At 63.4% G+C, this 57,671-nt stretch carries 53 protein-coding genes (2 of these 53 cut by a window edge); 11 read left to right on the top strand and 42 right to left on the bottom strand.

The features are described from left to right. Window positions 1–1,804, bottom strand: the beginning of a protein-coding gene (locus tag IX761_RS02870) for an NAD-glutamate dehydrogenase (RefSeq protein WP_194788073.1). The gene continues 3,062 nt to the left of window position 1, outside the view; 1,804 of the gene's 4,866 nt are visible here — the first part of the coding sequence; its start codon is at window positions 1,802–1,804; its stop codon lies off the left edge, out of view. A gap of 290 nt (window positions 1,805–2,094) precedes the next feature. Between IX761_RS02870 and IX761_RS02865 the strand changes: the two genes are divergently transcribed. From IX761_RS02865 to IX761_RS02850, 4 genes are all read left to right on the top strand, one after another. Beyond that, the gene (locus tag IX761_RS02865; RefSeq protein ID WP_194788071.1) at window positions 2,095–2,448 is read left to right on the top strand and encodes a hypothetical protein; all 354 of its coding nucleotides are present in this window, start codon (window positions 2,095–2,097) and stop codon (window positions 2,446–2,448) included. Window positions 2,449–2,767: 319 nt separating this feature from the next. After that, window positions 2,768–3,478, top strand: coding sequence for a FadR/GntR family transcriptional regulator (locus IX761_RS02860; RefSeq protein WP_194788069.1), 711 nt, complete (start codon window positions 2,768–2,770; stop codon window positions 3,476–3,478). 103 nt (window positions 3,479–3,581) lie between these two features. Beyond that, complete coding sequence (lhgO, locus tag IX761_RS02855) at window positions 3,582–4,775, top strand: L-2-hydroxyglutarate oxidase (RefSeq protein WP_194788067.1); 1,194 nt, start codon at window positions 3,582–3,584, stop codon at window positions 4,773–4,775. A 45-nt stretch (window positions 4,776–4,820) separates the two neighbouring features. Then, window positions 4,821–6,149, top strand: coding sequence for an MFS transporter (locus IX761_RS02850; RefSeq protein WP_194788064.1), 1,329 nt, complete (start codon window positions 4,821–4,823; stop codon window positions 6,147–6,149). On the opposite strand, the gene flhB is transcribed toward IX761_RS02850, so the two are convergent. From flhB to IX761_RS02715, 27 genes are all read right to left on the bottom strand, one after another. Then, a complete protein-coding gene (flhB, locus tag IX761_RS02845) occupies window positions 6,150–7,292 on the bottom strand; it encodes a flagellar biosynthesis protein FlhB (RefSeq protein ID WP_194788061.1) in 1,143 nt (380 codons plus the stop codon). A gap of 2 nt (window positions 7,293–7,294) precedes the next feature. Further along, entirely contained in the window at window positions 7,295–8,071 is a 777-nt protein-coding gene (gene fliR, locus IX761_RS02840; protein WP_194788059.1) for a flagellar biosynthetic protein FliR, read from the bottom strand. A 7-nt stretch (window positions 8,072–8,078) separates the two neighbouring features. Continuing rightward, the gene (gene fliQ, locus IX761_RS02835; RefSeq protein WP_194788056.1) at window positions 8,079–8,348 is read right to left on the bottom strand and encodes a flagellar biosynthesis protein FliQ; all 270 of its coding nucleotides are present in this window, start codon (window positions 8,346–8,348) and stop codon (window positions 8,079–8,081) included. Window positions 8,349–8,369: 21 nt separating this feature from the next. After that, window positions 8,370–9,125 carry a flagellar type III secretion system pore protein FliP gene (gene fliP, locus IX761_RS02830; protein ID WP_194788054.1) on the bottom strand — a complete coding sequence of 252 codons (756 nt, stop codon included), beginning with the start codon at window positions 9,123–9,125 and terminating at the stop codon, window positions 8,370–8,372. Further along, on the bottom strand, window positions 9,125–9,571 hold the full coding sequence (gene fliO, locus IX761_RS02825) for a flagellar biosynthetic protein FliO (protein WP_194788052.1): 447 nt from the start codon (window positions 9,569–9,571) through the stop codon (window positions 9,125–9,127). Before fliO ends, fliP begins: the two co-directional genes overlap by 1 nt. Next, window positions 9,572–10,030, bottom strand: coding sequence for a flagellar motor switch protein FliN (gene fliN / locus IX761_RS02820; RefSeq protein WP_194788050.1), 459 nt, complete (start codon window positions 10,028–10,030; stop codon window positions 9,572–9,574). Window positions 10,031–10,077: 47 nt separating this feature from the next. After that, window positions 10,078–11,046 carry a flagellar motor switch protein FliM gene (gene fliM, locus IX761_RS02815; RefSeq protein ID WP_194788047.1) on the bottom strand — a complete coding sequence of 323 codons (969 nt, stop codon included), beginning with the start codon at window positions 11,044–11,046 and terminating at the stop codon, window positions 10,078–10,080. A gap of 10 nt (window positions 11,047–11,056) precedes the next feature. After that, the gene (fliL, locus tag IX761_RS02810) at window positions 11,057–11,554 is read right to left on the bottom strand and encodes a flagellar basal body-associated protein FliL (RefSeq protein ID WP_194788045.1); all 498 of its coding nucleotides are present in this window, start codon (window positions 11,552–11,554) and stop codon (window positions 11,057–11,059) included. 179 nt (window positions 11,555–11,733) lie between these two features. Further along, a complete protein-coding gene (locus tag IX761_RS02805) occupies window positions 11,734–13,086 on the bottom strand; it encodes a flagellar hook-length control protein FliK (protein ID WP_194788043.1) in 1,353 nt (450 codons plus the stop codon). Window positions 13,087–13,157: 71 nt separating this feature from the next. Continuing rightward, a complete protein-coding gene (locus tag IX761_RS02800) occupies window positions 13,158–13,505 on the bottom strand; it encodes an Hpt domain-containing protein (protein ID WP_194788041.1) in 348 nt (115 codons plus the stop codon). Window positions 13,506–13,564: 59 nt separating this feature from the next. Then, window positions 13,565–15,256 carry a fused response regulator/phosphatase gene (locus IX761_RS02795; protein WP_194788038.1) on the bottom strand — a complete coding sequence of 564 codons (1,692 nt, stop codon included), beginning with the start codon at window positions 15,254–15,256 and terminating at the stop codon, window positions 13,565–13,567. An 8-nt stretch (window positions 15,257–15,264) separates the two neighbouring features. Further along, entirely contained in the window at window positions 15,265–15,570 is a 306-nt protein-coding gene (locus tag IX761_RS02790; RefSeq protein ID WP_104445088.1) for an STAS domain-containing protein, read from the bottom strand. Between the two features lie 78 nt (window positions 15,571–15,648). Beyond that, window positions 15,649–16,101 (bottom strand): flagellar export protein FliJ, encoded by a 453-nt coding sequence (gene fliJ / locus IX761_RS02785; protein ID WP_194788035.1) that lies wholly within the window; start codon window positions 16,099–16,101, stop codon window positions 15,649–15,651. A gap of 6 nt (window positions 16,102–16,107) precedes the next feature. Then, the gene (gene fliI / locus IX761_RS02780) at window positions 16,108–17,463 is read right to left on the bottom strand and encodes a flagellar protein export ATPase FliI (protein WP_194788031.1); all 1,356 of its coding nucleotides are present in this window, start codon (window positions 17,461–17,463) and stop codon (window positions 16,108–16,110) included. After that, the gene (gene fliH / locus IX761_RS02775) at window positions 17,453–18,226 is read right to left on the bottom strand and encodes a flagellar assembly protein FliH (protein WP_194788028.1); all 774 of its coding nucleotides are present in this window, start codon (window positions 18,224–18,226) and stop codon (window positions 17,453–17,455) included. Before fliH ends, fliI begins: the two co-directional genes overlap by 11 nt. A gap of 144 nt (window positions 18,227–18,370) precedes the next feature. Then, window positions 18,371–19,390: a flagellar motor switch protein FliG gene (gene fliG, locus IX761_RS02770; RefSeq protein ID WP_028692791.1), complete on the bottom strand. Its 1,020-nt coding sequence runs from the start codon at window positions 19,388–19,390 to the stop codon at window positions 18,371–18,373. Further along, a complete protein-coding gene (gene fliF / locus IX761_RS02765) occupies window positions 19,383–21,161 on the bottom strand; it encodes a flagellar basal-body MS-ring/collar protein FliF (RefSeq protein ID WP_194788025.1) in 1,779 nt (592 codons plus the stop codon). Before fliF ends, fliG begins: the two co-directional genes overlap by 8 nt. 15 nt (window positions 21,162–21,176) lie before the next feature. Next, entirely contained in the window at window positions 21,177–21,509 is a 333-nt protein-coding gene (gene fliE, locus IX761_RS02760) for a flagellar hook-basal body complex protein FliE (protein WP_194788022.1), read from the bottom strand. A gap of 106 nt (window positions 21,510–21,615) precedes the next feature. Continuing rightward, window positions 21,616–22,992, bottom strand: coding sequence for a sigma-54-dependent transcriptional regulator (locus tag IX761_RS02755; protein WP_194788019.1), 1,377 nt, complete (start codon window positions 22,990–22,992; stop codon window positions 21,616–21,618). Continuing rightward, window positions 22,992–24,209, bottom strand: a complete 1,218-nt coding sequence (locus IX761_RS02750) for a sensor histidine kinase (RefSeq protein WP_194788017.1) — start codon at window positions 24,207–24,209, stop codon at window positions 22,992–22,994. Before IX761_RS02750 ends, IX761_RS02755 begins: the two co-directional genes overlap by 1 nt. Window positions 24,210–24,413: 204 nt before the next feature. Next, window positions 24,414–25,889: a transcriptional regulator FleQ gene (gene fleQ, locus IX761_RS02745; protein ID WP_194788016.1), complete on the bottom strand. Its 1,476-nt coding sequence runs from the start codon at window positions 25,887–25,889 to the stop codon at window positions 24,414–24,416. 167 nt (window positions 25,890–26,056) lie between these two features. Next, the gene (gene fliT, locus IX761_RS02740; protein ID WP_194788014.1) at window positions 26,057–26,353 is read right to left on the bottom strand and encodes a flagellar protein FliT; all 297 of its coding nucleotides are present in this window, start codon (window positions 26,351–26,353) and stop codon (window positions 26,057–26,059) included. 14 nt (window positions 26,354–26,367) lie between these two features. Then, window positions 26,368–26,763 (bottom strand): flagellar export chaperone FliS, encoded by a 396-nt coding sequence (gene fliS, locus IX761_RS02735; protein ID WP_194788013.1) that lies wholly within the window; start codon window positions 26,761–26,763, stop codon window positions 26,368–26,370. A 130-nt stretch (window positions 26,764–26,893) separates the two neighbouring features. Continuing rightward, entirely contained in the window at window positions 26,894–28,312 is a 1,419-nt protein-coding gene (gene fliD / locus IX761_RS02730) for a flagellar filament capping protein FliD (RefSeq protein WP_194788011.1), read from the bottom strand. A gap of 78 nt (window positions 28,313–28,390) precedes the next feature. Continuing rightward, window positions 28,391–28,750, bottom strand: coding sequence for a flagellar protein FlaG (locus tag IX761_RS02725; protein ID WP_194788010.1), 360 nt, complete (start codon window positions 28,748–28,750; stop codon window positions 28,391–28,393). Window positions 28,751–28,822: 72 nt separating this feature from the next. Next, complete coding sequence (locus IX761_RS02720; protein WP_194788009.1) at window positions 28,823–29,671, bottom strand: flagellin domain-containing protein; 849 nt, start codon at window positions 29,669–29,671, stop codon at window positions 28,823–28,825. Window positions 29,672–29,921: 250 nt separating this feature from the next. Next, window positions 29,922–30,857, bottom strand: coding sequence for a ketoacyl-ACP synthase III (locus IX761_RS02715; protein WP_194788008.1), 936 nt, complete (start codon window positions 30,855–30,857; stop codon window positions 29,922–29,924). Between the two features lie 311 nt (window positions 30,858–31,168). Between IX761_RS02715 and IX761_RS02710 the strand changes: the two genes are divergently transcribed. From IX761_RS02710 to IX761_RS02680, 7 genes are read left to right on the top strand one after another with little or no spacing between them, the layout of a single operon-like run. Further along, window positions 31,169–32,287 (top strand): DegT/DnrJ/EryC1/StrS family aminotransferase, encoded by a 1,119-nt coding sequence (locus tag IX761_RS02710; protein WP_194788166.1) that lies wholly within the window; start codon window positions 31,169–31,171, stop codon window positions 32,285–32,287. Then, window positions 32,284–33,018, top strand: a complete 735-nt coding sequence (locus IX761_RS02705; protein WP_194788007.1) for a WbqC family protein — start codon at window positions 32,284–32,286, stop codon at window positions 33,016–33,018. Before IX761_RS02710 ends, IX761_RS02705 begins: the two co-directional genes overlap by 4 nt. Further along, complete coding sequence (locus IX761_RS02700; protein ID WP_194788006.1) at window positions 33,011–33,988, top strand: hypothetical protein; 978 nt, start codon at window positions 33,011–33,013, stop codon at window positions 33,986–33,988. Before IX761_RS02705 ends, IX761_RS02700 begins: the two co-directional genes overlap by 8 nt. Next, window positions 33,985–34,542, top strand: a complete 558-nt coding sequence (locus tag IX761_RS02695) for a GNAT family N-acetyltransferase (protein ID WP_194788005.1) — start codon at window positions 33,985–33,987, stop codon at window positions 34,540–34,542. The genes IX761_RS02700 and IX761_RS02695 overlap by 4 nt, the downstream gene beginning before the upstream one ends. After that, window positions 34,539–35,318, top strand: a complete 780-nt coding sequence (locus IX761_RS02690) for a phytanoyl-CoA dioxygenase family protein (RefSeq protein ID WP_194788004.1) — start codon at window positions 34,539–34,541, stop codon at window positions 35,316–35,318. Before IX761_RS02695 ends, IX761_RS02690 begins: the two co-directional genes overlap by 4 nt. Before the next feature lie 5 nt (window positions 35,319–35,323). After that, window positions 35,324–36,076 (top strand): class I SAM-dependent methyltransferase, encoded by a 753-nt coding sequence (locus tag IX761_RS02685; RefSeq protein ID WP_194788003.1) that lies wholly within the window; start codon window positions 35,324–35,326, stop codon window positions 36,074–36,076. Then, window positions 36,073–39,579: a glycosyltransferase family 2 protein gene (locus IX761_RS02680; RefSeq protein ID WP_194788002.1), complete on the top strand. Its 3,507-nt coding sequence runs from the start codon at window positions 36,073–36,075 to the stop codon at window positions 39,577–39,579. The genes IX761_RS02685 and IX761_RS02680 overlap by 4 nt, the downstream gene beginning before the upstream one ends. A gap of 122 nt (window positions 39,580–39,701) precedes the next feature. Here IX761_RS02680 and IX761_RS02675 read toward each other — a convergent pair whose 3' ends face one another. The 14 genes from IX761_RS02675 to flgB form a co-directional block, all read right to left on the bottom strand. Next, entirely contained in the window at window positions 39,702–42,452 is a 2,751-nt protein-coding gene (locus IX761_RS02675) for a glycosyltransferase (protein ID WP_194788001.1), read from the bottom strand. Between the two features lie 50 nt (window positions 42,453–42,502). Beyond that, window positions 42,503–46,069 carry a glycosyltransferase gene (locus IX761_RS02670; protein WP_194788000.1) on the bottom strand — a complete coding sequence of 1,189 codons (3,567 nt, stop codon included), beginning with the start codon at window positions 46,067–46,069 and terminating at the stop codon, window positions 42,503–42,505. Between the two features lie 71 nt (window positions 46,070–46,140). Continuing rightward, entirely contained in the window at window positions 46,141–47,709 is a 1,569-nt protein-coding gene (locus tag IX761_RS02665; protein WP_194787999.1) for a flagellar hook-associated protein 3, read from the bottom strand. Between the two features lie 13 nt (window positions 47,710–47,722). Next, window positions 47,723–49,768: a flagellar hook-associated protein FlgK gene (gene flgK / locus IX761_RS02660; RefSeq protein WP_194787998.1), complete on the bottom strand. Its 2,046-nt coding sequence runs from the start codon at window positions 49,766–49,768 to the stop codon at window positions 47,723–47,725. A gap of 12 nt (window positions 49,769–49,780) precedes the next feature. After that, window positions 49,781–50,962 carry a flagellar assembly peptidoglycan hydrolase FlgJ gene (gene flgJ / locus IX761_RS02655; protein WP_194787997.1) on the bottom strand — a complete coding sequence of 394 codons (1,182 nt, stop codon included), beginning with the start codon at window positions 50,960–50,962 and terminating at the stop codon, window positions 49,781–49,783. Between the two features lie 11 nt (window positions 50,963–50,973). Next, window positions 50,974–52,083 (bottom strand): flagellar basal body P-ring protein FlgI, encoded by a 1,110-nt coding sequence (locus tag IX761_RS02650; RefSeq protein WP_416366755.1) that lies wholly within the window; start codon window positions 52,081–52,083, stop codon window positions 50,974–50,976. A gap of 12 nt (window positions 52,084–52,095) precedes the next feature. Continuing rightward, a complete protein-coding gene (gene flgH / locus IX761_RS02645) occupies window positions 52,096–52,791 on the bottom strand; it encodes a flagellar basal body L-ring protein FlgH (RefSeq protein WP_194787995.1) in 696 nt (231 codons plus the stop codon). A gap of 77 nt (window positions 52,792–52,868) precedes the next feature. Further along, on the bottom strand, window positions 52,869–53,654 hold the full coding sequence (gene flgG, locus IX761_RS02640; protein ID WP_194787994.1) for a flagellar basal-body rod protein FlgG: 786 nt from the start codon (window positions 53,652–53,654) through the stop codon (window positions 52,869–52,871). A 48-nt stretch (window positions 53,655–53,702) separates the two neighbouring features. Further along, window positions 53,703–54,443: a flagellar basal-body rod protein FlgF gene (gene flgF / locus IX761_RS02635; RefSeq protein WP_194787993.1), complete on the bottom strand. Its 741-nt coding sequence runs from the start codon at window positions 54,441–54,443 to the stop codon at window positions 53,703–53,705. 180 nt (window positions 54,444–54,623) lie between these two features. Then, window positions 54,624–54,809, bottom strand: coding sequence for a hypothetical protein (locus tag IX761_RS02630; protein WP_194787992.1), 186 nt, complete (start codon window positions 54,807–54,809; stop codon window positions 54,624–54,626). 72 nt (window positions 54,810–54,881) lie between these two features. After that, window positions 54,882–56,240, bottom strand: coding sequence for a flagellar hook protein FlgE (flgE, locus tag IX761_RS02625; protein ID WP_194787991.1), 1,359 nt, complete (start codon window positions 56,238–56,240; stop codon window positions 54,882–54,884). 30 nt (window positions 56,241–56,270) lie between these two features. Then, window positions 56,271–56,972 carry a flagellar hook assembly protein FlgD gene (gene flgD, locus IX761_RS02620; RefSeq protein WP_194787990.1) on the bottom strand — a complete coding sequence of 234 codons (702 nt, stop codon included), beginning with the start codon at window positions 56,970–56,972 and terminating at the stop codon, window positions 56,271–56,273. A gap of 15 nt (window positions 56,973–56,987) precedes the next feature. After that, complete coding sequence (gene flgC / locus IX761_RS02615; RefSeq protein WP_194787989.1) at window positions 56,988–57,431, bottom strand: flagellar basal body rod protein FlgC; 444 nt, start codon at window positions 57,429–57,431, stop codon at window positions 56,988–56,990. 2 nt (window positions 57,432–57,433) lie between these two features. Continuing rightward, on the bottom strand, window positions 57,434–57,671 hold the 3' portion of the coding sequence (gene flgB, locus IX761_RS02610) for a flagellar basal body rod protein FlgB (protein WP_194787988.1). It continues 170 nt past the right edge of the window; only the last 238 of its 408 coding nucleotides appear in the window; its start codon lies beyond the right edge, outside the window; it ends in the stop codon at window positions 57,434–57,436.

Raw genomic sequence — 57,671 nt, 5'->3', positions numbered from 1 at the left:
GGTACGGGAACTCGCCGAGCACGCGCAGGCCGAGGTTCTCGAGAATAGGCAGCACGTCCGACAGCGCCAGCGGCGTATCGGCGTGGTATAGCTTGCAGTGCAGGGTACGCTCACCGAGCTGCGTGAGCGGCTGGTAGAAGCTCATGGCCAGCGGCTTGTGCTCGGACAGGTTGAGCACGTGCTGCATGTCGACCACCGCCGAGTGGGCGGCGAAGCGCTCGCGGTAGCCGGCCGGGAAGCCCTTGGGGAAGTCGGCCAGGATGTTGGTGCCCTGGGCTTCGCCGAAGTTCTCCACCACCAGCGCCGAGAAGTCGTCCTGCCACGAGCGGCAGGCCTGGATCACTTCGTTTTCCAGCTGTTGCGGGTCGATGTCGATGCGGTTCTTCGGGTCAACGCGCAGGATCAGTTGCACCCGCGCCAGCACCGATTCCGAGAAGAACGTCCAGAACTCGCAATCGGTGGCCTTCAGGCGCTCCATCAGCACCTGCTGGATCTTCTGCCGCACTTCGGTGGAGTAGATCTCACGCGGCACGTAGGCCAGGCAGTAGCAGAAGCGACCATACGGGTCCTTGCGCAGGAACACGCGGATCTTGTTGCGCTCCTGGATCTGCACGATCGACATGACGGTGCTCAACAGCTCGTCGACCGGGGTCTGGAACAGGTCGTCGCGCGGCAGCACTTCCAGTACCTGGGCCAACTCCTTGCCCAGGTGGGCCTTGGGGTCGAAATGCGAGCGACGCTCCACTTCGGCGACCTTGCCGCGGATATACGGGATGGTATGCACGCTCTCGCCATACACCGACGAGGTGTACAAGCCCATGAAGCGGCACTCCTTGACCACGTTGCCGTCCTGGTCGATCTGGCGGATCGAGACGTAGTCCGGGTAGGCCGGGCGGTGCACACGGCTCGGTTGCGAGGCTTTGGCGAACGACAGCAGGCGCGGTTCGCGCAGATAGGCGACAGCGTAATCCTCGATGCGCAGGTCATCGGCCCCCAGCCCTGCGCGCAACAGGCGGGCCAGGCCGAGGAACGACTGCTCGTCGTACACCAGATGGCCACCGGCAGCGTCGGACTCGACGGTGAACTCTTCGTAGCCGAGGAAGGTGAAATGGTTGTCCAGCAGCCACGACAGGAAGCTCTTCACCTCGGCCTTGTCGTTTTGCGCCGGACCGAACGCGTTCTGTTCGACCAACTCCAGCAGTTCGTGGATCTTGGCCTTCATCGGTTCGAAGTCGCAGACCACGCCACGCACTTCGGCCAGCACCTGCTCAAGCTCTTTGGTGAGCGTATTGAGTTCGGCGGTACTGGAGCAACGGTCGATTTCCAGGTACATCAGCGATTCGTGGCTGACGCCCTCGCCCTGGGTGCCCTTGGGCAGCAGCTCGACCAGCTCGCCCTTGGCGCCACGGCGCACGCTGAGCACCGTGGTCTGCAGGGTGTGGATGCTGTAGCCGCGGCGGTTGAGTTCAGTGCGCACCGAGTCGACCAGGAAGGGCAGGTCGTGGTGCAGCACTTCGACCACGGTGTGTGTGGATTGCCAGCCGTGGCGTTCGTAATCGGGGTTGTAGACGCGTACCTGCGGGTGTTCGGGGTCAAAGCGCTCGATGATGCGCCAGGCGGAAAGTGTGCAGCCGGCCAGGTCGGAAAGCCGGCGCTGAGTGAGTTCGTCCAGAGAGATGATGCCGAAGAACTGTTCGGCGAACAGCGCCACTTGTGGCAGGGACTGTTCGCTGATGTGCTGCGCCAGGGCCGCTTGCAGTTGATGCTGGAAGTCGGCTTTGCTGGCTGCGGTGAAGAACGCCATCTGTGGTACTCCGCTTGGGCTTTGTTATAGGTGAAGCGTCGCGTACATGCGCCTTGCACGGATCAACCATAGCCAACCCGTGGCAAAACGGCGGCGTTGGGTACCTGCAAAAGCGACTGCGCGGTGGCTGTGCCTTTACGGGAACCCATCGACAGGGCAGCTTAACGACTGAACGGTCACTCCGGCTTGCAGCGCTGCGACAATTTCGGTCAATGCGCGGTAACTTTACGTTTAACGAAGGCCGCAAGGCTGTCAGAATTCCTTTTCATTTCATTGCCCAGAGCCACCCCATGCAACTGAAGACCGCCCTGCTGTTCGCCACCCCCTGTGACGACGAGGAAGACAACATGGCGACCCTGTGCTGTCACAGCGACAAAGGCCAGATGTTCCTGCTCACCCGCTATCCGGACGAGGACACTGTCGACCTGACGCTGGATGACGAACCCTCGACCCTGGACGGGCTGAAAGTGACCCTGAGTGCCGCGCGACTGCTGATCGAGGTGGCTGCGGGGGATCGTGATGCGCTCAAGGGGGATGAGCAGCTGGAGATCGTGCTGACAAGCGAAGGAACCGATCTGTCGGAAGTCGAACAAACCCTGCGCATAATCCTCGACGGGACAGGGACATACGTCAGCGAGCTGTGAACAGATCGATCGCGGGGCAAGCCCGCTCCCACAACCTCAAGCGTGGGAGCTGCGCAGGTTTTCTGTAGGAGCGGCCTTGTGCCGCGAAAGGGGTGCGCAGCGCCCCCAGGATCTCGAGTACTCCCAAGATCGCTGGGGCCGCTCTGCGACCCATTCGCGGCACAAGGCCGCTCCTACACGGACCGTGCAAGGCTTTGGGTGGGAGCGGGCTTGCCCCGCGATGAGGTCACTACCAACACATGACCCACTTGATGACATTGACAGTCCTAGCTGCGGCAGGCATTGTCTGACAACCTGATCAAACGACATCCCTCACCCCATGTTAGAGCTCCAGCGCCCCGACACCCTGGTCGAACGCGTCGTCAGCGCCATCCGCGCCGAGATCGATGCCGGCCGCCTGGCCGCCGAATCGCGCCTGCCCACCGAACAGCAACTGGCCGAACAGCTGAACGTCAGCCGCTCGGTGGTGCGCGAGGCGGTGGCGCAGCTCAAGGCCGATGGCGTGCTGATCGCCCGCCGCGGGCTTGGCTCGTACATCTCGCAGACGCCACACGGCACGGTGTTTCGCTTCCCTGGCAGCCAGGGGCGCAAACCCGACCTGGTGCAGATGTTCGAGATGCGCCTGTGGATCGAGACCCAGGCCGCCGCCATCGCCGCGCGCCGCCGTGACGCACAGGATCTGAACCACATGGCCTTCGCCCTGGGCACCATGGAAGACCCGCGCAGCGACCTGGCCAGCGCCTCGGCCGCCGATGTCGCGTTTCATCGTGCCATCGCCGAAGCCAGCAAGAACGATTACTTCGTCGCCTTCCACGACTTCCTTGGTGGCCAGCTGGCCGCCGCACGCCGCAACGCCTGGGAAAACTCCGCCGCCCACTCGGTAGGCGGCTCGGCCGATGCCCTGCGTGAGCATCGGGCGCTGTACCAGGCCATCCATGACGGCGACCGCGTCGCTGCCGCCGCCTGTGCCGAAGCGCACCTGCGCGCTTCGGCAAAACGCCTGAAACTCGACCTGCCCACCCTCGACTGACCTCGGAGAACCTCATCGCAACCTGGCGAGGTTTTCACGCGCACTAGTTAGTCTGACAACCTGATAAGCAGATCCACCGACAAGAACACCAAGGTAACCCTGCATGACCTACGACTACTGCATCATCGGCGGCGGCATCGTCGGCCTGGCCACCGCCATGGCCCTGCTCGAACAGCGCCCCGGCGCCTCGTTGCTGATCCTGGAAAAGGAAAGCTCGCTCGGCCGCCACCAGACCGGCCACAACAGCGGCGTGATCCACGCCGGTATCTACTACGCCCCGGGCAGCCTCAAGGCCGAGCTATGCAAGCGTGGCGCACAGGCGACCAAGGACTTCTGCACCGAGCACGGCATCGCCTTCGAAGTGTGCGGCAAGCTGCTGGTGGCCTCGAACGACCTGGAAGTGCAGCGCATGCAGGCACTGTACGAACGCTCACAGCAGAACGGCCTCAAGGTCGAGCGCCTCGATGCCGCCGAACTGCATGAACGCGAACCGAACATCGTCGGCCAGGGTGCGCTGTTCCTCGATGCCACTGGCATCGTCGACTACAAGCAGGTGTGCAACGCCATGGCCAAGGTGATTCGCCAGGCGGGCGGCGAGCTGCACCTGTCCACCCCGGTACGTGCCATCCAGGAACACGCCGAACACGTCAGTATCAGCAGCGACGGCAACACCTGGCAGGCGCGCCAGCTGGTGGCCTGCGCCGGCTTGCAGTCCGACCGCCTGGCACGCCTGGCCGGGGTGAAGATCGACCACCAGATCATCCCGTTCCGTGGCGAGTACTACCGCTTGCCGGCGAGCAAGAACCAGATCGTCAATCACCTGATCTACCCCATCCCCGACCCGGAGCTGCCATTCCTGGGGGTGCACCTGACCCGGATGATCGACGGCAGCGTCACCGTCGGCCCCAACGCGGTGCTCGGATTGGGCCGGGAGAACTATCGAAAATTCGCGGTGAACTGGCGTGATGTCGCCGAGTACGCAAGCTTCCCGGGCTTCTGGAAAACCATCTGGAACAACCTCGGCTCCGGCACCACCGAAATGAAGAACTCACTGTTCAAGCGCGGCTACCTGGAACAGTGCCGCAAGTACTGCCCGTCGCTCGCGGTCGAGGACCTGCTGCCCTATGAGGCCGGCATCCGCGCCCAGGCGGTGATGCGCGACGGCACCCTGGTGCACGACTTCCTGTTCGCCGAGACCCCCCGCATGGTGCATGTGTGCAACGCACCCTCGCCCGCCGCCACCTCGGCCATCCCCATCGGCCAGATGATCGCCGAGAAGATCCTCAAGGCCCGCTGATTCACCCGCTGCACCCACAACTACAAAGACAACAAGGAAAACACGATGTCGGTACACGAGGCGGCCCCGGCCGCGAGCGAGACCCCCGAACAGCAACGCAAGCGCCTGCGCAAGGTGGCGGCGGCGACCATCTTCGGCTCGATGCTGGAGTGGTACGACTTCTACCTGTACGCCACCATGGCGGCGATCGTCTTCTCGAAGATCTTCTTCGACCCCAGCAACCCGGCGGTCGCCTCGCTGCTGGCGTTCTCCACCTTCGCCATCGGCTTCGTCGCCCGCCCCTTCGGCGGCGTGCTGTTCGGCTACCTGGGCGACCGCTTCGGGCGCAAACACGTGCTGGTGATCACCTTCTGCATGATGGGCCTGTGCACCGCGCTCATCGGCCTGATCCCGGGCTACGCCACCATCGGTATCTGGGCACCGATCCTGCTGGTGGTGATCCGCATCATCCAGGGCCTGGGTGCTGGCGCCGAACTGTCCGGCGCGGCGGTCACCTCGTATGAACATGCCAGCGAGGGCAAGCGCGGCAGCCAGGGGGCGTGGCCGGCGCTGGGGCTGAACCTGGGCTTGCTGCTGTCGTCGCTGACCGTGTACCTGCTGACCATGAACGGCAATGAGTTCCTCCTCGCCGGGGGCTGGCGCATCCCCTTCATCGCCAGCATCGCCCTGGTCGCGGTGGGCCTGTGGGTGCGCAAGAGCATCCCCGAGACCCCGGATTTCAAGGAGCTCGACAAGGCGGATGACAAGCCGCAGGTATCGCCGCTGAAGCTGCTGTTCAAACACGACCTCAAGGGCTTGGCCGTGGTGTTCTTCGTGGCGGTCGGCTACAACGCCCTGAGCTACATCTTCAAGACCTTCTCCCTGGCCTACCTCACTCAGTTCAAGGGCGTCGAGGCGCACGTCACCTCGTTGTCGGTGACTCTGGCCAGCCTGGTGGCGATCTTCGCCGTGCCGTTCTTCGGCTGGCTGTGCGACAAGTGGAGCAGCAAGACCGTGCTGATGCTCGGCGGGCTGCTCTCGGCACTGTTCGCCTACCCGTTCCTGCACTTGCTGGCCACGGGCGAGCCGCTGATGATCTACCTGGCCATCGCGGTGGGCACGGGCATCCTGGCGCCGATGATGTTCGCGCCGCAGGGATCGTTCCTCAGCCGCCAGTTCCCCACCCAGACCCGCTCTTCAGGCTTCGGTACCGGCCGCGAGGTCGGCACCGCGGTAGCCGGTGGCCTGGCGCCGCTGGGCGGGCTGGCACTGGTGGCGGGTTCGGCCACCCATTCCACTGACGGGGTGGCCCTGATCCTGGCGGTGGCCGGGGTGCTGGTGGTGGTGTTCGCGTGCTTCGACCAGGGCTGGCGCCACTCCCGCTCGAAGAACTGATCAGTTGTCGCGCCGCAGGTCGTCGGGGATCGGCAGGTCTTTCTTCAGCGGCTCTGGCGGCTTGCCCTTGCCGGCGCGGTACTGGCGGATCTGGAACACGTAGGCCAGCACCTGCGCCACCGCCAGGTACAGCCCGGCGGGGATCTCCTGCTCGAGTTCGGTGGAGTAGTAGATCGCCCGCGCCAGGGCCGGCGACTCGAGGATCTGCACCTTGTGCTCGACGCCGATCTCGCGCATTTTCAGGGCGACGAAGTCGGTGCCCTTGGCCAGCAACAATGGCGCCGCCCCGCCCTTCTCCGGGTCGTACTTGAGGGCCACGGCGTAGTGAGTCGGGTTGGTGATGATCACGTCGGCCTCGGGCACCGCGGCCATCATGCGCCGCTGCGACATCTCGCGCTGCAACTGGCGAATACGCTGCTTGACCTCGGGCTTGCCCTCGCTGTCCTTGTATTCGTCCTTCACTTCCTGCTTGGTCATCTTCAGTTTGTTGTGGGTCTGCCACAGCTGGAACGGCACGTCGGCGGCGGCGATCAGCAACAGCCCCGCCGCCATCCACACCGCACTCCAGCCCACCACCTGCACGCTGTGGATGATCGCCTGCTCCAGTGGTTCGTTGGCGATGGCCAGCAGGGCCTGACGGTCGTTGGCCAGCACCACCAGCGCTACCAACAGGATGACAAAGAACTTGGCCATGGCCTTGAGCAGTTCGGTCATGGCGTTGAGCGTGAACATGCGCTTGATCCCCGACAATGGGTTCATGCGGCTGAACTTGGGCTGCAGCAGGCTGCCGGAGAATAGAAAACCGCCCAATGCAATGGGAGCCACAAAGGAAATCACGAACAGCAAGATCAGCACCGGCTGCACCGCCCAGAGGGCCATCTTGCCCGAGAGCAGCAGGGCCGTGCCCATGCTTTGCTCGTTGATCAGGGTATCGCGGCTCAGGCTGAAATTCAGGCGCATCAACTCCATCAGCGTCTCGGCAAGGTGCCCGCCGAACGCGATCAACCCCCCGGCCCCGCCCAGGGTGACCGCCACCGTGTTCAATTCCTTGGAGCGTGCTACCTCACCTTTCTCGCGCGCATCGCGGATCTTTTTGTCGGTGGGTTCCTCTGTCTTGTCCTGACCGCTTTCGCTCTCGGCCATGCTCAGCGCGCCCGTGCCAGTTCACGCATCCACTGCAGCGCTTCGCTGGCCAGTGCGTGATAGTGGGAGAGAATATCGGCCAAGCCGATCCAGAAGATGCCGAGCCCGAGGACCAGGGTCAGCGGGAAGCCGATGGAGAAAATATTCAACTGTGGCGCGGCCCGGGTCATCACACCAAAGGCGATGTTGACCACCAGCAGTGCAGCGATCGCCGGCAGGATCAGCAACAAACCCGCGCCCAGCACCCAACCCAGGCGTCCGGCCATCTCCCAGAAGTGGTTGACCACCAGGGCATGCCCGACCGGGAGGGTAGTGAAACTCTCGGTCAGGATCTCCAGCGCCACCAGGTGACCGTTCATCAGCAGGAACAGCACACTCACCAGCATGGTCATGAACTGGCTGACCACCGCGACGTTGACGCCGTTGGCCGGGTCGACCATCGATGCGAAGGCCATGCCCATCTGCACGGCGACGACCTGCCCGGCCACCACAAAGGCCTGGAACAGCATCTGCAACGAGAAGCCAAACAACGCGCCGACGATCACCTGCTCGGCGCACAGCAGCACGCCGTGCAGGCTCAGCGGGTCGATCTCTGGCAACGGCGGCAGGCCCGGCACGATCACCACGGTGATCGCCAGGGCGACATACAGGCGGATCCGTGCCGGCAGCATCTTGGTGCCGATGATCGGCATGGTCATCAACAGCGCGGCGACCCTGAACATCGGCAGGATGAAGGTGGCGACCCAGGTGCCGATCTGCGTGTCGGTCAGTTCCAGCATGGCGCGCTCAACCGATCAGCTGCGGGATGCTGGTGTACAAGCCGATGAAGTACTCCATGAACTGTTGCACCAGCCACGGGCCGACGACGATCAGCGTCACCAGCATCACCAGCAGGCGCGGCAGGAAGCTCAGGGTCTGTTCGTTGATCTGGGTGGCGGCCTGGAACATGGCCACCACCAGGCCGATCAGCAGGCTGGGGACCACCAGGATGGCCACCATCATGGTGGTCATCCACAGCGCTCCGCGAAACAGGTCGACTGCGACTTCTGGGGTCATGGGAAGCTCTCCTTCACGGCGTCAGACGCCACCGAAACTGCCGGCCAGGGTGCCCATGATCAGCGCCCAGCCATCGACCAGGACGAACAGCATGATCTTGAACGGCAGCGAGATGATCAGCGGCGACAGCATCATCATACCCATGGCCATCAGCACGCTGGCGACCACCATGTCGATAATCAGGAACGGGATGAAGATCATGAAGCCGATCTGGAACGCGGTCTTGAGCTCCGAGGTGACGAACGCCGGCACCAGGATGGTCAGCGGCGCCTGGTCGGGGCTGGCGATGTCGGTGCGCTTGGACAGGCGCATGAACAGGTCGAGATCGCTCTGCCGGGTCTGTGCCAGCATGAAGTCCTTCAGCGGGCCCTGGGCCTTGTCGATGGCCTGCTGGGCGGTCATCTGCTCGGCCAGGTACGGCTGGATCGCATCCTTGTTCACCCGGTCGAACACCGGCGCCATGATGAACATGGTCAGGAACAGCGCCATGCCGGTCAGCAGCTGGTTCGATGGGGTCTGCTGCAGGCCCAGGGCCTGGCGCAGGATGGAGAAGACGATGATGATGCGGGTGAAGCTGGTCATCAGGATGACGAACGCCGGGATGAAGCTCAGCGCCGTCATGATCAGCAGGATCTGCAGGCTGACCGAATACTCCTGCTGGCCGTCCGCCCCGCTGGACAGGGTGATGGCCGGGATCGACAGCGGGTCGGCGGCCAGGGCCAATGGCGCTGCCAGCAGCAGCGCCAGGGTCAACAACAAGCGCGGTGCGCCCTTCATCACTTCTTGTCCTTGTGGTCCTTGCCCATCAGCTCGAGCAGACGCTGGGCGAACTCCGGCGTGGCCTGGCGCGCCGCAGCGGGCACCTCGACAGGCTCGGCCAGCACATGCAGGGTTTCGATGCTGCCAGGGGTGTGGCCGATGAGAATCTGCTCCTTGCCGACCTGCACCAGCAATAGCCGGTCACGTGGGCCGATGGCACGGCTGCCGACGATCTCGATCACCGGGGCGCCGCGCTGGGCGGTGCCCTGCATGCGCCGCAGCAGCCAGGCGAGAAAGAAGATCAGGCCCACCACCAGCAGCAGGCCGAAGACCATCTGCGCCAGCTGCGCGCCCAGGCCGGCCGGCGTGGCGGCAGGTGCCGCAGGCGCCTCCCCGGCGGCGATCACCGCCTCGCTCGCGAGCAGCGTGCCAAGGGCCGCGAGGGCCCGCACCATGTCCTTCACTCAGCGCAGCTTCTTGATACGTTCGCTGGGGCTGATCACGTCGGTCAGGCGAATGCCGAACTTCTCGTTGACCACCACCACCTCGCCGTGGGCGATCAGGGTGCCGTTGACCAGCACGTCCAGCGGCTCGCCGGCCAGGCGGTCGAGCTCGATCACCGAGCCCTGGTTGAGCTGCAGCAGGTTGCGGATGTTGATCTCGGTGCTGCCCACTTCCATCGAGATGCTCACCGGGATGTCCAGGATCACGTCCAGGTTCGGGCCTTCGAGGCTGACGTTCTCGTTGGGCTTGGGCGAGCTTGCGAACTCTTCCATCGGCAGGCGGTTGGTGCCGCCGCTGTCGCCACCGAGCAAGGCATCGATGTCGGCCTGGCCGGCATCGCCGGTTTCCTCGAGGGCCGCGGCCCATTCATCGGCCAGGGCCTGTTCCTCTGGGGAGCTGATCTCGTTTTCGTTAGCCATGTTTTCCTCGACAAGCATTCAATACGTTTTAAGCGACCGGCACGCCGTCAGCGGCGTTCGATCGGGTCGATGATCTGCAGCGACAGGGTGCCCTTGTGCGAACCCAGCCGCGCCTTGAACGCCGGCACGCCATTGGCGCGCAGCACCAGGTGCTCGGGCAGCTCCACCGGGATCACATCGCCAGGCTGCATGTGCAGGATGTCGCGCAGCTTGAGCTGGCGCCGGGCGACGGTGGCCGATACCGGCACGGCGACGTCCAGCACGTCCTCGCGCAGGGCCTTGACCCAGCGCTCGTCCTGGTCGTCCAGGTCGGACTGGAAACCGGCGTCGAGCATCTCGCGCACCGGCTCGATCATCGAGTACGGCATGGTCACGTGCAGGTCGCCGCCACCGCCGTCCAGCTCGATGTGGAAGGTCGACACTACCACCGCCTCGCTGGGGCCGACGATGTTGGCCATGGCCGGGTTGACCTCGGAGTTGATGTACTCGAAGTTGACCGGCATGATCGCCTGCCAGGCTTCCTTGAGGTCGACGAAGCACTGGTCCAGCACCATGCGCACCACGCGCAGCTCGGTGGGGGTGAATTCACGGCCCTCGATCTTGGCGTGGCGGCCGTCGCCGCCGAAGAAGTTGTCCACCAGCTTGAACACCAGCTTGGCGTCGAGGATGAACAGCGCGGTGCCACGCAGCGGCTTGATCTTGACCAGGTTGAGGCTGGTGGGCACGTACAGCGAATGCACGTACTCGCCGAACTTCATCACCTGCACGCCCCCAACCGCCACGTCGGCGGAGCGGCGCAGCAGGTTGAACATGCTGATGCGGGTGTAGCGAGCGAAACGCTCGTTGATCATTTCCAGGGTCGGCATGCGGCCCCGGACGATACGGTCCTGACTGGTCAGGTCGTAGCTCTTGATGCTGCCGGGCTCGCCGGCGCTCTCGGTTTGTACCAGACCATCGTCCACCCCATGCAACAGGGCGTCGATCTCATCCTGGGACAGCAGGTCCTGCACGGCCATCTATGTGCTCCTACTGCAATACGAAATTGGTGAACAGCAACTGGTCGACCACGGGCCGGCCGACTTCCTTCTGCGCCACTTCCTGGACCACCGCAGTGGCTTTCTGGCGCAGCATCTCCTGCCCGACCGGGCTGCTGGCGAGGGTGTCGAAGCCCTGGCCGGAGAACATCATCACCAGGTTGTTGCGGATGACCGGCATGTGCACTTTCAGTGCTTCCAGGTCGGCCTGGTTGCGGCCTTGCATGGTGATGCTCACCTGCATGTAGCGCTGGCGGCCGTTCTGGTTGAAGTTGACCACGAAGGCCGGTGCCAGGGGCTCGTAGATGGCCGCCTGCTTGACGTTGGCCAGGGCTGGGTCCGGCGCCGGAGCAGACTCGCTCTTGTGCATGAAGAACCAGGTGGCGCCCACCGACAGGCCGACTGCCAGCAGCAAGGCCAGCACCAGCAGCAGGATCAGCTTGAGTTTGCCTTTAGTGGCGGGGTCTTTCACTGCGTCGCTCTTCGCCATGCCAATAATCCGTCGTCCATCGCGGTTTCAAAGAAGGATGACGTGGCTTGAGCAAGTGTTATGCCAGATTAAGCCGCTGAGCGCTGTTTTTAGCGGACACCGGTCGCATCGCGGGGCAAGCCCGCTCCCACGCAAACACTACATTCCCGTGGGAGCGGGCTTGCCCCGCGATGGCGGCATCAAGCGTAGTAATCGACTGCGCTGTCGCCGATGACCACCTGGTGCTCCACCGGACGCGTGGCATCGGCCAACTCGCCACCCTCTGCCCCGCCCTCCGCGGCGCGACGCGCGGCGACACCGGACAGGTTCGAGCCGCCCTGCTGGGCCTGCTGTTGCTGCTGGCCACGGGACTGATCGGCGACGCTGACGTCGGGCTGGGCCAGACCCTGCTGGGCGAACAGTTCGCGCAGGCGATAGGCCTGGCTGTCGAGGGCGTCGCGCACGCCGGCATGGCCGCTGACGAAGTGGATCTGGGTCGACTGGTCCGCCGCCACATTGACGCGGATGTCCAGGCGACCAAGCTCGGCGGGCTCGAGCTGGATGTCGGCCGACTTGAGGTTCTGGCTGGACAGGTACATGACCCGGTTGACCAGGCCCTCGGCCCAGGCGCCCTGGTTCATCGCCAACGGCTGCTGCAGCGGGCTGGGCGTCACGGGCACAGCGTTGGCGGTTTTTGCCGTGACCGCCTGGGTGAGGCTGGCCAGACGGTCGGCGAAATCGTCCACCCGGGTATCGCTGCTGGCACCCTTGAGGTCTTTCAAACCATCATCCAGCAACCCGGCGAAGGCCTTGTCGCCATGCTCGGCGTGGCCCGGCTCGGCCTCCACCTCCTGCACCACGTTCGCCAAGGTATTGACGGCAGCCGCGTTGGGGTCGGTGGCTGGCGAGTTGCTGTCGGTGCGAGCGTTGGCGATATGCGCAGACGTCCTGCCCTGGGCCTGGGCGTTCTGCTCAAGGGCCAAGCGCAGCGTCGGCATGTCAGCAAGGGGGTCGGCATCCGGATCGAACGCCGCAGCTTGTGCCTGCTCTTGCACCGGCGCCGGCGGAGCAGCAGGCGCCGGCTGCACGGGCGGCGACACTGCCGCCTGCAACACCGGGGCGACCGCCTCGGCCTGGGCCTGGATCAGCTGGGCCCCTGGCTGGGCGTCAGTGACCTGGCCGGCAACCAGGCTGGCGTCCAGCAACGCCGAGTCGGCGCTGTCGGTCTTTTCACCGCTGTCATCACCCGCCTGGGCGGTACCATTGGCTGGCAAGGTCTTGCCGTCATCGGCAACGCCATTGGCGGTCGATGCCGCCGGCTTGCCGCTGGCGGCAGGCTCCGGCTTGGCGCCGGCCTTGGCTTGAGCAGGAGACGGGCTGGCCTTGTCGTCGCGCGGCGCCACCTTGTCACGCCCTTGCCGGGACATGACCTGGTCGAAGCCGGCGCCCTTATCGCCCGCTGTCTGCAGCGCTTTGTCCGCCACACCGGCGGCCGGGCGCGAGGCCTTGCTCGCCAGGCCGGCTTGCAACAATGGATTGGGTGCGACAGGCATTGAAAGGTCTCCGCGCCAGAACTCGAAAAATACGTCTGGGCAAAGACACGCAAAACTCGCGCCAGGTCACTTCAACCCGTGGAAATCCGCTGTCGCTCGCTGCGATAGAAGCGCCTGACCTCCAGGTACTCTTGCTCGATGCGGTTGATCAGGTCTTCGATGCCGTAGAGCGGCACCTGCCTGACCCGCGTCTCGAGCTGCTGGCACAGGTCGGCCAGCCCGACGGCCCCCATGTTGCTGCTGCTGCCCTTGAAGCTGTGCGCCGCCAGCCCAAGCTCCTTGGCATCCCTGGCCTTGCGCAGCTGCTGCAGGCGCCGCTCGGAGTCCTCGAGAAAAGTTTCCAGCAACTGCAGGTAACCATCCTCCATGACCTCGCGCAGATCGCGCAGGACCTTGTGATCGATATGCATGTCCACCACTTGTTCTCTCCTTGATCAAGCCAGCCTGATTGCACCCATGCCTGCGGCCCTGCCCGGACTCACCATTCGAACTCCACCCGCGCCAGACGACCACCTTCGAGCCATTGCGCCCGCTGCCCCAGGCGCCGCACCAAGTCCAGGCCGCGACCGCTGAACCCCTGATGGGGCGGCAAACGCTCCAGCATGCCGGCCACATCGAACCCCGCCCCGCTGTCACGTACTTCGATCGTCAGACGCCCACCATCGCCCAAGGGTTCAACCACCAGTCCGATGGCGACATAGCCCTCTATCGGGTGTGCCAGGCGCTCACCGCGCAGGCGATAGTATTCGGCAAAGCCCTGGGCATCGCGCTTGAGCTGCGAGTCCAGGCCCAGCACGCCATGCTCCAGGGCATTGGAGTACAGCTCGCTGAGCACACTGTACAACTGGCCGCTACTGGGCCTCAGCCCATGGATCTCCTGCAACAGCTGCACCAGGTAGGGCACCGGATTGAAACGCCTCAGGCTCTCGGCGCGCAACTGGAAATTCAGCGACCACTCAAGCGGGCTCGAGCGACCGCTATCGGAATAGACCACAGGCTGGGGCGCCACACACTCGGGCGAGAGCATACGGATATCGCACAGGCTGATGTCGTCCCGCGACTGCCCACCGAACTGCGCCAGCGCCTGCATGACCTCATCGAACAAGTGCTCCGGTTGCCGATTGGCCGCCAGCACGTCGAGCAAGCGCTGCACACCGAACAGTCGCTCTGCATCGTCACCCGTGTCGACCACGCCATCAGAGAGCAACAACAATCGCTCCCCGACAGACAACGGCAATACCTGGGTGGTGTCGTCAAACTGCTCCGGGGCCAAAATGCCCAGCGGCAGGTGCTGTGAAGGCAGCACCGTCAGCACCTGGCCGTCCGCGGCCAGCCGATAGGCATCGGGCATGCCACCACTCCATAGCTCGACCGTGCCGCGCTGGAAACTCAGGTTGAGCAGCAGTGCGCAACAGAACATGTCCACAGGCAGGATGCGTTTGAGCTTGGCGTTCATCTCTCGCAGCGTCTCGACCAGCCCGTAACCCTTGGCGGTCATGCCATAGAACACTTCCGCCAAGGGCATGGCGCCCACCGCAGCGGGCAAGCCGTGCCCGGTGAAATCCCCCAGCAATACGTGCATGTCGCCGGACGGGGTGAACGCGGCCAGCAGCAGGTCGCCATTGAAGAGGGCGTACGGCGATTGCAGATAACGGATATTTGGCGCATTCAGGCAACCGGAATGAGCGACCTTGTCGAACACCGCCTTGGCCACACGCTGCTCGGCGAGCAGATGATGGTGGTGCCGGGCAATCTCGTCACGCTGGCGCAACACCGTGGCCTGCAACCTGCGCAGGCGGTCCATCGCGCGGATCTTGGCCCCCAGGATCACCGCACTGTAGGGCTTGGCCATGAAATCATCGCCGCCGGCTTCGAGGCACCGCACCAGGGCCTGCTCTTCGTTGAGCGAGGTCAGGAAGATGATTGGCACCAACGCCTCACCCGCCAGCATCTTGATCTGCCGCGCCGCCTCGAAACCATCCATCACCGGCATCATGGCGTCGAGCAACACCAATTGCGGGCGCTGCTCGGCGAACAGCGCCACCGCCTGTTCGCCGTTCTCCGCGGTGAACACCTGATGCCCATGGCGACGGACGATCTGCGCCAGCAGCATGCGGTCGGCGGCACCGTCCTCGGCGACCAGCACGGTCAACGCCTGTTCGGCAGGCATGTCGATGCTCAACTGATATCGAACAGTTTTTCGAAGTTGGAGATGGCCAGGATCTTGCGCACGTCAGGGCTGGCATGGACTACGCGGATGTCCGACTCTTCGCCGCCGACGTGATCACGTAACAACAGCAGCATGCCAAGCGCAGAACTGTCCAGATAGGTGGCCTCTTTCAGGTCGACCACCACGGAGTCGGGGCGCGGACGCTGACGTTCGTAGGCATCGCGAAACTCCTGATGCTTGCCGAAATCGAAACGCCCCTTGACCTTGATCGTCAGCTTCTTCCCGTCCTGTGAGAAATCAGTTTCGACTGCCATGCGAGCGATTCCTTCGATGATGGCGAATGCGACTTCTGAAGGTTTAGCAGCCAGCTTCCCAGGTCGCAAGCTGCGAACCTAGAACTGCCCCTGGCGCGGCAAGCGCTGGGACAGCTCGTCGAGCAGGCGCTGTTCGCGCTTGTCTTCCGCGCGGCGAGCCTCGTCCAGGTAACGTTGCACCAGCTTGCGCAGGCCTTCGACCCGGGCATAGGCCTGCTGCCAGGTGTTGCGGGCATTGTTGAGGTTGTTCTGGTGCCAGACCAGGCTCTGGCGCTGCTGGGTCATCGCAGCCTCGAGCTGCGCCAGGAAGCGCTGGTAGTTGAGCAGCCAGCTGCCATCGACGCCCTGGCCGCCGCGGTTGATCCACTGCGCCTGGTAGCCTTCACGAAACTGTTCGAGCTCGGCCAGCTTGGCCTGGGCCTGGACCACCTGCTGCTGGAAATGCCCCAGACGCTGGGCCGCCTTGCGTTCGGCCTCCTCGGCCATTTCCACCACCGGCGCCAGGCGCGCCGCTCGGCTGGGCTGGGCCATGGCCTATCAGCCTGCCGGCGGCACGAAGATCGCGCCCAGTTGTTCGCGGCTCTGCGCCATACCGACGTTCTCATCCAGGCCCTGGCGCAGGAAATCCACCAGCTTTGGTTGCAGGGCGATGGCAAGATCGGTCTCCGGATCACCACCGGGGACGTAGGCACCGACACTGATCAGGTCGCGGCTCTGCGACAGGCGCGACCACAGCTGCTTGAACTTTTGCGCCTGGCGCAAGTGATCGGGGTCGACCACCTGGGGCATGACCCGGCTGATCGAGGCCTCGATGTCGATGGCCGGATAGTGCCCCTCTTCGGCCAGGCGCCGGGACAGTACGAAGTGACCATCGAGCACGCCACGGGCCGAGTCGGCGATCGGGTCTTGCTGGTCGTCGCCTTCGGACAGCACGGTATAGAACGCGGTGATCGAACCACCGCCCGGCTCGCCATTCCCGGCGCGCTCCACCAGCTTGGGCAACTTGGCGAACACTGAGGGTGGATAGCCGCGGGTGGCCGGCGGCTCGCCAATGGCCAGGGCGATCTCACGCTGGGCCTGGGCGAAACGGGTCAGCGAATCCATCAGCAGCAGGACGTTCTTGCCCTTGTCGCGGAAATACTCGGCGATGCGCGTGCAGTACATCGCCGCCCGCAGGCGCATCAGCGGCGCGTCGTCCGCAGGCGATGCCACCACCACCGAACGCTTGAGCCCTTCCTCACCGAGGATGTGCTCGATGAACTCCTTCACCTCGCGCCCCCGCTCACCGATCAGGCCGACCACGATGATCTCGGCTTCGGTGAAGCGGGTCATCATGCCCAGCAGCACCGACTTACCCACACCGGTACCGGCGAACAGGCCCAGGCGTTGGCCACGGCCGACGGTGAGCAGGCCGTTGATGCTGCGGATACCCACGTCCAGCGGTTGGCTGATGGGGTCGCGGTTGAGCGGGTTGATGATCGGGCCATCCATCGGCACCCAGTCCTCGGCCTTCATCCCGCCCTTGCCATCGAGCGCGCGGCCGGCGCCGTCAAGCACCCGCCCGAGCATGCTCATGCCCATGGGCAGGCGGCCGCTGTCGTCCAGCGGCACCACCCGCGCCCCGGGCGCGATGCCAACGATGCTGCCGACCGGCATGAGGAACACCTTGCCTGCGGCGAAGCCCATCACTTCGGCCTCGACCTGCACCGGGTGGTAGCTGTCGTCGTTGATCACCAGGCAGCGGCTGCCGACTGCGGCACGCAGGCCTTCAGCTTCGAGCGTGAGGCCGACCATGCGCAGCAGTCGGCCTTCGACCACCGGCTGGTCTGGCAGCTTCACCGCCTCGGCATACCCTTCCAGGCGCTTGCCGAAGCTGGTGCGTTCAAGGCGCATCGTGTTCACCCGCCGGCTCATCCAGCTCGAGGGTGATATCCGCCGCGGCCGGGTGCAAGGAATGGTCGTGAGACTGCTCGAACAGCTGCGCCACGGCTTTCTCGATGCGCGTCTCCATGGTCGCGTCGATGCGGCTGTGGGCGGTTTCGATGCGGCAACCGCCTGGCAGCAAGGCCTCGTCCTCAAGCAGCTTCCAGTTTTCCTCGTGGCGCTCGCGCAACGCTTTGGCCAGTTCGAAATCCTGGGGATTGAGATGGATGCGAATGTTGTCGGCGCCCATTGGCAACAGCTTCAGGGCTTCGCGCAGCACATGGGTAATCTGGCTGGAATCGCTGCGCAATTCGCGGCCGATGACCTGGCGGGCCATGTGTGCGACCAGGTGCACCATGCCCTTTTCGATCAGGGTGTCCTGCTCGGCGATCGGCTCGAACAAGTGCCGCATCACCTGCTCCAGGCTGGCCAGCTTGGCCGCCAGGGCCACTTCGGCTTCCTGGCGCACCTTGAGCTGGGTGCTGTGGAAGCCTTCGCGCTCACCGGTAGCGAAGCCTTCGTTGTAGGCCTCCTGGCGGATGGCTTCGAGCTCTTCGAGGGTCAGCGGCTGGACTTCTTCCAGCGGTACCTCTTCGACTTCTTCTTCGACGACTTCCGGTTCGGGCTCGGGTTCAGGCTCCGGTTCAGGGTCGAAGCTGGGCAGCGCCCAGACATCGACGCCCTCGAGGTCGCGGGCGCGAATCAGGTCGCTGGGATGTTCTTTGGTGGACATGCTGTGAGCTTCTCGAGAACCTTTACAGGTCCCTGTGGGAGCGGGCTTGCCCCGCGATGGCTTGTGTCCTGGCAATCTTTCTCGCCGACTCGGACGTCATCGCGGGGCAAGCCCGCACCCACAGGGGCGGCACCAGTCGCTGGCTTAAATCATTTCCTCGGCACCCTTGCCGCCGAGCACGATCTCGCCGGCCTCGGCCATACGGCGGGCGATGGTGAGGATTTCCTTCTGCGCCGTTTCCACGTCGCTGACCCGTACCGGGCCCTTGGCTTCGAGGTCGTCGCGCAGCAGCTCCGAGGCACGCTTGGACATGTTCTTGAAGATCTTGTCCTTGACGCGTTCGTCGGCGCCCTTGAGCGACACCACCAGCACGTCCGAGGATACCTCGCGCAGCAGCGCCTGGATGCCACGGTCGTCGACATCGGCCAGGTTGTTGAAGACGAACATCAGGTCTTCGATCTGCTCCGACAGGTCGCTGTCGATCTCGCGGATCGCATCCATCAGTGCACCTTCCACGGAGCTGTCGAGGAAGTTCATGATGTCGGCGGCACGCTTGATGCCGCCCAAGGTGGTGCGCGCGGCGTTGGAGTTGCCGGAGAACTGCTTCTCGAGGATCTGGTTGAGTTCCTTGAGCGCCGCTGGCTGTACGGTGTTGAGCGACGACACGCGCAGGACGATGTCCAGGCGCACCTTGTGGTCGAAGTTGCTCAGTACTTCACCGGCCTGGTCGGGGTCGAGGTAGGCGACGACGATGGCCTGGATCTGCGGGTGCTCGTAGCGGATGACGTCGGCCACGGCGCGCGGCTCCATCCACTTGAGGCTGTCCAGACCGCTGGTGTTGCCACCGAGCAGGATGCGGTCGATCAGGCCGTTGGCCTTGTCCTCGCCGAGGGCCTGGTTGAGCATCTTGCGAATGTAGCCATCGGAACCGACGCCCAGGCTGGTCTGGTCGCCGACGATCTCGACGAACTCGCTCATCACCTGCTCGACCTGCTCGCGATGGACGTTGCCCATCTGCGCCATGGCCACACCAACCCGCTGCACTTCCTTGGGCCCCATGTGGCGCAGGACTTGCGCGGCGTCGGTCTCACCGAGCGAGAGCAGGAGGATCGCCGCCTTGTCGACGCGGCTCAGCTTGGCGGTAATGGCTCGATTATCACTCATCGGCGTTGATCCACTCTTTCACGACCTGGGCCACGCGGCCCGGGTCTTCGGCCACCAGGCCCTTGATTGCGTTGAGCTGTGCCTCGTAACCCTCGCTCGGGCTCGGCAACAGAATGCTTGTCGGGCCACCCAGGCTGACGCGGTCGTTGGCCAGTTCGCCATCCAGACCGATCATGCCGCCCAGCTCCATGTCGCTATCCGAGGCAGCCTGCTTGCCGCCACCTGTAATGTTGTTGAGCACCGGGCGCAACACGCCGAACACCAGCACCAGGATGAACACCACGCCCAGCACCTGCTTGATGATGTCCCAGAACCACGGCTGCGAGTAGAACGGAATATCGACCAGCTCGTCGCCACGGTCGGCGGCGAACGGTACGTTGATCACGGTGACGCTGTCGCCACGGCTGGCATCGAAGCCTACCGCGTCCTGCACCAACCGCGTGAAGCGTGCCAGGTCCTCGGCGCCCCATGGGGTGCGGGTGGCCTCTCCGGTGGCAGCGTCGAGCTTGACCTGGTCGTCCACCACCACCGCCACCGACAGGCGGGTCAGGCGACCCTGCTGCTGGCGGGTGTGGCTGATGGAGCGGTCCAGCTCGAAATTCTTGGTGCTCTGCTGACGCTTGTCGCTCGGGTACGGCGCGAGCATCGGCTGGCCGGTGGCCGGGTCCATGATCTGCTGGCCGTTGGCATCCACCAGTGGCTGGCCGGGCTGGATGGCGCCGGCGGGCGTCGCACCGGCGGTGGCATTCTCAGGCGCCGAGGCACCCGCTGGCGGTTGGTTGCTCAGCGCCCCTGGCACACCCTGCGGGCCTTGGCTGCTGGCGCGCTGTTCGTTGACCGACTGCTCGCTGCGCAGGGCTGGCTGGTCGGGGTTGAACTGTTCGGAGGTGGACTCGACGGCACTGAAGTCGACGTCGGTCGACACTTCGGCCTTGTAGCGGTCGTTGCCCAGCACCGGCTGCAGGATGTTGTGCACACGCTGGGTGAGCATGCCTTCCATGCGACGGCTGTAGTCGAACTGCTTGCCGGCCATGGTCAGGGCGGTGTCCTGCAACTGTTCGGAAAGCAGGTTGCCTTTCTGGTCGACCACGGTCACCTGCGACTTGTCCAGCTCCGGAACGCTGGTGGCCACGAGGTTGACGATCGCCATCACCTGCCCGGCTTCCAGGGTGCGGCCCGGGTACAGCTCGACCAGTACCGAGGCACTGGGCTTGCGCTCGTCGCGCACGAACACCGAGCTTTTCGGGATCGCCAGGTGCACACGAGCAGCCTTGACGTTGTTGAGGCTGGAAACGGTGCGCGCCAGCTCACCCTCCAGGCTGCGGCGATACCGGGTGGCTTCCATGAACTGGCTGGTGCCCAGGCCCTGCTCCTTGTCGAGCAGCTCGAAGCCGACGTTGCCGTCGCTCGGCGCTACCCCGGCGGCGGCGAGTTTCAGGCGCGCACGGGAGAGGTCGTCGGCCTTGACCAGCAACGCGCCGGAATTCGGTTCCACGCGGTAGGGGATATCGGCGGCGGTGAGCGAGTCGATCACCTGCTTGGTGTCCATGCCTGCCAGGCTGCCGTACAGCGGCCGGTAGTCCGGCTGCTGCGACCAGAGCACCACGGCGAAGCCGATGGCCACGCTGGCGGCCAGGCCGACCAGCAGGCCGACCTGACGCAGCATGGGCATCTGCGAGATGTTTTCCAGGAACGACATGCCGAACAGCGGCGGCTTGGCTGCTGGCGGGCCACTCTTGGCGGGTGCGTTATCGACGACTGCTTCGGCCATGACTCAATCTCGCCCTTATACCGGCATCTGCATGATGTCCTGGTACGCCTGCACCAGCTTGTTACGTACCTGGGTCAACGCCTGGAACGACACCGAGGCCTTCTGCGAGGCGATCATCACGTCGGTCAGGTCGACACCGCTCTTGCCGATCTCGAAGGCGCTGGACAATTGCGTGGAGGCCTGCTGCACATCGCTCACCTTGCCGATGGCCTGGCCGAGCATGTCGGCGAAGCTGCTCTGCCCGGGCGCCAGCTCGGGGGCAGCGGCGGTTTTCGGCAGGGACATGGCATCGGCCTGCATGGCACGCATGTCCAACATCAGACGATTGAATTCAACACCTTGGGTCATGGACTTCTCTCTCCGGCGGCCGCATTTTTTTGACACTCATGCGGCAGATGAGCTGGTGCTAGCAAGAGCAGTGCCAGCCAGCGCAAAGAACACTGAAAATGGCGCCTCAGCCGAATAGGTTGGCCTCGACATCGAAGCCGGCGTCGCGCATTTGCGCCAGCTTGTAGCGCAGGGTACGCGGGCTGATCCCCAGCCGCTCGGCGGCCTCTTTGCGCCGCCCGCGCTCGGCCCGCAGGGTGTCGATGATCATCTGGTACTCATGGCGGCGCATGTCGTCACCCAGCCCGCCCGTTTCGGCCGCCGCCTCACCCACCGGGGGCGCCATCGTGACCGGTACCGACGCCGACAATGGAATGGCACCTGCCAGACAGAAATCCGCCGCCTCGATCACCCCGCCCTGCTGCAGGATCAGCGCGCGCTGCAACGCGTTGTCCAGTTCGCGCACATTACCCGGCCAGGCATAGGCCTGCAGGCAGGCGCGCGCATCGGCGGACAGCCGCACCGGGGCATGTTTCATCTTGCCGACATGGCGCGCCAGCAGGCGCTCGGCCAACGGCAGAATATCGCCGGGACGCTCACGCAGGGCGTGCCAGGCGAGCGGGAAGACCGACAGGCGATAAAACAGGTCCTCTCGGAAGCGCCCCGCCGCCACTTCGCCTACCAGGTCTCGGTTGGTCGTGGCCAGCACGCGGATGTCGAGCGCGATCGGCTTACGCCCGCCGACCCGCTCCACCTCGCGCTCCTGCAGCACACGCAGCAACTTGGCCTGGAGCCCCAGCGGCATTTCGGATATCTCGTCGAGCAACAAGGTGCCACCCTCGGCTTGCTCGAACTTGCCGGCCTGGGCGGCAATGGCGCCGGTGAACGCACCTTTCTCATGACCGAACAGCGTGGCCTCGAGCATGTTGTCGGGAATGGCCGCGCAATTGATCGCCACGAACGGCGCCGCTGCGCGCGACGACTGCTGGTGGATGTAGCGCGCCAGCACCTCCTTGCCGGTACCCGACTCACCCGAGATCAACACCGTTGAATCGCTGCGCGCCACCCGCGCCGCCAGCTCCAGCAACTGCCGACTGGCCGGCTCGCAAGCGACCGGACCTTCGTCGCTCGCAGCATCCAGATGCCCGGCGGCATGGCGCTCAACAAGGCTGATCAGCGCACTGGGCTCGAACGGCTTGACCAAGTAGTCCACCGCGCCCTGGCGCATGGCATCCACCGCCCGTTCCACCGCCGCGTGCGCAGTCATCAGCAACACCGGCAGGTGCGGATGGTGACGCCCCAGTTGCGCCAACAACTGGTGCCCGTCCATCCCCGGCATGTTCACATCGCTGACCACCAGGCTGAACGGCTCGCTGGCGACCGCTTGCAGCGCTTCTTCGGCCGAGCCCACCGCGCGGTGCGCAAAACCACCGATTTCCAGGGTGTCGACCAACGCCTGGCGCAGGGTGCGATCATCCTCCACCAACAGCACTTTGACCTCCATCACACCCCCTCCTGCGACGCGGCGCCGATCAGTGGCAGGACTACATAAGCACAGGTGCCACGCCCTGGCTTCGAACGCAGGCGCAAGCTGCCCTGGTGGGCTCGCGCCACCGCCTGGACCACGGCCAGGCCCAGGCCGGTGCCCGTGGCCTTGGTGGTCAGGAAGGGTTCACCCAGGCGCGCCAGCAGCCCTGGCTCAACCCCGGCGCCGGCGTCACTGACGCACAGGTGCAGATTCTGTTCACGACGATACAGGTGCACCTTCAGGCGCGCCGGCTCGGGGCTGGCCTGCAGGGCATTGTCGATGAGGTTGAGCAAGGCGCCGACCAGGGTGTCGCGATTGCACAGCAACTCCCCCAGGTGCGTATCGCATTGCCAGCGCACCGCATGCCCCTGCACATGTACCTGCGCCGCTTGCTGCAAGGCCTGGAACAAGGCCTTGGGGGTCAGCCGGTCGCCCAACGGCAGCTCGCCGCGGGCGAACACCAACATGTCACGCACCTGATGCTCCAGCTCATGCAGGCGCTCTTTCAGGCTGCCGGCGAAGCGCAGGCGCGTTTCTGGCGGCAGGTTCCTTTCGCCATCAGCCAGGTGACTGGCGTAGAGCATGGCCGCCGACAGCGGCGTGCGAATCTGGTGGGCCAGCGATGCCACCATGCGCCCCAAGGACGACAGACGCTCATGACGTGCCAACTGGTCCTGCAAGCGACGGGTTTCGGTGAGATCGGTCAACAGCACCAGTTGCCCGGGCTCGGCATCCAGTGAACGCGTGGCGATCGACAATCGCCGACCATCGCGCAGCGACACCTCATGACCGTCATCCTCGCGCGGCGCGAAACTGCGCGCGATCACATGGCGCCACAGCTGGCCGAGCAGCGGCTCGCCCAGCAGCTCGCATGCCGCCGGGTTGGCCTCACAGACATGGCCCTGTGCATCGATCACGATCACCCCGCCCGGGAGCAGGTCCAGCAAGTTCTGCAAACGATTGGCCAGGCGCTCCTTCTCATCCAGCTCGGCCATGCGCTGGGCACTGACCACGGCCAGCTCGCCCTTGAGCTCGCTGACGCGCGCCTCGAGCATGCTGTACGACTCGTTGAGCTGGGAGGAAACCTGACTGAACAAGGCGAACGCCTGTTCAAGGCCCAGTCGGCTCTCCTGCTCGACCGGGGTGCGCCCCTGCGGATCGGGGGCTCGGGAAATCTGGGCGGCCTGGGGCATCGTGCTCTCTCGCGTGGCTGACCGTCAAAAACGGTGTGTTGCCTGCGTCATAGCAATAGACGTGCCGGAGACCGTCTCGAAAACCGCGCGCACGCTGCATGATTTGCGGTGAAAGCCGCTGAAGACGGGGCCTGGCGCCCCTTTGAAAGGTAGGGATATTGAGTTCGCGAGGCCCTCCCTGGGCCTCGACGAATCGTACAGGCGTCAATCCTCCGCCTGGTCCTCGCCGCCCTGACGGCTCATGCCGTACTTGCGCATCTTCTCCACCAAGGTGGTGCGGCGAATGCGCAAGCGCTCGGCGGCACGGGCCACGATGCCATTGGCATCGTCCAGTGCCTGCTGGATCAAGCCCTGCTCGAGGTTACCAAGATAGTCCTTCAGATCCAGCCCTTCAGGTGGCAGCATGGCCTGGCCGGCAAAGCCGGGCGCATGGCCATTGATCGCAACCCGCTCCTCGAGGTCGTTGCGCAGGCTGTCCACCAACTGCTCGTCCTCGTCGTCGACGTAACGGAATTTCTTGGGTAGCTCGGACACACCGATGACCCCATAGGGGTGCATGATCGCCATGCGCTCCACCAGGTTGGCCAGCTCCCGCACGTTGCCCGGCCAGCCATGCCGGCACAGCGACATGATCGACGCCGAGTTGAAACGGATCGAGCCGCGCTTCTCGTGCTCCATGCGTGAGATCAGCTCGTTCATCAGCAGCGGGATGTCCTCGACGCGCTCACGCAACGGCGCCATCTCGATGGGGAAGACGTTGAGGCGGTAGTAGAGGTCCTCGCGGAACGTCCCATCCTCGATCATGGTTTCGAGGTTCTTGTGGGTCGCGGCGATGATGCGCACATCGATGCTCTGGGTCTTGTTGCTGCCCACCCGTTCGAAGGTGCGCTCCTGCAGCACCCGCAGCAGCTTGACCTGCATGGGCAGCGGCATGTCGCCGATCTCGTCGAGGAACAGCGTGCCGCCATTGGCCAGCTCGAAACGCCCGGCGCGGCTGGTGATCGCCCCGGTGAAGGCGCCCTTTTCATGACCAAACAGCTCGCTTTCGAGCAGCTCCGCCGGAATCGCCCCACAGTTGACCGGCACGAACGGCGCTTCGCGGCGCTTGGAGTGGTAGTGCAGGTTACGCGCGACCACCTCCTTACCCGTGCCGGACTCGCCGAGGATGAGCACGCTGGCATCGGTGTCGGCCACCTGCTGCATCATCTGCCGCACGTGCTGGATGGCACGGCTGGTGCCGACCAGGCTGCGGAACAGGTTGGGTTCGCGCTGACGACCGCGCTCGCGCGCCTGGTCATACATTTCGCGATAGACCTGGGCACGGTGCAGCGAATCGAGCAATTGGCTGTAGCTGGGTGGCATCTCGAGGTTGGAGAGTACGCGCCGGCGCAATTCTTCGGGGAATTCCGCGGAAGAAATTTCACCCAAAAGCAGCACCGGAAGGAACTCATCCCACGCAGCCACTGTCTTAAGCAGCCCAAGCACATTGGCTGGAGCATTGACGGTCCCGATCAGCACGCAGAGCACTTCGCGGCTCGACGACAATGATTCGACCACGTGCTGCCAGTCATGGCTGGAGCACGGAAGGTTTTCTTCGCCGAGGAAATTCAGGACCACCGCCAGATCGCGGCGGCGGGCGCTGTCGTCATCGATCAGGAGAATCTTGGTTTCACGCCACATGCAATAGCAACTTCCCTAGTCATATCGGCGCCCATGGGGCGTGTTCGACATCATTCCGACTGAATGGTCAGCGTTCGGACGTCTGAAATTCGAAAACAGCCACTAGTTAAGTCAAAAATCAGCGCACAGTCAAATTAATGGCGCACTGATTCTTGTGTCATCTGTGGTTACGAGAACAGATGGTATACCTTTGCGGCGTTTTCCGCCTGACGGATCTGCGACATCTCGTCGACTATCGATTGACGCTCGCCACTTGCAACCTCGATCAACTGCCGATAAACGCCCAGCAATTGCTCGAGGCTGCCGCGCACGGCCGCCTCATTGGAGGACGCCTCGGCCAGCACATCCTCGACACACACACGACACTCAAGGTCGAGCTCACCGACCGCGTCCCAGTCACGGCTGGCCAACGCGGCCATCAGGGCCTCGCGCGTCTGCTCGATACGCTCGATCACTTCGCTCATGACACTCTCCTGAATCAGGATTCCGGCTGCTGTTCGCCGATCGCGTCCCAGCCTTCCTTGACGGTGATCAGCAGGCGCGCCACTTCGTCGATGATCGCCGGGTCGCTCTTGACATTGGCCTCGATCAGGCGACGGCTCATGTAGGTGTACAGGTTGTCCAGCTCGGTCAGGCTGTCGGCATGGTTCTCAAGATCCAGGCCTTCGCGCAGGCCGCCGATGATATCGATGGCCTTGCCGATCAGGATGCCCTTCTGGGGGACGTCGTTGCGCGCTATCGCGCCCTTGGCCTGGGCCAGGCGGTCGAGACCACCCTGCATGAGCATCTGCACCAGACGGTGCGGGCTGGCTTCGGAAGTCTGCGCCACGCCGTTGACTTTCTGGTATTGCCGAAGGGCCAACATGGGGTTCATGGATCTACCTCGTTGCAGCGAAAAAGGTTGCGTATACCCGCTGTATCGCCGCGCTGTCAAAAAACTTTAGCGGCAAAGCAAAAAGCCCGGGGCATCGATGGACGCCCCGGGCTTTGTCTTCAACCGTCGATCAGGATTTCTTGGCCTGAGCGTTGAGCGCATCGAAGATCGAGGTGATCTGGTCAGCCTGGGCCTTCATCTTGCCCAAGGCAGCATCGAGCGCCACATACTTGCGCGTCAGCGACTCGGTGAGCCCTTCGGCGCGACGGTCCAGGGCCGCCTTCTGGTCGGCAAGGTTCTTGGCCGCCTTGTCCAGGTTGCCCTTGCGGGTGTCGAGGGCACCACCAGTCGAATTGTACGGGTCGATGGCCTTGTTCATGCGCTCGAACACGCCATTGGTACCGGTGAACAGCTGCTGGATCTCAGGGCCGAGCTTCTTGTCGTTCATGGCCGTGTTGAACTTGACGCTGTTGAACTCCAGCGTGCCGTCCTTCTGGGTGTTGATACCCAGCTGGCTGAGCGTGGTGAGCTTGTCACCGGCACCGGTCTCGGACAGCACCTTGCGCACATCGGCCAGCAGCGAACGCGTGGTCGGGTCGTTGGTCAGCGGACCAAGGGACAATTTGTCGTTTTCGTCACGAGAAGTCGCAGTCAGCGAGGTGACCGCCTTCTGCAGCGTGTTGTAGGCATCGACGAAGGACTGCACGGACTTCTTCAGACCCTCATTGTCCGCCGCAACGGTGACCTTGGTGCTGGAAGTAATGTTGCCACCGGAGTCTTTCGGCGAAGCACCTGTCAGCTCCAGGGTAAGACCACTGACGGCATTGCTGACGGTATTGGTAGCACTGGTAAGCGCCAGACCATCGATGGAGAACTTCGCATCCTGCGCCTTGGCGCTGATGAAGCCCGCACCGCTGCCACTCATCTGCTGAGTGCCATTGATTGCCAGCTCGGGGATACCGCTGACCGAGATATCGCTACCGGCACCGGTGGTGGTGGAGCCGAACACCAGCCGTGCACCACCCGCCTCGTTGACAATGTTGGCGGTGATGCCATTGACACTCATTTCTTTGTTGATCTGATCACGTACGCTCTGCAGGGTCGCACCCGCAGCAACGTTGATCTTGTAGTCCTTGCCGTTCTGGCTGATGGTCATCTCACCGGCCGAGATGACCGAGGTGGCACCGCCGACGAACTGCTTGCTGGCGACCTTGGAACTGGTGGCCAGCTGATCGACCTTGATGTCGTAGCTGCCCGCGACCGCGGTGTTGCTCGACTTGATCTTGACCACGTTCTCGTTGGCGGAGGTGCCTGCGAACGCGTTGAAGGATGGCGCATCCTTATCGTTGAGCTTCTTCATGGCATCCTGGAACGCCGTCAGGGCGCTACGCAGGGAGCCGATACCCGAGATCATCGCCGAGTTGTTGTTGGTCTGGCGAGCGATCTGGTTCGCCTTGGCCGACGTGTCGGCGTTGACCAGTACCTTGACGATATTGGTGATGTCGAGTCCCGAGCCCAGGCCCGTGCTGGAAGTAAGTGGGCTTGCCATGCTGTTATCCCTCTCGTAAACGCGTCAGTCCTGCTCCTGCAGGCCGACATGGATCACGCCATTGATGTTCGCCGCCGGTCAGACCTTGGCGTCGAACAGAACACTTTTGACATCGCTCAGGCTATGGGCGATCCGCAGGGCCTCTTCCGAGGGTAGCTGGCGAATCAGCTCACCGGTTTCACTGGCGATGACCTTGACGACAATCTTGCCGGATTCTTCGTCGGTGGAGAACTCCAGGTTACGCTGGGTCTCCTTCAGAAACTTTTCAATCTCCGCGACGGCATGCTTGACCTTGTCGGCGTCCTGCACCTTGACCGGGTCCTGCTTCTTTTCGCCATCACCGAAGGCATCAGCCGCCCGGGCAACCGGCTTTTCGGTAACCTGCTCGGCCGAACGTGCGGCCGGGTAAGACAGGTTCAGCTTGACGCTCATGTCCATGTCTACCACCTCACAATGAAAAGGCGGGGAAGTGCCTGGACAGCACTCCCCCGCCATCAGCTATCAGGCAGATTAGCCCAGCAGCTTCAGGACTGCCGATGGCAGCTGGTTGGCCTGAGCCAGAACCGAGGTCGAAGCTTGCTGCAGGGTCTGCTGCTTGGTCAGCTGTGCAGTTTCCGAAGCGAAGTCGGTATCCTGTACGCGGCCACGAGCGGCTTCGGCGTTTTCGTTGATGTTCTGCAGGTTGTTGATGGTGCTGGTCAGACGGTTCTGAGCGGCACCCAGGTCAGCACGGCTGGTGTTGATCTTCTGCAGGGCGTTGTCGATGGCCGAAACAGCGGCGCTGAAGCTGGCTTCGGCGTCGGACGAAGTGGCACCGGTGATGGTGATGGCGCTGGTAACACCCAGGTCGCTGGCGGTGAACTTGGCGCTCAGGTCGATGGAGATCTGGTTGGAAGCGCCAGTGTTGGAACCAACCTGGAAGGTCATGGTGCTAGCGGAACCGTCCAGCAGGTTCTTGCCGTTCAGCTGGGTGCTGTTGGCGATACGGGTCAGTTCCGAAGCCATCGACTGGAACTCTTTGTTCAGAGCGTCACGGTCGTTCGAGCTGTTGGAGTCGTTTCGCGACTGGACAGCCAGTTCACGCATACGCTGCAGAATGTTGGTCTGCTCTTGCATCGCGCCTTCAGCGGTCTGGGCGATGGAGATACCGTCGTTGGCGTTCTTGATAGCCATGGTCTGACCACGGATCTGCGAGGTCATGCGGGTAGCGATCTGCAGGCCGGCGGCGTCGTCTTTGGCGCTGTTGATTTTCAGGCCGGAGGACAGACGGGTCATCGAAGTGCTGAGTGCGTCGGAAGCACGGTTCAGGTTCTTCTGAACGCCCAGAGAGGTGGTGTTGGTGTTAACGGTCAAAGCCATGACGAATTCCTCGTTGGATTGGGTACTACGGCTTCCGGCCTTGGCAATTCGCCGGGTAGGTGGCCTAGAGAACCTTCGTAATGTTTATCGTCGTCAGGGCAGTTTGCTTTAGGGCGAATTCTCAATTTTTTTGCTGGCATCCTGCCACCCCAATGAAATCAGGGGTTTGACGCCAAATTCCCACCACCACAAAACAAAAAAGCGCTGCCTGGATGCAGGCAGCGCTTCTTTATAAGCCGTTTGCGCAACGTCAGTCGATGCGCTCGATGATCGCCGAACCCCACGACAGGCCAACACCGAACCCACTGAGCGCGACACGCTTGCAGGACGAACCGAGCACATGCTTTTCCAGCAGCAGCGGAATACTGGACGACACGGTATTGCCGGTCTCGGCCATGTCCTTGACGAACTTGCCGCGATGCAACCCATCATCGAAGCGCTGCGAGACCGCATCGACGATCGCCGCGCTGCCCTGATGCAGGCAGTACAGGTCGATATCCTCAGCTTTCAACTGGCTCGCTTCGAGCAACTGCTGCAAATGAGCTGGAACCTTGACCAGGGCGAAGTTGTAGACCTGGCGGCCATTCATGAAGAACTTGCCATCGGTGGTACGCAGGTGTTCGGCGCCGGCACCATCGCTGCCGAACAGCGACTTGCCCAACTGCCAGTTGGCACCCTCGCCCATCCAGGTGGCGGTGGCGGCATCGCCGAACAACATGGTGGTGTTGCGATCCTCGGGATCGACGATCTTCGAATACGGGTCGGCGGTGATCAGCAGGCCGTTCTTCAGGCCGGCGGCCTCCATGAAGCCCTTCATTGCATAAAGCCCATAGACATAGCCGGAGCAACCCAGCGAGATGTCGAAGGCGGCGATGGCGGTCGACAAACCCAGCTTGTGCTGGACGATCGCCGCGGTGTGCGGCAGGCCTTCGGCGTCGCCGTTCTGGGTAACGACGATCACCACATCGATGTCTGCCGGATCCAGCGTCGGATTTGCAGCAAACAGCGCCTTGGCAGCCTCGGCGCCGAGGTCGGAGGTTTCCTGGCCAGCGTCCTTGCGCGGCAGGAAGGTCGAACCGATCTTGCCGAAGATGAAATCCTGGTCCTTGCCGAATTTCGCACCCTGGGCGTAATTGTCGACACCCTCTACAGGTACGTAACTGGCGATGCTTTTGATGCCAATCATTGTGGCTTCCCGATGGAAATGGCGAAAATTCACGGGCTCTGGTGACCATGGCCATACGCCTTGCACGGTGCGTTGACGTGGCTGCCCGCTGACTCAATAGATTAGAGATGCGCGTTTCGACTGCCAAGTCACGATCACACTCCGTTTACGCTCCCATGGCAAGCATATGGGAGGTTGGCCGACTTCTTGCTACCCAAGCGATAAATCCGGTGTCGCCCGTCGGTTTCATGGCGAAAACCATCTGCGCACACTGTTCGGTGTCAGGTCTAACAAGCCCTGCTTCTAAAAACTCGCAAAACGAGCCGCACCTCATGGCCAAACCCATCACTGTCACCAGCCCGCTCCTGCCTCCGCTGGAAGAATTCCTGCCCTACCTGGAAAGCATCTGGGAAAGCAAGCGACTGACCAATGCCGGGCCTTTCCATGAGCAGCTGGAGCAGGAGTTGGCCGAGCACCTGGGCGTGGAGCATATTTCACTATTCTCCAACGGCACCCTGGCTCTGGTGACGGCACTGCAGGCCCTGCGCGTGACAGGTGAAGTCATCACCACCCCTTACTCCTTTGTGGCGACCGGCCATTCGCTGCTGTGGAACAACCTCAAACCGGTCTTCGTCGACATCGACCCGCGCACCAACAACCTGGATCCGCAACGCATCATCGAAGCGATCACGCCGGAGACTACCGCGATTCTCCCCGTGCATTGCTACGGCATCCCTTGCGATGTCGATGCCATCCAGGAGATCGCCGATACGTACGGTCTGAAAGTCATCTATGACGCGGCGCATGCTTTCGGTGTTCGCCAGGACGGGAAGAGCATTCTCAACAACGGGGACTTGTCGATCCTCAGCTTCCACGCCACCAAGGTGTTCAACACCTTCGAGGGCGGCGCCATCATCTGCAAGGACGAAAAGCTCAAGCGCCGCATCGACTTCCTGAAAAATTTCGGCTACGTCGATGAAACCGTGATCATGGCCACCGGCATCAACGGCAAGATGAACGAGATCCAGGCGGCCTTCGGCGTGCTGCAGCTGCGCCATATCGATGATGCGCTGCAGCGTCGCCGACGGGTTTTCGAGCGCTACCGCGAAGCGCTCAAAGGCCTCGACGGCATCACCCTGCTGCAACAGCCGCAGGGACTGGACTGGAACTATGCCTATTGCCCGATCCTTATCGACGAAAAGCGCTTCGGCGCATCTCGCGACATGGTCTATCAGCTGTATCGTGACCAGAACATCCTGGTCCGCCGCTACTTCTACCCACTGATCTGTGAGTTCCCCATGTACCGCGGCCTGGCAAGTTCCAACCTCGAACGCTTGCCCAACGCCCTGGAAATCTCGCGACAGGTACTTTGCCTGCCCATCTATCCGGACCTCGAGCCAGGAACCCAGGAACAGATCATCGACATCCTGCTGGGCGCGCGCCGGGCATGAACCTCGCCCCCACCATCGAACGCCAGCGCATTGCCCTCATGCAGCCGTATTTCCTGCCGTACCTGGGGTATTTCCAGCTGATCGCCGCGTCCGACCATTTTGTCCTCTATGACAACGTTCAGTTCATCAAGAACGGTTGGATCGAGCGCAACCGCTATCTGCTGGACGGTGAAGCCAAGTGGTTTCGCATCTCCCTGGCCAAGGACAGTCACACCCAGCAGATCACGCACCGGCGAATCGCCGAACAGTTCGCGTTGGGCGACCTGCTCAACAAGCTCGAGTTCGCCTACCGCAAGGCGCCTTTGCGCACCGAGATGATGGCCTGGCTGGAAGACCTGCTCACACCACCGGCCGACAGTATCGCCACGCTCAACGAGCGCCTGCTGCGGGCATGCTGCGCCCGCCTGGCGATCGATACTCCGATTACGCGCGCCAGCCAGCTGGAGCCAGGCGCCGGACTCCAGGGGCAGGAGCGGGTCATCGAGATCGTTCAGGCTTGCCGCGGCACTCATTACCTCAACCCAGTCGGGGGTGGCCACCTGTATCACCCACAGGCATTCCGGCAAGCCGGCATACACCTCGAACTGCTCGGTGCCAACCTGCCCCCCTATGCCCAGGGTGGCGGCGCCCATCCGTTCGTTGCCGGCCTGTCTATCCTCGACGCCCTGATGTTCAACGAACCTGAAGTCGTCGGCGCCTGGGCAAGGCAGGGGGACATCCAGCATGCCTAAAGCCATTGGCGGATACTTCGAGCTGGAGTTGCGCAAAGGCCAGACACCCTACCCCCAGGCTACGGCCTTCAATAGTGCGCGTTCGGCTTTTCGGGCATGGGTCCTGGCGCGTGCACCTCGTCGCGTTCACCTGCCCTACTACATTTGCGGCGTTGTCGAACAAGCGCTTCAGGGCCTGCCGGTCGAGCTGTGCCGGTATGAACTGACTGCCGGGCTGGCGGTGGCTACCCCTCCTGAACTGGCCGACGACGACGTCTTGCTTTACGTCGACTACTTCGGGCTTCGGAGTGACTATGTCCGCGAAGTGCTGGCCCCACGCTACGGGCACACACTCATCGTCGACAACTCACAGGCGCTGTTCACCGAAGCCCTGCCCGGCATCGCCACGTTCTACTCGCCGCGCAAATTCGTCGGCGTCGCAGATGGTGGCTGGCTGGTCAATGGCCCTCCGGGGCTGGAAGCCCTGCCAGGCAGTTCGCTGCCGCGCTTCGCGGCGCTGCTCGGCCGCCTGGAGCAACCGGCCGAACAGCACTACGCCGACTACCAGGCCAACGAGGCCGCGCTGGGGTTGCAAGGCGTCACGGCGATGTCCGCCAGCACCGCGCGCCTACTAGACAGTATCGATTACGCGCAAGTAGCCCGCAGACGTTGCGAGAACCTGACCTTGCTTCGCCAATGCCTGGACGAACTCAACGCCTTTCACGCCTGGCCAAGTGCCATTGTTCCGGCACTCAGCTACCCCTTGCTGCTCGACTCGGCCTCCAGCGCATCCGGATTGCGCAAGCACCTGCTGGAACATGCCATCTACGTCCCCTGCTACTGGCGTGAACTGATCGACAATCCGGCAACGCCTCCCCTGGAGCGCCATCTGGCCGAATGCCTGCTGCCCCTGCCCATGGACCAGCGCTATGGTGCCCAAGACATGCAGCGACTGGCCGACGCCGTTACTTCTTACCTGAGGACACCATGAGCATCAACGGTCAACGCATCGTGCTCAGAGCACTGGAACTCGACGACCTGCCCGCGCTGCACCGCTGGTCCAACGATGAAGCCTTGTGGAGCCTGCTCGGCGGCTGGCACTTCCCAGTCTCGCGCGAGGCGCAGAGGGACTGGCTGCTGGGGCTCAAGAACGACCGCTCAAACCAGCGCTTCGGTATCGAAGTGCCCCAGCACGGCCTGATCGGCACTGCCAACCTGGTGGGTATCGACTGGAAGGATGGAACTGCCGAGCACGGCATGATGATCGGCGACACAGCGCTGCGAGGCCAAGGTTACGGCACCGAGGTCATCGCCACGGTCATGCGCTATGCGTTTGATGAACTCGGCCTGCACCGGCTGTGGACGACCATCATCGAATACAACGAAGCCTCCCTGGCGACCTACACCCGCAAGGTGCCGTGGACCATCGAAGGCGTCCAGCGCCAGTGGTACTACCGCAAGGGGCGCCGCTGGGACCGGATCATGCTCGGCGTCACCGTGGACGACTACCGGCGCTGGCTCGACCAGCAGGAGCGAGGCCAATGAACGCCCTGCGCGAAGAGCTTGAGCGTAACGGTTACGCCTGCGTGCCAGACCTGATCAGGCAACCGCTGCTCGACCAACTGCGCGACGACCTGGCCACCGCCATCGACCGTTGCCGCCAGGTCCAGCTGGAAAACGGCATCACCCAACGCACCGAGCAAACGGCCCACCACATCCTGACCCCCGGCAGCCGCTTCGTCGAGTTGCTGGCAAGTCTCGCCGAGTGGGGGCTGGCCGACACCCTCGGGCACATGCTCGGCGGTGTGCCCATCCTCAATTCCTTCGGCGGCCTGAACAACCTCAACAGCACCGACGCCTACGTGCGCAATGTGCACCGAGACGTGCGCTCCTGGTCCGCCGAGAACATGCAGATGGCCCAGGCGCTGGTGCTGCTTGACGATTTCACCGTCGACAATGGTGCGACCCTGTTTTTGCCAGGCTCGCACACCGAACCGCAGAAACCCGATGACACACAATTCGAGGTCGACGCTCGCAAGGCGCTAGGCAGCGCAGGCTCTGTCTACCTGTTCGACTCGCGCATATGGCACGCGGCCGGCATCAACCGGACGCCCGACCCACGCCGCTGCCTGACACTGACCTTCACCCGCAGCTACTTCAAGCCGCAATTCGATTACTGCCGGGCGCTGGGCGAGGCATTCTGCCTGGCCCAGCCTGCCGCCGTGCAACAACTGCTCGGCTGGCACGCCCGGACCCCTTCGACCCTTCATGAGTGGTATCAGCCTGAAGATCAGCGCTTCTACCGCAAGAACCAGGGATGAGCCCCATGACCACACGCGACTACAACCAGGAATTCCAGGACAACGCCCACCGTAGCTACTTCTATGACTTCGATGCGCGCCTGCGGCGTTACATGCTGCAGACCTTCTCGCCGTGGCTGCTCGAAGGCCCGGCATTGGAGATGGGTTGCTTCGAGGGTGCGTTCACCACGCTGTTCGCTGAGCGATTCGACGACCTGACGGTGGTGGAGGCGGCCAGCGACCTGATCGAGGTGACTCGCAACAAGGTTGACGCGCCGATCACGTTCATCTGCAGCACCTTTGAACAGGCGCAGGTCGAACCACGCTACAAGAACATCTTCCTCATCCACACCCTCGAACACCTCGACGATCGGTGCCAAGTGCTCGAGCGGGTGCGTAACTGGCTGGCCCCCGGTGGCCGCCTGTTCATCGCCGTACCCAACGCCAATGCACCGTCGCGACAGATTGCGGTGAAGATGGGTCTTATCGAGCACAACAGTGCCGTGACAGAAGGCGAGCGCCTGCATGGCCATCGCGTCACCTATAGCCTCGACACCCTGGAACAGGAAGCGCGCAACGCAGGCTGGCACATCGCCCAACGTGGCGGCGTGTTCTTCAAGCCGCTGGCCAACTTCCAATTGGACAAGGCCCTTGAGACCCAACTGATCGACGACCGTTTCATGGACGCCTGCCAAGCCCTGGGCATGGTTTACCCAGACCTGTGCGCCAGTGTCTACGTGATCTGTGAACAGCCCGAAAGCACCGTGGACACGCCATGATCAACGCAGCCCTGCACGGCAAGCCGCGCCATCCCTACTATGTCTTCGCTCCTGACTACCGCGAAACCTCTTCCGGTATCTGCGTGCTGCACTACCTCTGCCATGCGCTCAACCTGGCAGGGTACGAAGCCTACGTCACCCAGTGCGCGACCAACCCGAACCTGCGCACACCGATCCTCACCGAAGAGATCCGCCAACGCCACAAGGCAATCGGCCTGGCGCCCATTGCCGTGTACCCCGAAGTGCTGGACGGCAACCCTTTAGGTGCGTCAGTCGTGGCACGCTACATCCTCAACCGCGAAGGCTTTCTGACCGGACGGGCGATCGATGCCCAGGACAGCGACCTTTATTTCTATTACACCCAGGACTTCCGTGGCGACGCCAACAGCGATGACCTGCTGCTGCTGCCGATCATAGACTCCGAACTGTTCTCTCCACCCGTGGAGCCGGTCGAACGCAGCGGCCACTACCTGTACCTGAACCGCATCGACCGGTCGCTGGTCGACCACTCCCTGATGCCGGACGACGTGCAGATTCTCAGCATGGCCAACCCGAAGACCCTGGCGCAACTGGCCGAAATCTTCCGCACCGCGTCCGTGCTCTACAGCTATGAAATCTCTGCCACCTGCACCGAAGCCATGCTGTGCGGTTGCCCTGTAATCTACATGCCTGGTGGCCACGTCAAGAGCCAGCCGTTCACCGAGCAGTTCGGCAATGCCGGCTCGGCACTCTACGACGAACCCGGCGGGCTGGAGCGTGCACGTGCGACAGTCATGCAGGCGCGCATGCGCTGGCTGGATATCGAGAAGGCGTTCTGGCCGCAACTGCAGAGTTTCCTCGACATCACCCAGCGTGCGGCGATCCAGCATGTCGCCGAACATCAGGTGCCCTCTCTCAAGGACTGGCTGCGCCACCGACAAACGACCCCCGCCCAGCAGTTGCTGGTTGATGCGCGTCGCCAGTCACTGCGTGGCCTGACTACCCTGACCTTGCTGGTGCGCGACAGGCTGGGTGATGCCCAGGCGCTCAACGACACACTGGACAGCATTGCCTGGTGGCGGACAAGCTCTGCCATCAACCTGCGTACGGTTGTACTGAGCGCTGCAGAGCCCCACCGGCTCGACGAGCACACACGCTGGCAGAGTGTCGGCCACCCCGGAGCCATCGAACTCAATGAAGTCCTGCAAAGTGATGACAGCGATTGGTTGATGCTGCTCGATGCCGGCGACGAGATCCTGCCGTCGGGCGCCTTGATGCTCGACCTTGAGCTGGCCGGCGCAGCGAATTGCAGAATGATCTATTGCGACGGCATGTTCCGCTCGAGCGAAGGTCCTGCCACAGTGCTGCGCCCCGGCGTCAACCTGGATTACCTGCTGAGCCTGCCGCTGGTCATGGCATCGCACTGGCTGATCCGCCGCCCGCTGGCGCTGCAGGTGGGCGGTTACGACGCCGCGCTCCCCGATGCGCTGGCGCTGGACCTGGTGCTACGGCTGATCGATGCCGAGGGACTCGACGGTATCGCGCACCTGGACGAGCCTTTTGTCGTCAGCGACTCGCCCGCCATGGTGCAAACCCCCGACGAGCGCAATGCGATCCTGCGTCACCTGGCCAACCGTGGCTATCCCAACGCCCAGATCGTGGAAAATCCGCCTCGCCACTATCACATCAAGTACCAGCACCCGCACCAGCCGCTGGTCTCGATCCTGATACCGACGCGCGACCAGCTGGCACTGCTCAGCCGTTGTGTCGAAAGCCTGCTGGAAAAGACACGTTACCCGCATTTCGAGATCATCCTGGTCGACAACGACAGTCAACTGCCGGAAACCCAGGAATGGCTGCAGCTGATGGCGAGCATCGCCGGCAGCAAGCTGAGCATTCTGAGTTGCCCCGGACCCTTCAATTTCAGCGCCCTGAACAACATTGCCGCCAGCCATGCGCGTGGTGAGTACCTGGTGCTGCTGAACAATGACGTGGCAGCCCTGAGCGATGACTGGCTGGATGAAATGCTCAACCACGCCCAACGCCCCGAGGTCGGCATTGTCGGTGCAAAACTGGTCACCCCCGCTGGGCGCATTCAGCATGCGGGCCTGATCGGCGGCCTGAACGGCCCCGCCGGCAGCCCATCACTCGATCAGGCGGCCAATGACGGCGGTTACCTTCAACGCTTGCTGGTCGACCAGAACATCAGCGCCGTCAGCGCAAGTTGCCTGATGATCCGCAAGGATGTCTACGCGGCGGCAGGCGGCATGGACGAAGAGCATTTCCAGCTGACCGGCAACGACCTGGACCTGTGCCTGAAAGTCGCCGCGCTGGGCTACCTGAACGTCTGGACCCCTCATGCCCTGCTGCTTCACGAAGGAGGCGCAACCTGGGCCCATGCCCGCAAGGATGCGACCTTGCGCCAGCGCTTTGAACATGAGCAACGTCAGTTGCAGATGAAGTGGCTGGCGACCTTGGCCAATGATCCGGCACACAACAAGAACCTCGCTCTGCGCGGTACCGGTTACGAGTTCGAGGCCCTGCACGATCTGACCTGGAAACCGCTGTGCTGGCGCCCGTTGCCCGTGGTTCTGGCGTATCCAGCGCTCGATGAGCAGAGCGCCGCGGAGCGCCTGAAACCGGCTTTCACCACTCTGCGCGAGGCCGGCCTGATTGACGGTTGCCTGAGCACGCGCGCACTCAGCCCCGTCGAGGTAGAACGCCTACGCCCGGACGTTATCGTCATCCAGCACCAGTCCGATCTGCGCCGCCTGAAACTGATCAGGCCTGGGGTGGAACTGTCGCAGGCATTCAAGGTATTGGAGGTTAGCGGCCCCCTCGCCTGCCTGGGCCCACAGGCCGACACGGCGCGCTTGGAGCGCGAGATCCTGATGCAGGCCATGCAACTGGTTGATCGTATCGTCGTGCCGACCCAGGCCATGGCGGACGCCTTGGCGCCCCTGCATGCCGACGTTCGCGTGATTGGCACTCGCCTGGACTCGCGCTGGGGCAACCTGCCACAGCCTTCGAAACCGGAAGGGAAGCTACGCGTGGGTTGTGGTTTCTCAGCTCGCTGGGCAAAAGCGTCGCAACTGGCCGAAAGGCTGGTGCGCCACTTCGCCGACCAGGTGGACTGGATATTGTGGGGCGATGTACCACAGCACCTGCATAGCTGTGCCCGCGAGATTCATCCGGCCAGCGTCCAGTACACACCCAGGATGCTTGCCAGTCTGAATCTGGGGACGACCCTGGCGCTGCGCGCGGACGATCCAGCCGAGCAGCTGGACGACGCCTTGGCACTGCTGCAGTTTGCCGCTTGCGGCCATTCGGTGATCTGTAGCGATGTTGCCTCGTTCCAGGGCGAGCATGACGTTATCCGCGTGCATAACGATCTCAATGACTGGATAGCGGCACTGGAACGACAACTGCGTGGCACAGCTGAACGCACCCAGCAAGCTGAAGCACACGGGCTGCTGGACGAGACGCACCTGCGAAACTGGCAAGCAGCCTGGTTGCCAGACTGATAACTGTCGATGGGGCGCCGCCAGGCGCTCCGTCGTCAGCGCCGTGCCCGCGCGGGGCGCACATGGCCTTTAGCGCTTGCCCCTGGCACGCCTCGAACTGCGCACCAGGGGCACCTCACACCTCAGGCAATGGCCTGCAGCCAGCTTCGCGACATCCGTTGAGCAACGGCCCCAGCATCAAGGGGCGCACGGCTAACGAATGCCTCGGGCCACGAACCGCACAAGACCGGTAGTTGAGGTGCGGCGGTAATTCCCGACAGATCCAGCATCCGCGCATGAGGCGTCCACAGCACGAGCATGCCAGCTTGCGCAGCACGCAAACACAAGTCGATGTCCTGCCCTTCGCCTGCCTGCAGACCCGAACAGTGCTCGAAAAGCTCTCGTCGAACCATCAGGCAGCTGCCCGATACCGCCTGACAACTGCGCACCGAAGCGATCCAGGGCGACACGGCATCCACATCCACCGGTTTCCCCTGCCACGGGGAATAAACATGCCCCTCGGCCAGCAACTGATAACCGGCGTGAACGATCATCGCCTCGGTATTCACCAGCAAGCTGCCCACCACACCGACTTCAGGTCGCTGCGCCTGGTTGAGCAGGGCTTCCAGCCATGCCGGAGCGACAACCTGGCAATGAGCCGAAAGCAGTACCAGTTGTTCGCCCTGCGCGTTGGCCGCAGCAAGGTTCAACAGCTCACCGGTGCTGGCGGCCTGGTGTGTCTCGAGCAACCGCACACGGGCACCACAGCCTTGCACCAGGCTTGCCAGGTCTTCACTGCTTCGCTCGCAGGCAACCAGAACCTCGTAACGGGGGTAACGGGTCCGCTGCAATACGCTGGTCAGGCACGCCCGTAACCGCTCATGATCGCCCTCGTCGGCAATCAGGATACTGACCAGAGGTGTCGCCCCATGGCGATAGTCGATCTGCACGCAACCGTCGCCCTGCGCGGCGAGTTGCGGGTTGTAGCCCAACTGGACCAGGTGGCGGTTGACGACCTGAGTCTCATCATCGGCCTGGGCCGGCTCAGGCTGATCACCAATTACCAGGTACTCGTCGACATGACCCAGGCAGCCAACGCCGTGCTGTTCGATCATGCGCAGCAACACGTCGAGTTCCAGCGCGCGCCCTGCGGCTTCGCGATAGCCGCCCATCTCAACCAAGGCATCGCGCTTGATCAGCCAATGCCCCGCCATCAACCCTGAACGCGAGCGGAGCAGGTCGATGTCGGCACCCGGCCTGATGATGCTGAGCAGGCGCTGATCCGCACTGCGTTGCACTTCATTGCCGCAAATGGCCAGACAAGGTGGCTGTTCGGCGAGTTCCACCTGGGCGCGCAGCACGCCACCGGCAGTAACCTGATCACCTGCCCGCAGCAGCATCAGCCATTCACTGGGCATTTGACGCAGGAGCTGGTTGAGGTGCGCCACCAGATTGGCGCTGGTCACCTTGATGAAGTGCAACGTGTCTTTCGCAGCAGTGATGGCCGGGAGCGTACCCGCCTTGAGTACCACAATGCGGATCCCGCGCATGCCACTTGCGACGATGCTGTCGAAGGTGCGCTGCAACGCGGCGTCGTCGTCCTGTGCGTCGAGCACGACGAACGCCAGCTCCGGAGCCTTGCGCCGGGCAAGGTGCGCCTGGATGCGACGGGTCTCGGCAGCGCTCGGCGCCGCGCCCGCGATTGTCCGCAGCACCTGCCCGGAAGGCGTTTCGTCCAGGGCCCTGGCAAGATCCAGGTTCGATACGGCGCCCAGACGCTTGACCCAGGTATCGAGTTCCTTGATCTGCTCTTCGTCGCGCTTGCCACCCAGGCTGTCGCGCAGACGGCTGCACACGTGCCGGTCGAACAGGTTCAGCGACAGCGCCTGCCAGTACCGCTCTTGCAGGCTCTGTGGCGTATCGCCTGCATGCTCCTGGAGCAACTCACGCTGCTGAACCCAGACGCCTTCGAGCGCCTTGGTGTGCGCCTGACCAACCGGCCAGGCATGCAAGAGAAACTCCAGAGCCGACAATTGCTTGTGCAAAGAGGCGCTGTAGTAAGGCAGTTCAACGTACTGCCGTGGCTCGAACCGGCGCTGCGGATCATCGATCACACTGGTCCATTGGGAGGTGAACAGCAAAGGTCCCTGCCCTGCATCATGGGTGTTGCGCACGAAAAGGCGTAGTACGGCGTAACCCTCTTCGCCAGCGCAGATACCCTGATGCTCGGAGTCGGCCTGACGCAGCTCACGGATGATCTGGGCCAGGACCTGCTCATGAGCCGCCCCGCCAGATTGGGTGCAACGCTGCTCGACCACGCTGCTGGCAATGCCCAACACTTTGCAAGGCCCCTGCAAAAGCAGCGCCCAGGACAACCCCAGTAGCCAGTGTTCAACGCCATTGCCACCTGGTGCGGTATTCAGCGCATGGGTGAACGCCTCGGCCCGCACCACTGCGCGCCAGGCCTGCAAGCTCGCCTGCGCATGACGCCGCAGGCGGGCCAAGGCACCACTGCCGTCTTCGCCATCGGCGGCCTCGCCGACCTTGAAATAGGCAACTTCGCTTCTGCCTGGCTGATAAGCCAGCAAATGCCCCTGAGCCATGATCTCGTGGGGATGGGCCTGCAAATACTGCAGCGCCAGATCCAGTGCATCGGGGAGCAGGAAATCATGCTCGTCGGCAAGCACCACGTAGGGTGTGCCCAGTTTGTCCACAGCCTGGCGTATCGCCGCCTGCCGATCGTCGTTGGACGTCACATCGACAGTCTGCCAACGACAACCATGGCGATCGTAATAGGCGCCAGCGCGCAGGCTTCGGTCCGACCGTGGGCCCGTCAACAGCACCACGCCAATCGCGTGCCGCAACGATGTACTTTCGATAGTTTGCTCAGTCATGGCACATCCAACGTTTGATGTTGTCTTTCATAACAGGCCTGGTGCTAGCCTCAATCGGCAAGCCAACCATTGGCCCAGTGCTGCAGGTTTCGTTGCGTCAGCACGTAGTCGCGCAACACCGCCTCACGCAGTGCATCACCTTCGCGGTAGCTGGCGGCCGGGTCGTTCAGATGCATGCGGATCGCCGCCAGCCATTCCTCGCTCCGGTTCGTAAGCACGCGTGTGCACGGCAGGTAGCCCTGATAGGCCTTGGTATCGGTGCACACCACCGGGAAACCGCAGGCCCCGTATTCGAGCAAGCGCAGGTTGCTCTTGCAGTCGTTGAACAGGTTCTGCTCCAAAGGTGCCAGCGCCAGGTCAAGGTTGAGGCTGGCCAGCTTGCGCGGATACAACCCCATTGGCACGCCTTTGTGGAACTCTTTGATGTACGGCCGCAGGATCTCTGGGCACATGCCGAAGAATACCCAGTCGACCTCATCGGCAAGGGTTTTCACGACGTCGATCAAAAGCTCCAGGTCCCCCCCGTGACTGGTGCCTCCCGCCCAGCCCACCCGCGGCCTGGCCGAGGTCTGGCGCTGGCTGGCCAGATCCCCCCACAGCGGCGCCGCCAACATGTTCGGCACCACGCGGATATCGTCGATCATGCCCCGCAACGCATCAGCCAACGGCTCGGTGGACACCACCAGTCGATCGCACAAGCCAATGCCGCGGGTGACCATCTCGCGCATGTTGCTCGGCATGTTGCGCCCGTGGGCATTCTTCTTCGGCACATCGAGGATGTAGTCGTCGATCTCGTAAATTCGCCGGGCATTGGAGTAGCGCTTGATGCGCTCGATCTCGTTGATGGCAGCGCTGGTGTAACGACACTGCAGGATGACAACATCCGGCTTTTCCCGTTCCAGCTCGAGCATGCCCGGGGTGCTGTAGTTCAACCGCCCCTGGATCCAGCCGGCGCGCTCGAGCTCACTGAACGGCTGGGCTACCCGGTAATGGCCCACCGCTGTGGTGTTGATCGGCAACGCCAGCACCGAAGGGAGGACACGGCCGATGAACGGGTCCCAACCACTGCGATGTCCTGGCTCCAGGTTGAAGCTGGCGCGGGTCAAGCTCAGATTACGGTTGTAGGCCGGGTCATTGGCCACCTGGGGCAACCAACGCTCATAGAACGCCTCCTTGTCACACTCCAGCGTGTTGACGGCCGCCGTGCCCAGCTTCGCCACCAGGGCGTGGGGCGTCCAGACCACAAGGTAGCCCAGCTCCCGCACCCGCAGGCACAAGTCGGCATCGAGAAGCCCTTGTTGAAGGCGCTCACAGTCCAACCCCCCGAGCGCGACAAAGATCTCGCGACGCACCAGCAGGCAATCCTGGCTGACGGCGCTCCAGTTCTGCACCAGGTCGGCACGGCTCATGTAGCTGGCCGAACTGGCCGAGTAGCCCAGGAACGGCGTCCCGGCCGGGCCATGCAGGCCGAGCACCAACCCGGCTCCGGCCACCTTGCCGTCGGCATCGCACAACTTGGGCCCCACCACGCCGACTTCCGGGCGACGGGCATGGCTCATCAGCTCGTCCAACCATCCACGTTCGAATACCATGCACTGGGCATCGAGCAATAGCAGGTAGTCACCGCGCGCCAGGCTGCTGGCCTGATTCAAGGCCGCCGCCGGTGTCAACCCGTTGCCACTGACAACCCGCAACTGCTCGCTACCCAACCCGCGCATCGCCTGCAACCAGTCAACCAACGGCTGGGGCTCGTGACCATCGGTGACGATCAGCACTTCATGGTTGGCGTAGGCCGTGTGTTCGAAAATCGACTCCACGCAGCGTACCAACGCCTGCACATCACGCCCCGCACGGACCAGGATCGACACCGGGGCTGTTGCGTCGTGGGCATAGAAAACCCGCGTGAACAGCCCACCACCGAGGGTTTCGACTCGCCCTTGCACGTTCAGGCGACGCAGGTGCGCGTGCACCACCTTGTCCGCGACGCCCTGGCTTGCCACATTGACCAGCCAGCCCTCGTAGGTCGTCCGGCTTTGCACCAGCAGTTCGGCGATATGCTCGACCACGTGCAGGCCGCGGCTCTCGACCATTCGCCAGATCACGTCATGGGGGGCGAGGTCCTGGAAGGCGGCGTCGAAACCACCGATATCGCGAACCATCGCACTATCGAATGCCAGCACCCGCCCGACATAAGGCATGCTGCGCATCAGGTCGAGATTGAAGTCCGGCTTGAACACCGGGCTGGACGCGCGCAAACCATCGTGGGCCCCTTCATCGGCATACACGCAGGCACAGTCGGGGCGCAACACCATGCGCTCGGCCATAATGACCAAGGCATGCGGATGCAGGCGATCACCGGGCTGCATCAGGATGATCCAGTCGGCCTGCGGCTCCTCATTCAAGCGCTGGTTGAGCTGCGTCGCCACCGCCCCTTGCAGTTCGAAACGCCTGACATGCGTCCCAACGCTCGTCGGCAACTGCACATCATCGTCGGTCAACACCCAGACTTCATGGGCCGGATAGGACTGGCAGGCCAGGCTCTCCAGGGTCGACGCGAGAACGCCTTCCTCGGCCTGCGGCGCGATGATCACCGGCACGATCCGTGGCCTGGTGGACCACTGTTCGATACGCTTTGGCAGCAGCTGCAATTGCCCGACAGAAAGTCTGCGGCACTCCAGCCACTCATCGTAGAGCTCGTCGAAACTCAGGCTGTCGCTACCGATCTGCTGCTGGAAGTTGGCGACCTGGCCAAAATACAAGCGCTGCAGGTCGAGCTCCTGCCAGGGTTCACTGCTCTGCACGCGATCGTCGCCCAACGGACGGTAGCGTACCCAACCCGTGGCGGGCGCGGGATCCACCAGACGCGACTCGAGCATCTGCAGCAACCATTCGGTCTCACGTTCACTCGCCAGCGTCATCGCAGCACGATGGCTGAGGCGCCCATGGTGCAGGCGCTCGAGGCTCAGCACATCCTGTAGATAGGCCAGGTCGCCCCTGCGCAGCAAGCAGGTGTACAACGCCATATCCAGGCGTGCGACGAACCCCTGACCATCCTGAACCAACGCCGGCAGAAATTCCCGGACCTGCTCAGTGCGCATCAGCGCATGGCTGATGCCACCGACCAGGTTGGGCGCGGCGCTGGCGATCAGCTCCAGCAGGTCCCCCCCCTTGAGCACCGCACTGACCGGGGATATCCGGCAGTTGAGCAGACGCGACGGCAGCAGCGTGTCTTCGGCATCGCACAGAAAGTGCTGGCCAGACACGATGCTGACCTGAGGGCAATGGGCGAAAACCTGTGCCTGAGCACTGATGCAACTCGCCATCAGCAAGTCATCGTCGCACAGGAATTTGACCAGCTCGCCCTCGCAGCGCTCCAGACATGCCAGCAGGTTGCGAGCAAAGCCAAGCGGCGTCGAGTTGCGCTCATAGCGCACGGGTATGACCGACAGCGCAGCCAGCTCCTCGCAGATCGTCTTGATCTGGTCATCGCTGCTGTCATCCCCGATGACGACCTCCAGGTACGGATAGTCCTGCCCCAGGGCGCTTTGCAAGGCACGGCGCAGGAAGGTGGCGTTGAAGGCGGGGATGGCGATGCTGACGAGAACCGGATGAGTCACGATGCGGGACCTTACAGAGGGGCCCGTGCGCCCGGGGGGCAGGCGCACGGAGGGTAACGCGGGAGGCAGGGTCAGATGTAGTTGACCAGCGACAGGCCGGCAATCTTGGCGTAGGACTGCAGCGAAGCTTGCAGCATGTTGGTCTGCATCTGCAGACGCAGCATTACGGTTGCCGGATCGACTTCACGGATCGAACTCTGGGTCTTGGTGTTCTCGGTATTCAGCGCGTCGTTGGTTTCGGCCTGTATATCCAAGGCCTGACCACGGCCACCGATGGAGCTGATCGACGATGTCACCTGGTTGGTGGCGCTGGCGATGTTGCCCACCGCCGCATCCAGCGATGACAGGAAGTTCTGGCGCGCCACCGGGTCCTTGTCTACCGGCGTGCTCAGCGCAGCGCGGAACTGGCTGATGGTATCGAGCACGTTCTGGGTCTGGTGGGTGTCGACCTTGATGGCGAACGAGTCACCTGCGTTCGGTGCGCCCGACAAGTCGAAGCTCACCCCCGCCGCAGTGGCGGTGGTGCCGGCCAGCGTGCCAGTGGACACCGGTCGGCTGTTGTCGGTGATCGGCGCCGCGTACAGCTCGAAATCGGTGGCACTGGTGAACTTGAGCACCGCACCGCCGCCTGGGAAGGCCGCGTTGTAAGCGGTCTGGTTGGTGATGGTGGCACCGTTGACCTGGGTCGACGAGGTGTTGCCCGGGCTGCGGCTGCCAGCGATATCGTCAGGCTTGGAAGCCAGCGAAAAGCTGTGGCCGGCGATGGCCGCGTCAGGGTTGGCTGCATCGCCCGGCTGAAGGCTGATCTTCAGGCGCAGGTCGACACCGCGGAAGCTGATGCTGGTGTTGTCGCCTTTCGGGTCGAAGGTGCCGCCTTGAGTCGCTTCCAGGGTCACGTCGTTGCCGCCGGCATCGAGGATCTTGAACTGGGTGCTGCTGGTGAACTCGACGCTGTACGGCTCACCACTGCGGAACTTGTCGTTGTAGGCGACGCTGCCGGACACCTGGCCATTGGACAGGCTGACACGGCCATCGTCCACCGCCGGGGCGGTCAGGCGGGTCTGGCTGCGGCTGGTGTTCAGCGCCTGCTCGAATGCGTCGTAGCCGGTTTCGTTGGCGGCCAGGCTGAGCATGTCACCGACCTGCAGCTTGAGCTGGGTCTGGTCGCCCTGGTAGCTGTAGCTGCCGTCAGCGTTGCGCACGTAGGGCTGGGTGTCGCCCTTGGAGCCGGAGAACAGGTACTTGCCGTTCTCGTCCTTGCTGTTCATCAGCGAGAACAGCTGGTCTTCCAGCGACGACAGTTCGGCAGCGTTGGCCTTGCGGTCGGCGTCGGTGAAGCTGGCGTTGCCGGAGCTGACCGCCAGTTCGTTGACCCGCTGCAGGATGGCACCGATGGAGTTCAGGGTGCTTTCGGTGTTGCCCAGGGCGTTGCGCACGTTGGTGACGTTGTCGCCGTACTGTTTGAGCATGTTCTGCTGCTGCTCGAGTTGCAGCAGGCGCGCCGCGCCGACCGGATCGTCGGCAGCGGTGCGCACGCGGATGCCGTCGCTGGACTGCTCGCGGGTGCGGTTCAGGTTGGAGAAGGTGCGCTGGTAGTCGCTGCTGGCGCTGTTGTAGAACTGCGAAGTGGAAATACGCACGGGCTAGCGCTCCTTAAAGGCTGTTGATCAAGGTGGCGAAGGTTTCCTGGGCCGCCTTGATGATCTGCGACGACGCCGTGTAGTACTGCTGGAACTTGATCAGGTTGCCGGTCTCTTCGTCGATCGACACCCCCGATACCGCATCGCGGCTCTCCAGTGCAGACTTTTGCAGGGCATTGGTGGCGTCGCTGTCCATGCTCGCCTGGGCGGCCTTGCCGCCGACGTTCGACACCAGCTTGGCGTAGGCATCGGTCATGCTGATGCCCTTGCCATCGGCGCCCACCTCGACGGTGCCCTTGGTTTGCAGGTCGATGGTGGACTGGGCGTTGCGGTTGTCCGCCGAACCCGACTTGGTCAGCGACACGGTGTAGTTGTCGCCGGTCTTGGGGGCGCCGGTGATGTCCATCTCGAAGGTGAATTTCTTCTGCGTGGCGCCATCCATGATCGGGGCGCCGCTGCCATCGACCATCGGTACGGACAGCTGCAGCTTGTTGCTCTGGCCCGGGACGATGGTGCCGGTGCCAATGGAGTTGCCCTTGGAGTCGTACAGCGTGTAGCCCTGCGGCGAGACGCTGTCGTCACCGAACACCAGCTTGACCGGCGTGGAGTACTTCAGGCCGTTCTGCAGGTCGGTACGCTGGGCGGCGTTGTAGATGTCCAGCTCGGAGGTCAGGGTCGGCTGGGTGATCTGCCCGGTGCCCTTGTTGCCCGAACCACTGACCGCGGTCAGCGGGGCGGCGAACGCCAGGCGCTTGGGGTCGGTGAGCGTCGAGTCGATATTGGCCGCGGCGTTGCGCGTCGGGGTGATCTTGAAGCTGTCACCGGCACTCATGGCACCGCCATTGAGCGCAAGGGTGAAACCGTCGATGACCGGTGGCGGGTTGGTGCTGAGGTCGAAGGTACCCATGTCGGTGCCGTCGGGCAGCTTGCGCACGTTGTAGCCAGTGGCACTGGTGAAGGTCACCTGGTAGTCGCTGGTCGACAGCTTGCCGGTGTCCTTGATGGTCACGTCGAGGTTACCCGAGCCGGCGCTGTTGCCCAGCTTCGGTACGCTGCGCTGGCTGATGTTGGCGGCGCTGTTGATGTCGCCGAACAGCAGCGCGCCGAACTCACCGTTCTTGTCGATGCCCTGGGCCAGCTGGCTGTTGATGGCATCGGCCACCACCAGCGCCACGCGCCCCAGCTCGTTGAGGGCAGGGTCGAGGGTGTCATTGCGGTAGCGGATCAGGCCGCCCAGCTCACCACCGCTGGCGGAGCTGGTGATGTCCATCTTGGTGCTGCCGCGGTTGAGGATCAGGTTCAAGCGCGTCGGGTCGCTGGGGTTCGGCCCGGTTTCCAGGGTTTGGGTGGTGTTGCCCAGCACCAGCGACTGGCCGTTCTTGAGGTAGATGTCGTAATTGCCTTCGCGCTCCACCACATCCACGCCGATCAGCTTGTTCAGCTCGCGCACCGCGCCGTCACGCTGGTCGAGCAGGTCGTTCGGCTTGCCGGTGATCGCCGTCATCTTGACGATCTGCTGGTTGTACTCGGCGATGGTCGCGGTGAGCTTGTTCACCTGGTCGGCCATCGACTTCATGTTGGTATTGATGTCGCTGTTCTGCTGGTTCATCTGCGCCGACAGCGAGTTGAAGCGCTGGGCCAGGGCCTGGGCACTGGTCAGCAGCAGTTGGCGCGAGGCATCTTCGGTCGGCTTGGCAGAGGCATCCTGCATGGCGCTGAAGAAGCTCTTGAGCGCGGCGGTGATGCCGGTGTCGGCGCCGTACAGGGCCTTGTCCAGCGGGTTGATCTGGTTGAGATACGAGCTGGCATCGCTGGACAGCGACGTCGTGGTGCGCAGCTGGTTCTCGAGGTACGAGTTGTACACCCGGCGCACGTCGGCCAGCGTGGTGCCGGTGCCGATGAACACCTGGCCGGTCTGTTGGCCACCCTTGGTCTTCTGCACGATCTGCTGGCGAGAGTAACTTTCCACATCGGCGTTGGCGATGTTGTTACCCAGGGTGTACATCCCGGACTGGGCGGCGCCCAGGCCCGACATACCGATATTGATCAAACTCGCCATGGTTCCGTGCCCTTAAAGTGTCGTGGTGGTCCCGAGCATTGCGTAGCTCTGTTCCGACTTCATCTGCTTTGCGATCTGCGAGATCTTGCTGGCGTAGTTCGGGTCGGTGGCGTACCCGGCCTTTTGCAGTTCCCGCACAAACTGTTCTGGTTTATCGGCAGCCTTCACCGCATCTTGATAGCGCGCGTTGTTCTGCAACAGGCTGACCAGGTCGTGGAAACTGTCCTGGTAGCTGTCGTAGGAACGGAACGCCGCCGTCTCCTTGACGAACTGGCCATCGCGGAATTCGCTGGTGATTGCCCGCGCCTCGCCACCCTGCCAGTTGCCGCTGGCCTTGATGCCGAACAGGTTGTGGCTGCTGCTGCCGTCGGTGTTGCGCATGACCGACTTGCCCCAGCCGGTTTCCAGGGCGGCCTGGGCCACCAGATAGCGCGGGTCGATGCCGATGCGCTTGGCGGCCTGCTCGGCCATCGGCAGCATGGTGGCGACGAAGGCATCGCTGTCGGCGAAGGCTTTCTTCGGCGCCAGCGGCGGCTGGGCGCGACCGAGTATCTGCAACTCGCGGGTGGGCGCCGCGTACGTCTTGGCCGGTTGCCAGTCACCGGCGGCCACGCCCCCTTGGGGAATGTCGACACGGTTGGGCAACGCCGCGGTGTTGGCGGTAGCAGCGGACGGCACGATACCGGCCAGCAGGCGGTCGGTGAGCTTGCCAGGCAGGGCCAGGCGGCGCGAGTTGAGCGCGGCCATGTCATTGCGCGTGCCCGCGGCTTCAGTGGTGCGCACCGGCTCGGCGACCTTCGACGCCCACAGCGCAGGACCAGGCCCGTCGCCGCGCGGGAACGGGCTGGTGTTGGGGTGCGCGGCCTTGTTCTTCGACAGCTGGCGTACCAGCACGTCCTGCAGGCCGATACCACCGCCCTCGCGGGACATGCTCACCGCCAGCTGCTGGTCGTACATGTCGCGGTACTGCTTGACCGTGTCGCTGTTCATCGGGCTGTCTTCGTCGGCCATCACATCGGTGGCCTTGCGTGACGCCTTGAGCATCTCGCTGATGAACAGCGACTCGAACTCCCGGGCCACCTTGCGCACGTTGGCGTCGCTGTCGCGATCGCCGTGCTTGAGCGAGCTCAGGCGGTTGAGGTCGGTGTAGGCGCCGCTGTCGGCGTGCCCGGAGACCAGGCTCTTCGAATTCATGCCAGCCGTCCTCAGATCACGATCAGGTCGGCCTGCAACGCGCCGGCCTGCTTCAGGGCTTCGAGGATGGCCATCAGGTCGCTCGGCGCCGCGCCGACCTGGTTGACCGCACGGACGATCTCATCCAGCGTGGTGCCGGGACCGAACTTGAACATCGGCTTGGCTTCCTGCTGGGCGTCAACCCGCGAGCGCGGCACCACGGCGGTCTGGCCATTGGAGAACGGCCCCGGCTGGCTGACGATCGGGTCTTCGGTGATGGTCACGGTCAGGCTGCCGTGGGTGACCGCCGCTGGCGACACCTTGACGTTCTGGCCAATGACGATGGTGCCGGTACGCGAATTGATGATGACCTTGGCCACGGCCTGGCCCGGGTCGATCTCGAGGTTTTCCAGAATCGCCAGGTAGTCCACGCGCTGGCTGGGGTCCATGGGCGCGGTGACCCGTACCGAACCGCCATCGACAGCTTGTGCCACGCCCGGGCCGAGCAGGTCGTTGACCTTGTCGACGATGCGTTTGGCAGTGGTGAAGTCGGGGCGGTTGAGGTTGAGCGTGAGGCTGTTGCCCTGGTTGAAGCCGCTTGGTACCGCGCGCTCGACGGACGCACCGCCGGGGATACGCCCGGCCGACGGCACGTTGACGGTGATCTTCGAACCGTCGCGGCCCTCGGCATCGAAGCCACCGACCACCAGGTTACCCTGTGCGACGGCGTAGACGTTGCCGTCGATACCCTTGAGCGGGGTCATCAGCAGGCTGCCACCGCGCAGGCTCTTGGAGTTACCGATCGACGACACCGTGATGTCGACCACCTGGCCGGGCTTGGCGAAGGCCGGCAGGTCGGCGTGCACCGACACCGCAGCGACGTTCTTCAGCTGCACGTTGCCCGAGCCTGGCGGTACCTTGATACCGAACTGCGACAGCATGTTGTTGAAGGTCTGCAGGGTGAACGGGGTCTGGGTGGTCTGGTCACCCGTGCCGTTCAGGCCCACCACCAGACCGTAGCCGATCAGCTGGTTGGAGCGCACGCCGGAAATGCTGGCGATATCCTTCAGGCGCTCGGCGTGAGCGCCGAACGCGCAGGTCAGGAGAAGAGTCGCGGCAATCAACCGCCTAGCGTTGAACATGGTCATCCGTACTCAGAAGGGCCAGAGCGGGCTGATGAAGAAGCGGTCCAGCCAACCGGGCTGGCTGGCATCGGCGAACGAGCCGGTGCCCGAATAGGTGATGCGCGCGTCGGCCACGCGAGTGGACGGCACGGTGTTGTCGGTGGCGATGTCGTCGGCGCGGATCATGCCGGCGATGCGCACCAGCTCTTCGCCGGTGTTCAGGGTCATCCACTTCTCGCCGCGCACGGCGATGATGCCGTTGGGCAGCACTTCGGCGACGGTGACGGTGATCGAGCCGGTCAGGGTGTTTCCCTGGGTGGCCTTGCTGTCGCCCTTGGTGGTGCGGTCGCCGCTGTAGCCTGCTTCGAGCGACAGGTCACCGCTACCGAACGGGTTGTTGGTGTTCGGGGTGGTGCCGAACAGCGAGGTCAAGCCAATGTCGGCCTTGCTGTTCTTCTGGATCTGCGAGCCTGCATTCTTGCTCGCCGAGGTGCGCTCGTTGAGGGTGATGGTGATGATGTCACCCACCCGGAACGCCTTGCGGTCGCTGTACAGGTTCTGCTCGAAACCGGCCTGGTAGATCGAGCCGTTGTTGGCCGCCGCCGGCAACGGGGTGCGCGGCAGGACCGGCGCGTAGTACGGGTCGTTTGGCTTGGGCGTCGGCGCGACGCAACCGGCCAGCAACACCGCCCCCCCAAGGGCGAAAACGGACAACAGACGATTCATGACGCTTACCTCACGGTGTAACAGGCGCTGCAACAGCGAGCGGATGAACAATGGCCCGCCAGGCGGGCCATCAGGGCTTACAGCTGCTGGGTGACGAACGACAGCATCTTGTCGGCTGCGGAGATGACTTTGGAGTTCATCTCGTAGGCGCGCTGGGTGGTGATCATGTTGACCAGCTCTTCCACGGTGCTGACGTTGGAGTTTTCCAGGGTCTGCTGCAGGGTGGGGCCGAAACCGTTCAGGCCCGGGGTGCCGATCTGCGGCGCGCCGCTGGCAGCGGTCTCGAGGAACAGGTTGCCGCCAATCGCCTGCAAACCGGCCGGGTTGATGAAGTCGGCGGTCTGGATGTTGCCGATGACCTGCGCGGCCGGGTTGCCGGCGGTGGTGATCGACACGGTGCCGTCCTGGCCGACGGTGAAGCTCTGCGCTTCCGGCGGCACGACGATCGCCGGTTCCAGGGCAAAACCGTTGGCGGTGACGATCTGGCCGTCGGAGTTCAGGTGGAAGGTGCCGTCGCGGGTGTACGACACGGTGCCGTCCGGTTGCAGTACCTGGAAGAAGCCACGGCCGTTGACCGCCATGTCCAGCGGGTTCTCGGTGGTCTGCAGGCTGCCGGTCTGGAAGTTCTTCTGGGTGCCGACGATGCGCACACCGGTACCGACCTGCAGGCCGGACGGCAGCTCGCTGTCCTGGGTCGACTGGGCACCTGGCTGGCGTTTGATCTGGTACAGCAGGTCCTGGAACTCGGCGCGATCACGCTTGAAGCCGGTGGTCGAGACGTTGGCCAGGTTGTTGGAGATGACCGTCAGGTTGGTGTCCTGGGCGGACAGGCCGGTTTTAGCGACCCAAAGAGCCGGAAGCATTTAGTGTTCTCCTCGTGCGCCTGTTTTACGGCACCCGTTCAAATGTGATTAGCCGATTTGCAAAACCCGAGCCATGGCTTGATCGCCTTCCTCGGCCGCTTTCATCATCTTGACGTGCAACTCGAACTGCCGGGACAGCGCCAGCACCGAGGTCATTTCCTCGACGGCATTGACGTTGCTGCCTTGCAGGAAGCCCGATACCACGCGCACGTTGACATCGGCGTCGGCCGGCTGGCCGCTCTTGGTGTGGATCAGCCCGTCGGTGCCTTTGGTCATGGTCTTGATGTCGGGGTTGACCAGCTTGATCCGGTCCACCTCGGCCATGACCCGCGGGTCCTCGCCCATGGCGCGGATGCTGATGGTGCCGTCGTCGCCCACCTCGACCTTCTGCTCGGGTGGAACGGCGATCGGGCCGCCATTGCCCATGACCGGCATGCCGTTGCCGGCGCGCAGCACACCGAGCGCGTCAATGTTCAGGCTGCCGGTGCGCACGTAGGCTTCGCTGCCATCGGGCGCCTGCACGGCGATGAAGCCATCACCGGTGACCGCCACGTCCAGCTCGCGCCCGGTCTCGACCAGGGGGCCTGCGCTGAAGTCGGTGGCCGGCCGCTCGCTCATGGCGAAGGCCCGCGCCGGAAAGCTGTCACCGAACACCGGCATCGAGCGCGCCTGCTCCAGGTCGCGCTGGAAACCGTTGGTGGAAACGTTCGCCAGGTTGTTGGCATGGGCCTTCTGCGCCAGCGCGTTCTGGCTGGCACCGGTCATGGCCACGTAAAGCATCTTGTCCACAGTCATCCTCCGCTGCACTGGCGGCCGTTTGCCGGTCGCCGTGGCTATGCAGGCTCTAAAGCAAGTTCCGAACCAACTTTTGAAAATCAACAAAAAGCCCGTAAATACGGGCCCTTGGCGAAGCATCGAGGGCAGCCGACGCCGGTTATCCGGCGCCTGTTTGCCGCAGGCGGCAAGCCCTTACAGCTCGCGACACCCGGCATTGTTGAAAGGCCCGGCAAACCGCCGCCAGCCCTCCCCCGGCGACCACTGCGAGCACACCAGGCGCCCATCGGCCTGGCTCTCCCAGCGCCACCAGGGCGCCATGGCGGCCTGCGCCTGTAACAAACAGAACGCAGCGGCAACAGCAACGATCAACTTCTTCACGATTGCACTCCTCGAAGACGACGAACCCCTTGCAAGCAAGGGGTTCGTCAATGCATCACCCACCAACGACCATCAGGTCATCTGGATCACGGTCTGCATGATGGTGCTTTCGGTGGAGATGGTCTTGGCGTTGGCCTGGTAGTAGCTCTGCGCCTTGATCAGCTCGACCAGCTCCTGGGTGAGGTTGACGTTGGAGGCTTCCAGCGAGTTCGACTCGACCGAACCCAGGGTGCCGGTCTTCGGCGTGTCGATGCCCGGGATACCGGAGGCGAAGGTTTCCTTCCAGCGCGTACCACCGACCTGCTGCAGGCCCTGCTCGTTGGCGAAGCTGGCAATGGCCACCTGGCCAATGGCGCGGGACTGCTGGTTGCTGAAGCTGGCGAACATCACACCGTTGGAGTCGATCGACAGGCTCGACAGGATGCCGGTGGCATAGCCATCCTGGGACTGCGACATGCGCGCGGTTTCGGTGCTGTACGAGGTGGTGCTGTTCATCGACAGGCGCATGCCGGCGGCGTTGCCGGCCGAGCCGTTGGCAGCCCAGGTACCCGCTGCGTTCTTGGCCGCCGGCACCCAGCCGACCAGACTGAAGGTGTTGTTGGTCACGCTCCAGTTGGCCGCCGGCACGCTGGTGTTGTCAGTGGCCATGGTCTTGATGCTGCCGTCGGCATTGAAGCTCATGGTGCCGGTCAGCGGGGTGGTGCTGGCGGGGTCCAGAGGGTTGCGCCCATCGACCAGGGTGTACATGGTCCACTGGTTCTGACCGGTCTTGCGGTAGAACTGTTCCATGGTGTGCTCGTTACCCTGACTGTCGTACACCTTGGTCGGGAACGACTTGGTGTAGGTGGTCTGGTCAGCCGGGTCGAACGGCTTGTTCGGCACCATCACCGGCGGCGTCGCGCCGTTGGAGACCTGCAGCGGGATATCGGCGGCCGAGGAGTTCAGGTTGATGCCCTGATCGACCAGGGTGGTCGACTTCGGCGCCAGCGCCGAGGTGTCGATCTTCAGGTCGGTCATCACACCCTTGATGATGTTGCCGTTGGCATCGGCAGCGTAACCTTGCATGCGCAGGCCATCGGAGGTGACGACGAAGTTGTCCTTGTTGGTCTGGAAGGCACCGGCACGGGTGTAGCTCAGCGAGCCGTTATCCGACAGGACGAAGTAGCCCTGGCCCTGGATACCCATGTCCAGCACGTTGCCGGTGTTGTTGATGTCGCCCTGGGCGAACTGCTGCGAGACCGCGGCGGTGCGCACACCGTTGCCGACCTGGTTCTTGCCCACGCCCAGACGGTTGGCGCCGGCATAGACGTCGGCGAACTCGGCGCGCGACGACTTGAAGCCGGTGGTGTTGACGTTGGCGATGTTGTTGCCGGTGACGTCGAGTTGCTTGTTGGCCGCGTAGAGGCCGCTAAGGCCGATATTGAAAGACATGTGTTCGCTCCTTCTGCCGTCCTAGCGGCCTTAGATTCCGATGGTTTGTACTTTGGAGATACCGATCTTGCCGATGCCGGCAAGGTTGAGCATCATCTCGCCGCCGTTCTGGAAGCTGACGCTGTTGACCGTCGCCGGCAGCAGCGTGTACATCGTCTGCGCCTTGCCATCGACGGTGGTGGTGGCGGTGAAGGTGTAGTTACCCGGAGCAACCACTTCACCCTTCTCGTTCTTGCCATCCCAGATGAAGTCGGCGTTGCCGGCCTTCTGCTCGCCCAGCTGGATGGTCTTGACCACGTTGCCATCCTTGTCCTTGATGGTGACCTTGCCCTCGGTGATGGCCTGGGGCACGACCACCTGGCCGTTGAAGCTCTTGGCGGTGTCGACCACCGCCTTGTCGTTCTGCACGATCACCGAACGGCCGACCAGGGACGAAGCCTGCAGCGCCTGGGACGAGCCCATGCCACTGATGATCGAGTTGACCGAACTGTTGAGGGTCTGGATACCCTCGAGGCTGCTGAACTGTGCCAACTGCGCCACGAACTCGCCGTTATCCTGGGGATCGAGCGGGTTCTGGTGCTGCATCTGGGTCACCAGCAACTGCAGGAACGCATCCTTGCCCAGGGCGTTCTTGTCGGTGCTTTCGGTGGTGGTGTTCTTCTTGGTGCCGGTGCTGACCCCGGACGAGGCCAGGACGTCATTGAGGTTCGTGCTGGTGCTGTCGACTGCCATGGTCTGGATTCCTTATCACTGACCCAGGGTCAGCACTTTCTGCATCATGGTCTTGGCGGTGTTCATCAACTCGGCGTTGGTCTGGAACGCGCGGCTGGCGGAGATCATGTCAGCCATCTCCTCGACCACGTTGACGTTGGGGTAGTAGACGTAGCCGTCCTTGTTCGCCGCCGGGTGGTTGGGCTCGTAGCGCGCCTCGAGGTTGCTCTGGTCCTCGATGATGCCCTTGACCTGAACACCCTGGCCGGCCTGGCCCTGGTCCTCGAACAGCGACTGGCCCGCGCCGTTCTGCGCCTCCTGGAAGGTGGTGGCGAATACCGGGTGGCGTGCGCGGTAGGTCTGGTCGATGCTCGAGGAGACGGTCTCGGCGTTGGCGATGTTCGAGGCCACGGTGTTGAGGCGGGTGTTCTGCGCGCTCATGCCGCTACCGGCGATATTGAAGACACTGGCAAGGGACATGGTCACTCTCCACGCAGGGCCGATACCAGCCCTTTGAATTTACTGTTGAGCAGGGTGAAGCTGGCCTGGAAGCCGACGGCGTTCTCTGCGTAGTTCGACTGCTCCATCTGAGCATCGACGGTGTTCTGGTCGATCGACGGCTGCATGGGGGTGCGGTATTGCAGGGTGTCGTCGGCCATCGCCAGGCCTTCGGCCTCGATGTGGCGATTGTTGGTGCGATCCAGGGCGAAGCGGCCCTTC

The sequence above is a fragment of the Pseudomonas sp. UFMG81 genome (assembly GCF_015354575.1).
GTDB lineage: Bacteria > Pseudomonadota > Gammaproteobacteria > Pseudomonadales > Pseudomonadaceae > Aquipseudomonas.
Note: the sequence above shows the minus strand (reverse complement) of the source record. Positions and strands in the feature narration are given on the sequence as shown.

Excerpts from the sequence above, each read along its gene's own strand:
- IX761_RS02680 (WP_194788002.1), top strand. The coding sequence starts at position 36,073 with ATGATCAACGCAGCCCTGCACGGCAAGCCGCGCCATCCCTACTATGTC.
- IX761_RS02700 (WP_194788006.1), top strand. The coding sequence starts at position 33,011 with ATGCCTAAAGCCATTGGCGGATACTTCGAGCTGGAGTTGCGCAAAGGC.
- fliT (WP_194788014.1), bottom strand. The coding sequence starts at position 26,353 with ATGAGCGAAGTGATCGAGCGTATCGAGCAGACGCGCGAGGCCCTGATG.
- flgC (WP_194787989.1), bottom strand. The coding sequence starts at position 57,431 with ATGTCCCTTGCCAGTGTCTTCAATATCGCCGGTAGCGGCATGAGCGCG.
- IX761_RS02690 (WP_194788004.1), top strand. The coding sequence starts at position 34,539 with ATGAACGCCCTGCGCGAAGAGCTTGAGCGTAACGGTTACGCCTGCGTG.
- lhgO (WP_194788067.1), top strand. The coding sequence starts at position 3,582 with ATGACCTACGACTACTGCATCATCGGCGGCGGCATCGTCGGCCTGGCC.
- fliL (WP_194788045.1), bottom strand. The coding sequence starts at position 11,554 with ATGGCGAAGAGCGACGCAGTGAAAGACCCCGCCACTAAAGGCAAACTC.
- fliH (WP_194788028.1), bottom strand. The coding sequence starts at position 18,226 with ATGTCCACCAAAGAACATCCCAGCGACCTGATTCGCGCCCGCGACCTC.
- flgJ (WP_194787997.1), bottom strand. The coding sequence starts at position 50,962 with ATGAATTCGAAGAGCCTGGTCTCCGGGCACGCCGACAGCGGCGCCTAC.
- IX761_RS02860 (WP_194788069.1), top strand. The coding sequence starts at position 2,768 with ATGTTAGAGCTCCAGCGCCCCGACACCCTGGTCGAACGCGTCGTCAGC.
- fliG (WP_028692791.1), bottom strand. The coding sequence starts at position 19,390 with ATGAGTGATAATCGAGCCATTACCGCCAAGCTGAGCCGCGTCGACAAG.
- flgE (WP_194787991.1), bottom strand. The coding sequence starts at position 56,240 with ATGTCTTTCAATATCGGCCTTAGCGGCCTCTACGCGGCCAACAAGCAA.
- fliQ (WP_194788056.1), bottom strand. The coding sequence starts at position 8,348 with ATGACCCCAGAAGTCGCAGTCGACCTGTTTCGCGGAGCGCTGTGGATG.
- IX761_RS02755 (WP_194788019.1), bottom strand. The coding sequence starts at position 22,992 with ATGGAGGTCAAAGTGCTGTTGGTGGAGGATGATCGCACCCTGCGCCAG.
- flgG (WP_194787994.1), bottom strand. The coding sequence starts at position 53,654 with ATGCTTCCGGCTCTTTGGGTCGCTAAAACCGGCCTGTCCGCCCAGGAC.
- fleQ (WP_194788016.1), bottom strand. The coding sequence starts at position 25,889 with ATGTGGCGTGAAACCAAGATTCTCCTGATCGATGACGACAGCGCCCGC.
- fliE (WP_194788022.1), bottom strand. The coding sequence starts at position 21,509 with ATGACCCAAGGTGTTGAATTCAATCGTCTGATGTTGGACATGCGTGCC.
- fliR (WP_194788059.1), bottom strand. The coding sequence starts at position 8,071 with ATGCTGGAACTGACCGACACGCAGATCGGCACCTGGGTCGCCACCTTC.
- flgD (WP_194787990.1), bottom strand. The coding sequence starts at position 56,972 with ATGGCAGTCGACAGCACCAGCACGAACCTCAATGACGTCCTGGCCTCG.
- IX761_RS02705 (WP_194788007.1), top strand. The coding sequence starts at position 32,284 with ATGAACCTCGCCCCCACCATCGAACGCCAGCGCATTGCCCTCATGCAG.
- IX761_RS02675 (WP_194788001.1), bottom strand. The coding sequence starts at position 42,452 with ATGACTGAGCAAACTATCGAAAGTACATCGTTGCGGCACGCGATTGGC.
- IX761_RS02750 (WP_194788017.1), bottom strand. The coding sequence starts at position 24,209 with ATGCCCCAGGCCGCCCAGATTTCCCGAGCCCCCGATCCGCAGGGGCGC.
- fliN (WP_194788050.1), bottom strand. The coding sequence starts at position 10,030 with ATGGCTAACGAAAACGAGATCAGCTCCCCAGAGGAACAGGCCCTGGCC.
- IX761_RS02850 (WP_194788064.1), top strand. The coding sequence starts at position 4,821 with ATGTCGGTACACGAGGCGGCCCCGGCCGCGAGCGAGACCCCCGAACAG.
- fliI (WP_194788031.1), bottom strand. The coding sequence starts at position 17,463 with ATGCGCCTTGAACGCACCAGCTTCGGCAAGCGCCTGGAAGGGTATGCC.
- IX761_RS02720 (WP_194788009.1), bottom strand. The coding sequence starts at position 29,671 with ATGGCTTTGACCGTTAACACCAACACCACCTCTCTGGGCGTTCAGAAG.
- IX761_RS02710 (WP_194788166.1), top strand. The coding sequence starts at position 31,169 with ATGGCCAAACCCATCACTGTCACCAGCCCGCTCCTGCCTCCGCTGGAA.
- IX761_RS02685 (WP_194788003.1), top strand. The coding sequence starts at position 35,324 with ATGACCACACGCGACTACAACCAGGAATTCCAGGACAACGCCCACCGT.
- IX761_RS02805 (WP_194788043.1), bottom strand. The coding sequence starts at position 13,086 with ATGCCTGTCGCACCCAATCCATTGTTGCAAGCCGGCCTGGCGAGCAAG.
- IX761_RS02715 (WP_194788008.1), bottom strand. The coding sequence starts at position 30,857 with ATGATTGGCATCAAAAGCATCGCCAGTTACGTACCTGTAGAGGGTGTC.
- fliM (WP_194788047.1), bottom strand. The coding sequence starts at position 11,046 with ATGGCCGTGCAGGACCTGCTGTCCCAGGATGAGATCGACGCCCTGTTG.
- IX761_RS02790 (WP_104445088.1), bottom strand. The coding sequence starts at position 15,570 with ATGGCAGTCGAAACTGATTTCTCACAGGACGGGAAGAAGCTGACGATC.
- flhB (WP_194788061.1), bottom strand. The coding sequence starts at position 7,292 with ATGGCCGAGAGCGAAAGCGGTCAGGACAAGACAGAGGAACCCACCGAC.
- IX761_RS02725 (WP_194788010.1), bottom strand. The coding sequence starts at position 28,750 with ATGGACATGAGCGTCAAGCTGAACCTGTCTTACCCGGCCGCACGTTCG.
- fliJ (WP_194788035.1), bottom strand. The coding sequence starts at position 16,101 with ATGGCCCAGCCCAGCCGAGCGGCGCGCCTGGCGCCGGTGGTGGAAATG.
- flgH (WP_194787995.1), bottom strand. The coding sequence starts at position 52,791 with ATGAATCGTCTGTTGTCCGTTTTCGCCCTTGGGGGGGCGGTGTTGCTG.
- fliF (WP_194788025.1), bottom strand. The coding sequence starts at position 21,161 with ATGGCCGAAGCAGTCGTCGATAACGCACCCGCCAAGAGTGGCCCGCCA.
- IX761_RS02795 (WP_194788038.1), bottom strand. The coding sequence starts at position 15,256 with ATGCCTGCCGAACAGGCGTTGACCGTGCTGGTCGCCGAGGACGGTGCC.
- fliP (WP_194788054.1), bottom strand. The coding sequence starts at position 9,125 with ATGAAGGGCGCACCGCGCTTGTTGTTGACCCTGGCGCTGCTGCTGGCA.
- IX761_RS02695 (WP_194788005.1), top strand. The coding sequence starts at position 33,985 with ATGAGCATCAACGGTCAACGCATCGTGCTCAGAGCACTGGAACTCGAC.
- IX761_RS02865 (WP_194788071.1), top strand. The coding sequence starts at position 2,095 with ATGCAACTGAAGACCGCCCTGCTGTTCGCCACCCCCTGTGACGACGAG.
- fliS (WP_194788013.1), bottom strand. The coding sequence starts at position 26,763 with ATGAACCCCATGTTGGCCCTTCGGCAATACCAGAAAGTCAACGGCGTG.
- fliD (WP_194788011.1), bottom strand. The coding sequence starts at position 28,312 with ATGGCAAGCCCACTTACTTCCAGCACGGGCCTGGGCTCGGGACTCGAC.
- IX761_RS02650 (WP_416366755.1), bottom strand. The coding sequence starts at position 52,083 with ATGTTCAACGCTAGGCGGTTGATTGCCGCGACTCTTCTCCTGACCTGC.
- flgK (WP_194787998.1), bottom strand. The coding sequence starts at position 49,768 with ATGGCGAGTTTGATCAATATCGGTATGTCGGGCCTGGGCGCCGCCCAG.